This window comes from Pandoraea capi (assembly GCF_902459735.1).
Classification (GTDB): domain Bacteria; phylum Pseudomonadota; class Gammaproteobacteria; order Burkholderiales; family Burkholderiaceae; genus Pandoraea; species Pandoraea capi.
In genome coordinates this window covers 1-57,671 of sequence record NZ_CABPRV010000010.1, presented here as the reverse complement: position 1 = coordinate 57,671, position 57,671 = coordinate 1, and the positions used below count along the sequence as shown (strand labels likewise).

50 protein-coding genes (1 of these 50 running past the window's edge) are annotated in these 57,671 nt (G+C 63.3%); 31 read left to right on the top strand and 19 right to left on the bottom strand.

The features are described 5' to 3' along the window. From PCA20602_RS19115 to lptF, 8 genes are all read right to left on the bottom strand, one after another. Positions 1–1,661, bottom strand: the beginning of a protein-coding gene (locus tag PCA20602_RS19115; RefSeq protein WP_150722557.1) for a dermonecrotic toxin domain-containing protein. It extends 2,752 nt beyond the left edge of the window; 1,661 of the gene's 4,413 nt are visible here — the first part of the coding sequence; it begins with the start codon at positions 1,659–1,661; its stop codon lies off the left edge, out of view. A 259-nt stretch (positions 1,662–1,920) separates the two neighbouring features. Next, a complete protein-coding gene (locus PCA20602_RS19110; RefSeq protein ID WP_150722556.1) occupies positions 1,921–6,327 on the bottom strand; it encodes a dermonecrotic toxin domain-containing protein in 4,407 nt (1,468 codons plus the stop codon). A 174-nt stretch (positions 6,328–6,501) separates the two neighbouring features. Continuing rightward, on the bottom strand, positions 6,502–6,648 hold the full coding sequence (locus PCA20602_RS25710) for a hypothetical protein (RefSeq protein WP_174981322.1): 147 nt from the start codon (positions 6,646–6,648) through the stop codon (positions 6,502–6,504). After that, positions 6,638–6,922, bottom strand: coding sequence for a hypothetical protein (locus PCA20602_RS19105; protein ID WP_150722555.1), 285 nt, complete (start codon positions 6,920–6,922; stop codon positions 6,638–6,640). The genes PCA20602_RS25710 and PCA20602_RS19105 overlap by 11 nt, the downstream gene beginning before the upstream one ends. 53 nt (positions 6,923–6,975) lie before the next feature. Beyond that, entirely contained in the window at positions 6,976–7,338 is a 363-nt protein-coding gene (locus PCA20602_RS19100) for a hypothetical protein (protein ID WP_150722554.1), read from the bottom strand. Between the two features lie 325 nt (positions 7,339–7,663). Beyond that, on the bottom strand, positions 7,664–8,044 hold the full coding sequence (locus PCA20602_RS19095) for a sirohydrochlorin chelatase (protein WP_150722553.1): 381 nt from the start codon (positions 8,042–8,044) through the stop codon (positions 7,664–7,666). Positions 8,045–8,054: 10 nt separating this feature from the next. Beyond that, positions 8,055–9,194, bottom strand: coding sequence for an LPS export ABC transporter permease LptG (lptG, locus tag PCA20602_RS19090; RefSeq protein ID WP_150722693.1), 1,140 nt, complete (start codon positions 9,192–9,194; stop codon positions 8,055–8,057). Beyond that, a complete protein-coding gene (gene lptF / locus PCA20602_RS19085; RefSeq protein WP_150722552.1) occupies positions 9,194–10,321 on the bottom strand; it encodes an LPS export ABC transporter permease LptF in 1,128 nt (375 codons plus the stop codon). Before lptF ends, lptG begins: the two co-directional genes overlap by 1 nt. A 91-nt stretch (positions 10,322–10,412) precedes the next feature. Here lptF and PCA20602_RS19080 point away from each other — a divergent pair, with 91 nt between their 5' ends. Genes PCA20602_RS19080 through PCA20602_RS19070 form a run of 3 tightly spaced genes read left to right on the top strand, consistent with a single transcriptional unit; the run spans position 10,413 to position 12,714 of the window. Continuing rightward, complete coding sequence (locus PCA20602_RS19080; protein WP_150722551.1) at positions 10,413–11,924, top strand: leucyl aminopeptidase; 1,512 nt, start codon at positions 10,413–10,415, stop codon at positions 11,922–11,924. Further along, positions 11,921–12,337, top strand: a complete 417-nt coding sequence (locus PCA20602_RS19075; RefSeq protein WP_150722550.1) for a DNA polymerase III subunit chi — start codon at positions 11,921–11,923, stop codon at positions 12,335–12,337. The genes PCA20602_RS19080 and PCA20602_RS19075 overlap by 4 nt, the downstream gene beginning before the upstream one ends. Before the next feature lie 2 nt (positions 12,338–12,339). After that, complete coding sequence (locus PCA20602_RS19070; RefSeq protein WP_174981319.1) at positions 12,340–12,714, top strand: DUF2486 family protein; 375 nt, start codon at positions 12,340–12,342, stop codon at positions 12,712–12,714. Between the two features lie 90 nt (positions 12,715–12,804). Here the strand turns inward: PCA20602_RS19070 and PCA20602_RS19065 are convergent, their stop codons facing one another. The 3 genes from PCA20602_RS19065 to ilvD (PCA20602_RS19055) form a co-directional block, all read right to left on the bottom strand. Next, complete coding sequence (locus PCA20602_RS19065) at positions 12,805–13,194, bottom strand: c-type cytochrome (protein WP_246182239.1); 390 nt, start codon at positions 13,192–13,194, stop codon at positions 12,805–12,807. A 290-nt stretch (positions 13,195–13,484) separates the two neighbouring features. Then, entirely contained in the window at positions 13,485–15,158 is a 1,674-nt protein-coding gene (gene ilvD / locus PCA20602_RS19060; protein WP_150722548.1) for a dihydroxy-acid dehydratase, read from the bottom strand. A 206-nt stretch (positions 15,159–15,364) separates the two neighbouring features. Beyond that, positions 15,365–17,233 carry a dihydroxy-acid dehydratase gene (gene ilvD / locus PCA20602_RS19055; RefSeq protein ID WP_150722547.1) on the bottom strand — a complete coding sequence of 623 codons (1,869 nt, stop codon included), beginning with the start codon at positions 17,231–17,233 and terminating at the stop codon, positions 15,365–15,367. 200 nt (positions 17,234–17,433) lie between these two features. Here ilvD (PCA20602_RS19055) and PCA20602_RS19050 point away from each other — a divergent pair, with 200 nt between their 5' ends. From PCA20602_RS19050 to PCA20602_RS19040, 3 genes are all read left to right on the top strand, one after another. After that, positions 17,434–18,387 carry a LysR family transcriptional regulator gene (locus tag PCA20602_RS19050; RefSeq protein ID WP_150722546.1) on the top strand — a complete coding sequence of 318 codons (954 nt, stop codon included), beginning with the start codon at positions 17,434–17,436 and terminating at the stop codon, positions 18,385–18,387. Positions 18,388–18,630: 243 nt separating this feature from the next. Beyond that, positions 18,631–19,521, top strand: a complete 891-nt coding sequence (gene lgt, locus PCA20602_RS19045) for a prolipoprotein diacylglyceryl transferase (protein ID WP_069340706.1) — start codon at positions 18,631–18,633, stop codon at positions 19,519–19,521. A gap of 249 nt (positions 19,522–19,770) precedes the next feature. Continuing rightward, positions 19,771–20,043 (top strand): hypothetical protein, encoded by a 273-nt coding sequence (locus PCA20602_RS19040; RefSeq protein WP_150722545.1) that lies wholly within the window; start codon positions 19,771–19,773, stop codon positions 20,041–20,043. Positions 20,044–20,738: 695 nt separating this feature from the next. Here PCA20602_RS19040 and PCA20602_RS19035 read toward each other — a convergent pair. Then, the gene (locus tag PCA20602_RS19035; protein WP_150722544.1) at positions 20,739–21,410 is read right to left on the bottom strand and encodes a GntR family transcriptional regulator; all 672 of its coding nucleotides are present in this window, start codon (positions 21,408–21,410) and stop codon (positions 20,739–20,741) included. Positions 21,411–21,761: 351 nt separating this feature from the next. Between PCA20602_RS19035 and dctP the strand changes: the two genes are divergently transcribed. The 6 genes from dctP to PCA20602_RS19005 all read left to right on the top strand — a co-directional run bounded on the left by dctP (position 21,762) and on the right by PCA20602_RS19005 (position 28,823). Continuing rightward, positions 21,762–22,808 (top strand): TRAP transporter substrate-binding protein DctP, encoded by a 1,047-nt coding sequence (gene dctP / locus PCA20602_RS19030; protein ID WP_150722543.1) that lies wholly within the window; start codon positions 21,762–21,764, stop codon positions 22,806–22,808. Beyond that, entirely contained in the window at positions 22,805–23,416 is a 612-nt protein-coding gene (locus PCA20602_RS19025; RefSeq protein WP_246182238.1) for a TRAP transporter small permease, read from the top strand. Before dctP ends, PCA20602_RS19025 begins: the two co-directional genes overlap by 4 nt. Beyond that, the gene (locus tag PCA20602_RS19020; RefSeq protein WP_150722542.1) at positions 23,413–24,756 is read left to right on the top strand and encodes a TRAP transporter large permease; all 1,344 of its coding nucleotides are present in this window, start codon (positions 23,413–23,415) and stop codon (positions 24,754–24,756) included. Before PCA20602_RS19025 ends, PCA20602_RS19020 begins: the two co-directional genes overlap by 4 nt. A gap of 175 nt (positions 24,757–24,931) precedes the next feature. Further along, the gene (locus PCA20602_RS19015; protein ID WP_246182237.1) at positions 24,932–26,371 is read left to right on the top strand and encodes a malonyl-CoA decarboxylase domain-containing protein; all 1,440 of its coding nucleotides are present in this window, start codon (positions 24,932–24,934) and stop codon (positions 26,369–26,371) included. A gap of 42 nt (positions 26,372–26,413) precedes the next feature. Continuing rightward, positions 26,414–27,214, top strand: coding sequence for an enoyl-CoA hydratase/isomerase family protein (locus tag PCA20602_RS19010; protein ID WP_150722690.1), 801 nt, complete (start codon positions 26,414–26,416; stop codon positions 27,212–27,214). Between the two features lie 76 nt (positions 27,215–27,290). Further along, positions 27,291–28,823 (top strand): malonate--CoA ligase, encoded by a 1,533-nt coding sequence (locus tag PCA20602_RS19005; RefSeq protein WP_150722541.1) that lies wholly within the window; start codon positions 27,291–27,293, stop codon positions 28,821–28,823. Between the two features lie 88 nt (positions 28,824–28,911). Here PCA20602_RS19005 and PCA20602_RS19000 read toward each other — a convergent pair whose 3' ends face one another. After that, a complete protein-coding gene (locus PCA20602_RS19000) occupies positions 28,912–29,619 on the bottom strand; it encodes an SIMPL domain-containing protein (protein WP_150722540.1) in 708 nt (235 codons plus the stop codon). 162 nt (positions 29,620–29,781) lie between these two features. Then, complete coding sequence (locus PCA20602_RS18995) at positions 29,782–30,252, bottom strand: EVE domain-containing protein (protein WP_069340714.1); 471 nt, start codon at positions 30,250–30,252, stop codon at positions 29,782–29,784. Between the two features lie 229 nt (positions 30,253–30,481). On the opposite strand from PCA20602_RS18995, the gene PCA20602_RS18990 reads away from it, so the two are divergent. Beyond that, positions 30,482–31,270 (top strand): hypothetical protein, encoded by a 789-nt coding sequence (locus PCA20602_RS18990; RefSeq protein WP_150722539.1) that lies wholly within the window; start codon positions 30,482–30,484, stop codon positions 31,268–31,270. A gap of 105 nt (positions 31,271–31,375) precedes the next feature. Here PCA20602_RS18990 and ompA read toward each other — a convergent pair whose 3' ends face one another. Further along, a complete protein-coding gene (gene ompA, locus PCA20602_RS18985; RefSeq protein WP_150722538.1) occupies positions 31,376–32,044 on the bottom strand; it encodes an outer membrane protein OmpA in 669 nt (222 codons plus the stop codon). 411 nt (positions 32,045–32,455) lie between these two features. Here ompA and gyrA point away from each other — a divergent pair, with 411 nt between their 5' ends. From gyrA to aroA, 6 genes are all read left to right on the top strand, one after another. After that, positions 32,456–35,077, top strand: a complete 2,622-nt coding sequence (gene gyrA / locus PCA20602_RS18980; RefSeq protein ID WP_150722537.1) for a DNA gyrase subunit A — start codon at positions 32,456–32,458, stop codon at positions 35,075–35,077. Positions 35,078–35,218: 141 nt separating this feature from the next. Continuing rightward, entirely contained in the window at positions 35,219–35,806 is a 588-nt protein-coding gene (locus PCA20602_RS18975; protein ID WP_150722536.1) for a DUF2059 domain-containing protein, read from the top strand. A gap of 309 nt (positions 35,807–36,115) precedes the next feature. Then, positions 36,116–37,228 carry a 3-phosphoserine/phosphohydroxythreonine transaminase gene (serC, locus tag PCA20602_RS18970; protein ID WP_150722535.1) on the top strand — a complete coding sequence of 371 codons (1,113 nt, stop codon included), beginning with the start codon at positions 36,116–36,118 and terminating at the stop codon, positions 37,226–37,228. Between the two features lie 87 nt (positions 37,229–37,315). After that, entirely contained in the window at positions 37,316–38,398 is a 1,083-nt protein-coding gene (gene pheA, locus PCA20602_RS18965; RefSeq protein WP_069340720.1) for a prephenate dehydratase, read from the top strand. 17 nt (positions 38,399–38,415) lie between these two features. Further along, entirely contained in the window at positions 38,416–39,288 is an 873-nt protein-coding gene (locus tag PCA20602_RS18960; RefSeq protein WP_150722534.1) for a prephenate dehydrogenase, read from the top strand. Next, positions 39,288–40,610 carry a 3-phosphoshikimate 1-carboxyvinyltransferase gene (gene aroA / locus PCA20602_RS18955; protein ID WP_150722533.1) on the top strand — a complete coding sequence of 441 codons (1,323 nt, stop codon included), beginning with the start codon at positions 39,288–39,290 and terminating at the stop codon, positions 40,608–40,610. Before PCA20602_RS18960 ends, aroA begins: the two co-directional genes overlap by 1 nt. Positions 40,611–40,893: 283 nt before the next feature. On the opposite strand, the gene PCA20602_RS18950 is transcribed toward aroA, so the two are convergent. Beyond that, positions 40,894–42,219 (bottom strand): Nramp family divalent metal transporter, encoded by a 1,326-nt coding sequence (locus PCA20602_RS18950; protein ID WP_150722532.1) that lies wholly within the window; start codon positions 42,217–42,219, stop codon positions 40,894–40,896. 111 nt (positions 42,220–42,330) lie between these two features. Between PCA20602_RS18950 and cmk the strand changes: the two genes are divergently transcribed. From cmk to cysM, 9 genes are all read left to right on the top strand, one after another. Further along, entirely contained in the window at positions 42,331–43,026 is a 696-nt protein-coding gene (cmk, locus tag PCA20602_RS18945) for a (d)CMP kinase (RefSeq protein ID WP_217424881.1), read from the top strand. 113 nt (positions 43,027–43,139) lie between these two features. Further along, positions 43,140–44,843 carry a 30S ribosomal protein S1 gene (rpsA, locus tag PCA20602_RS18940; RefSeq protein ID WP_039400075.1) on the top strand — a complete coding sequence of 568 codons (1,704 nt, stop codon included), beginning with the start codon at positions 43,140–43,142 and terminating at the stop codon, positions 44,841–44,843. A gap of 12 nt (positions 44,844–44,855) precedes the next feature. Then, on the top strand, positions 44,856–45,149 hold the full coding sequence (locus PCA20602_RS18935; protein WP_017232087.1) for an integration host factor subunit beta: 294 nt from the start codon (positions 44,856–44,858) through the stop codon (positions 45,147–45,149). A 247-nt stretch (positions 45,150–45,396) separates the two neighbouring features. Next, positions 45,397–45,690, top strand: coding sequence for a LapA family protein (locus tag PCA20602_RS18930; RefSeq protein ID WP_150722531.1), 294 nt, complete (start codon positions 45,397–45,399; stop codon positions 45,688–45,690). A 60-nt stretch (positions 45,691–45,750) separates the two neighbouring features. Further along, entirely contained in the window at positions 45,751–46,926 is a 1,176-nt protein-coding gene (lapB, locus tag PCA20602_RS18925; protein WP_150722530.1) for a lipopolysaccharide assembly protein LapB, read from the top strand. 21 nt (positions 46,927–46,947) lie between these two features. Beyond that, a complete protein-coding gene (locus PCA20602_RS18920; RefSeq protein WP_150722529.1) occupies positions 46,948–48,321 on the top strand; it encodes a UDP-glucose dehydrogenase family protein in 1,374 nt (457 codons plus the stop codon). Positions 48,322–48,338: 17 nt separating this feature from the next. Next, on the top strand, positions 48,339–49,328 hold the full coding sequence (gene rfaE1, locus PCA20602_RS18915; protein WP_069340726.1) for a D-glycero-beta-D-manno-heptose-7-phosphate kinase: 990 nt from the start codon (positions 48,339–48,341) through the stop codon (positions 49,326–49,328). Beyond that, a complete protein-coding gene (gene rfaD / locus PCA20602_RS18910; RefSeq protein WP_150722528.1) occupies positions 49,325–50,329 on the top strand; it encodes an ADP-glyceromanno-heptose 6-epimerase in 1,005 nt (334 codons plus the stop codon). Before rfaE1 ends, rfaD begins: the two co-directional genes overlap by 4 nt. 210 nt (positions 50,330–50,539) lie before the next feature. Then, entirely contained in the window at positions 50,540–51,442 is a 903-nt protein-coding gene (cysM, locus tag PCA20602_RS18905) for a cysteine synthase CysM (protein WP_150722527.1), read from the top strand. Between the two features lie 109 nt (positions 51,443–51,551). Here the strand turns inward: cysM and mltB are convergent, their stop codons facing one another. After that, positions 51,552–52,673 (bottom strand): lytic murein transglycosylase B, encoded by a 1,122-nt coding sequence (mltB, locus tag PCA20602_RS18900; RefSeq protein WP_246182236.1) that lies wholly within the window; start codon positions 52,671–52,673, stop codon positions 51,552–51,554. A 506-nt stretch (positions 52,674–53,179) separates the two neighbouring features. On the opposite strand from mltB, the gene PCA20602_RS18895 reads away from it, so the two are divergent. Together PCA20602_RS18895 and PCA20602_RS18890 are read left to right on the top strand one after the other, a co-directional pair. Then, a complete protein-coding gene (locus PCA20602_RS18895) occupies positions 53,180–54,103 on the top strand; it encodes a histone deacetylase family protein (RefSeq protein ID WP_069340731.1) in 924 nt (307 codons plus the stop codon). Positions 54,104–54,205: 102 nt separating this feature from the next. Then, positions 54,206–55,027 (top strand): enoyl-CoA hydratase, encoded by an 822-nt coding sequence (locus tag PCA20602_RS18890; RefSeq protein WP_150722526.1) that lies wholly within the window; start codon positions 54,206–54,208, stop codon positions 55,025–55,027. Positions 55,028–55,112: 85 nt separating this feature from the next. Here the strand turns inward: PCA20602_RS18890 and PCA20602_RS18885 are convergent, their stop codons facing one another. Both PCA20602_RS18885 and PCA20602_RS18880 read right to left on the bottom strand, forming a co-directional pair. Then, entirely contained in the window at positions 55,113–55,886 is a 774-nt protein-coding gene (locus PCA20602_RS18885; protein ID WP_150722525.1) for a ferredoxin--NADP reductase, read from the bottom strand. 128 nt (positions 55,887–56,014) lie between these two features. Beyond that, positions 56,015–56,998 (bottom strand): alpha/beta hydrolase, encoded by a 984-nt coding sequence (locus PCA20602_RS18880; protein ID WP_150722524.1) that lies wholly within the window; start codon positions 56,996–56,998, stop codon positions 56,015–56,017. Positions 56,999–57,402: 404 nt separating this feature from the next. On the opposite strand from PCA20602_RS18880, the gene PCA20602_RS18875 reads away from it, so the two are divergent. Further along, on the top strand, positions 57,403–57,671 hold a 269-nt coding region (locus PCA20602_RS18875), incomplete at its 3' end, for an electron transfer flavoprotein subunit beta/FixA family protein (RefSeq protein WP_425495687.1).

Below are 57,671 nucleotides of genomic sequence, written 5' to 3'. Positions count from 1 at the left end.
GTCGTGCCATTGCCCGCCGGCTCTGTCACGACACAGCTCCCGGCGGGGGCGACGACGTGGTCTTTCTCCTCCTGACGGATCGTAAATTCGAGGCGATGGGTGGCAAACAAGATGCCTGACGCATCGTTTGACAGCGACAGATTGGTCAGTGCGCTCTGTCCCAGATAGAACGGCCGATTGCCGATCAGCGCATGCGTGTAACCGAGCGACAGTTCGTCGAGCGCGAACGCGGTGCCGATGGCCTGCGTGAGGCTTGAATTTGCCTTCGTCGCCAGTTCGGGCGGCGACTCCCACGTTTTCGCGGATCTGTCGTCGCACGCCGTGCGCCATCGCCTGACGATGTCGTCGAATCGCGTCGAGGTCATGACGGTGGGCGCTTCATATACGGCACCGGCGAGCGTCATGCGACTGACATCGAAGCTCACGCCGTCATCCGGGGCGGTGATGTTCAACTGGCCCGAGCGAATGAGTTCGGCCGCGTCGTGCAGCGGCCAGTAGGTGACGCGCTGCAGACGTCCTCCATTTTTGGCCGGTGCGTGGCGCCTTAGTCTCAGCTCGGTCCGGTCGATCCCGGAAAATTCTGTCGCGTTGGCGAGCAGCCCGTCGAGCAGCGTGCGTTCCGACGGTGGCGCCGTGAACGTCAACAACGGCGAAAACGACTTATGAAGCTCCGTGTGCGCGGCGCCACGGTGTCGCCACAGGTGCGCAATGTCGAAAAGACTTTGCAGCGCAGGCGAGGCGCGCATCTCGGTCGTCGCGGGCGATGCGTCGATGGCCGTGCGTTTGATGATCAAGGGAGACGCCGTGGTCGCGCCATCGACTCCCGGCAACGCGAGCGGTGTGAACGATGAGATGGCTGCCAATGCGGCGTCCACCTGTGCGGACACCGGGGCCGCAGCATCGGCCACATAGCGGGAGGCATCGGCAAACGTCTGCGCGAGCCGGTCGAGAAGGGCTGTCTCGGAGGTGGCTGGCGAGATGCTCTGCGATGGCAGGTCGGGTATGCCATCGAAGGCAGAGGGCGGCGCGTAATACGGCGTCTGCCCGCTATCGGGCCGGTACTGCGCCAGCGATGTGGCGTAGAGCAGCCCGAGCGCACAGCCGGTTTTCCCTGAACGCTTGAGGCGCGGCAGGAGAGCAACCTGCGTTGGTTCGACTTCATGTGGGAGCGCGAGCGTGAATCGGGGATCGTGCACAGGCGTCTTGCTCCCGAGCAGCAGGAAGTCTTGCCATGCCCCCGTGATCCATTCGCGCCACTCGCAAAAGTAGCGATGCCAGGCGCTGCCGTAACGGGCGGACTCTGCGCTCGGCACGTGCTCGCGAGTCAGTGAGCGCGCCAGATCGCGCAGTGAACGTCGGCTGAGGAGGCGACGACAGACGTCTTCGACCGTTTCCCGCTGTGTCCGTCGAGCGAGCGCTTCGGGCAGCATGTTCACGAGGTGGATGGCGAGTTGCGGCGCCTCGTCGAACACGTCGGCAAACTCGCCGATGAGCGTATCGTTCAATGCCGCCAGATCGTGCTGCGGCACGTTGACTTCCGCGAGGCGGAGCATCAGGCCGAGGGCGGGTTGGGCTTCCGGGGGCCCGTCGACGATGGCATTCGCCCCCGAGGCCAGCCGGTCGAAGCGGGTGATCCCGGCGAGTGGGCTGGTGTGCACCATGCGTTCGGAGTCGACTGGCCGGGGGGCCAAGGCGCCTGCCGCAGGAGACACACGGGTTGCGTTTGGAAACATGCCTGAGCTCCCATCGGAGAGGAACTGCCGTGCAATGACATGGGGCCGACGTGTGTGACGTGAAGCATGGCGCGCCGGTCGTTCGACACCAGTCTGTCGGCGCACCCATGCAGCAGCTTGCAGATAGTGTTCAAATCGTCGGGATCGTCGGGATCGTCGGGATATGGGCCGTCAGGTGAGATCGACGTCAAATGTGCAGGGCAACGCGCGCCAGCACCGGCTCCGTATAGTCGCGGTACAGCATCACGTTGGCGAGCCTGGACAAGTCGATTTCTTTCGTCTCGATGGCGAGCACCGAGCCCCGTCTGATCAGGTCGTATACGCTCGCCATGGCATTGAGGTGAGCGCGCATCATGCTCAGTAGCTTCGCGTAATCCGGATGCACGATGATCGCTACAGCCGGGTCCATGAAGTAATACTCCGTAGCCCCGGTGTCACGCATACGCCGACCTAGCAACAGCGTGCGCGTGCCTGCTGTCACTTCATACGCCCGGGCGCCTTGTCGTGCGCCATCGAACAGTGTGTCCAGACTGGGGAATCCGAGCGATATCGGTGGCGACTCGATGTAGCTGAGCGTGGCCTGACCGAACTCGTTGAGATCGTTGACATAGTCGCTGGTGACCGAGGGCGGCCATCGGCCGATGCGATTGAACATCTCTACCATCGATTCGATTCGCAGTGACGGCGACACCAGGGCACACGCGCGCATCAGTCCTGCATGCACGTGGCTGATGTAGACGCGCGGGCGCTGGATCACTTCCCGATATACCGCGCCCAGACGCTGCGCATCGCTGGACAGCGGACTGATGACGAAGGGTTCGGCGGCATCCACCACGTTTTGCAGAAAGTCGATGCGCCCGGCCAGCGTGCCGAGTCTTTCCAGGTCTTGCTCCGACAGATCGAGAAATTCGAGCTTGCGCAACCGCAATTGCCAGCGAAGCTGCGTGTGCGTGCCGGAGGTGCCCGAACTCGTGACCGCGCGACGGGCGCGTTCGAAGGCGGCATGACGTGCATCACGCAACTGATCGTGGCGAGCCCGGAAGCCCTGATCGATACGCCACGCCGTTTGCGGCTCATCCAGCGCCGGCACCTGAAACTCGGATTGCACCGGGACGTGCCAGTGACCGCTGGGCGAGCGCGTCAGGAGTGGTGCGCTGTCGCTGACCGATGCGCCCGGATCGGCGTCGATCATGCGGAAAAATCCGGTCATCTCATCGAATGACAAATAGGCGCGCGTGTCCGAGTCGATGGCCGCATAGAACCTGCCGGCAACGCGGTGCAAGCCCTCGATCAGGGCCTCCTCTTCGCGCGGGGCGTCGGCGACGAAGTACCTGTAGCGCAGGTCGCCCTTCAGTATCATGAGCGCCCGAAAGTGCGCCGCTCTCATGCCTTGCGCACCGATGGCGGATAGCACGGAGTGCCACCCCTGCCTGGACAAATCCGAATCGTCGGTCATGAGGCCGCCGACCATGCTGATTACGCCGACCCCCATGTCGACCGCAGAGTAAGCGATGCTGATCGGACGGGCTGCCGGCAGCAGCCAGGTGCCCACGCCCAGCGCCAGATCGAATTTCGCCATCAGATCCATGATCGTCAGCACGGGACGCGTGCCGGATTCCGTGCCCGCGTCATGTTGCCAATGCGTTTGCTGACGCATCTCATACGCCGATGCTACCGCTGTGAAAGTATCGCGCGCGAGTGTCTCTCGCGCTCCCTTGTCGTCGAGACTGGCCTTCGCAAGCCACGCGGCGTCGGGCAAGGTGAATTCGGAGAGTGTCGATGCGATGCGCGCCCGCGTCGTATCGTTGCGCATTTGCTGATCGAACCACGTCGTCAATTGCGAGCGATCGTCGAAACCATACACGCGCAGGCCTTCGGAGTAGGGGGCGATCAACAGGCATGGCGTCTGCCCGGCGATCGATGCGAGCATCAGCGTGGTAGCGCGCCCGGCAATGCGCAACCACTCCCGCTCCACCCCCGGTGTTTCGATGACCTGTGCGAGGTATTCACCGTTTAGCCGACGCAGTTCGATGGGGCCGGCGATGTGCGACGCGATGGTGACCAGACTGTCCGACATCTGTCCATGCGTGCGGTGTAACCAGACTTGCGCGATGAATTCGGATTTGATGACGTTGCGGACGTGATCGCGCGACGTGTCCCAGAACGTCTGGCTGGCGCTGTCGAGTTTCGTCCGTAGGGTTTCGGCAGACGCGCTGTCGAAGACATCTTTGAAGACAGGCGCGCGGCCCGAACCAGCCATGTTTTGCAGGCCGTGAGCACCCTGCACGAGCAGCGGCAGGTCGGCGAACTTGTCCGTGTCGAGCGACGCACTGAGGACAACGTCGGTGAGCGATCTTGCTTCCAGCCAACCGACTTTGACATAAACGGTGTCGGGGTCGATGCGATGCGCCCCGCACCGCTTCAACTGCGCTCTGAGATGGTGCTGTGTCATGAGGCGCACGCGCGGGATCGATGACGATACCCGGTGTCGCAGATCCGCGAGGTGACCGATTGCCGAGACGTCACGCAGCGACACTTCGGGCAACTTGCCGACGGCGCGAGGGTTGTCGGAACGCATCTGCGCCCGGCGCTGTTGCAGACTGAGCGCCACAGCGGGCGAGTTCGCGCCGGAAAGCCACGCGAGATATTGCGCGAGGCGAGGGCGTGTGTGCGTGCCGACGAGCGGTAGCGGGCCGTCCGCCGCGATCGTGGCGAGCGTGGCCTGCGTTGCGAGTTCCAGTGGCTGTTTGACCTGTTGATGCCGCAGCGTGATCGTGGGCACCTGCGTTTGGGCGCACCGGCGCAGCGATAGCGGCAGACGGTCGCACAGCAGGTTGAGCAGCGCCGCTTCGTTGTTGCCGATGTCGTCGAGCAATGCCTGTTTGGACGCATAAGCTCGCCACGATTGCGTGTCGCCTTGAACGTAGAGCAGCGTGGTGTCGTTTGCGGACGGCGCACTGACCACGCACGTGCCCGCAGGCGTGGCCGTCTGCCACGTGCCATTGCCGATGCGTACGGAGAACTCCAGCCGATGGGAGGTGAAGACGTGGTTCGACGGATCGTCCGAGAGCGAAATGTTGGCCAGTGCGGCTTGTCCCAGATGCAGGGCCCGATTGGGGAGAACCCCGTTGTTCCGGGCCAGCGACAGATCGCCTGCCGCCAGAGCGGTGCTCACCGCAGTGGTCAGGCTGGCGTTCGCCCGCTGCGTCAGATCGCCGGACGGGTTCCACATCCTGGCGGCTCGCTCCCGGCACGCCACGATCCATCGCGAGACGATCTCACCCAATCGCGTCGCCGACAGGAGCGAGGGCGTTTCGTAGACGGCGCCTTCCGGCGTCTCGACGCAAACATCGAAGTCGACGTCCGCGTCCGCTTCGGTCAGGTTGAGTTTGCCGGCACGGATGTGGTTGGCCGCGTCCGGCAGCGACCAGTACGTCACCCGCTTGGTCCGGCCGCCGTTTTCAGACGGCATGTGGCGCCTGAGCCTGAGTTGGGTCACATTGGACGAGCGGAGTTCGTCGGCGTCACCGAGCAGGCCGTAAAGCAGCGTTTCCTCAGTCGGCAAGGGCGTGAACGTGAGCATCGGGCTGAACCGCGCATGCAGCGCCTGGTGGGCCGCGACACGGTGTCGCCACAACTGGGCGACATTCATCAGATGCTGCATTTCCGGCGAGGCGGACATGCCGGGGAAGGGCGACGCGTTTGCCTTGCCGTTCGTGACGAGGAGGGCCGGTCTGGAAGGCAGGTAGGCGTTCACGGCAGGTAAGCCGCATGACGGGAGAGACCGGAGCCGTTCAAGTGTCGCGTGCAGCGCGCCGGCGGCAGGCATGGAGAGTGCCGTCGCGAGGCGAGTCGAGTCCGCGATTATCCGGCTGATACGGTCGAGCATCGTCTGGTCCGCTTCGGGCATCGCGGTGATGTCCTCGGGGACATCGAAGACGGCGTCGCCGGCGATCGGCTCGCTCGATGCGGGGAATGCACCCGGCAGTCGGTCCGGCTGCCCCGGGCGCTGTTGATGACATCCCGACGACAGGAACAGCAATCCCAGCAAGTACCCTGTCTTTCCGCTGCGGGTGAAATCCAATGCGGGCACGTCGTGCGAACCGCGCGACGGACTCGTCGACGTGTTCGTCAGCGTGATGCCGCGATCGTCGGCACACGCCCCGCTACCCAGCAGTAGAAACGTTTGCCACGCCTTGACGATCGACGTTCGCCAGTCGCGAAAGTAGCGCCACCATGCACTGCCGAAGCCGGGCGTTGGTGGGGGAGACGTTGTCTCGCATGCTTCGAACGATTTGGGATCGGGCTGGACGATCTCGTCGAGTAGTGCTTCACAGACTTCCGCTACGGGCGTCTCTGGCCTTCGTCCGGCAAGTTCGCCGGGGAGCCTGTCGAGAAGGTAGGTCGCCCGCGACGGATCGTCGCCGAACGTGTCGGCAATCCGTTCGATGAGGTTGTCATTCAGCGCGGCGAGGTCTTCGACCGGGACGTTGTGTGCAGCCAGCCGTAACAGGAGACCCAACGCCGTGCTGGCTTCCGGTGACTCGCCGAGCATCGTGCAAGCCGACGTGGACAGCGCCTGGAAACCTGTCACGTCTGCCACCGTGCGATGGGCAGGCGTTTCGACGGATGTCTCGTCAAACCCGGCACGTGGCGTCGCTGCCGTCCGCGTTCCTGCTGCGTTTACCTGCATATCGAAACCTCCGTCGGCTCAGGACTCAGGTGATGGGGGTAACCGGGGGCTGACCCTCGGCGCAAACACGCATGGTCAAACAAAACGCATCGCTACCCGAATCAGCACGGGCTCGGTGTACTCGCGCACCAGATACACCTCGTCAAGCCAGACCAGATCGAGCTCTCTGGCGTCGACAGTGTAGGCGCCGTCTTCACTGACCACGCCGTAGTCACTCGCCATTGCGGAGATATGCGCGCGCGAGTCCGAGCAGCGTCGGATAGTCGTTGTGCATGACCATGGCCGCCGCAGGGTCCACGAAGTAGTATTGTGTTTCGCCTTCCGCTTGAAGACGGCGTCCGAGCATCAGGGTGCGGGTACCTGCCGTCACTTCGAACGCGCGTGCTCCGGTGCTCGGGCCATCGAATAGCGTGCTTAGCGTCTGGATGCCGACGTTCAGTGACGGTGTGTCCAGGTACCGGGCTGTCATGCTGCCGATTTCCTGAAGATCGGACATGAGCCAGAACGACTCCTGAGGCAGCAATCGTGCTTGATGGTTGAACAAGCCGATCATGTTTTCCAGCGAGTAGTGCGATGGGACCAGCGCGCACGCGCGCAGGAGTCCCGTGCGGACATGACCGAGGTACACGCGAGGTCGCTGCGTGATGACCCGGCAAACGGCGCCCACACTCCATCGTTGGACAGGTCCTCGACGGGGATACCCTGCTCGGTCAGTCGAAGCATCAGCCCCAGCGCGGGCTGCGCTTCGGGCGGCTCGTCGAGCATTGCGCAGGCTCGTGTGGAGAGAGAATTGAATCGGGCAATGTCGTAACGCGTGTCGTGGCTCGTCGCGTTAGCGAGGCCGTCCAGGCTATCGAGACGATTCGGCGCGAAGGTGTGTGTCGTCAGTGCGTTGGGTAGGGTGGCGGGCATATCGGAACTTTCGTCGACGAAAAAAGGCCCGCGGTACAGCGCATGTGACCGGACTGCGCCAGTGGGCGTGTGCACGGGGCGTACGGCGAAAGTCTGCCGGGGGAGCCCCCCCGCAACTTGCAAATTGTGGTCAACGCCGTGCAACGCGAACGATTGGGAGGCGGCCCGGTACGTGCATGTGAGTACGCGGTGCGACGACACAAGGCACTGGCATACCGAATGTCAGAACGACGACGCAAGGGAGGGGGAGCGGAAGGGGAAGGAGGAGCGGAGGTGGAGCTGAGGTGGAGTTGTGGCGGGAAACGCCGGGCGAATCCGTCTGTGGTCAGCGGCGATCCAGTTCGCCTGCGCAGTACGTCGCGAGCGCCTGAATCACGGCGGCGTCCTCGCCGATGGCAGCGCTCACGCGCAGGGTGACGCCGGGGTGTGCGGCGCGGCAGGCGTCGACGAGCACCGGCAGATCGCGCCGGACGTGGCCGCCCTGACCGAGAAAGACGGGCACGACGGTAATGTCGGCGCTGCCTTGTGCGACGAGTGCGTCGACGGCATCGGCCAGACTGGGCGTCATCAGTTCGAGAAACGCCAGGCTGACGTTGGCGTCGGGGCGCTGCGCGACCAACTGGTCGCGCAGGCGCTCGAACGGCTCGGCCCACCGCGGATCGCGCGAACCGTGGGCGAAGAGAACGACACCGGATTTGCCGCGCATCGTCGTCACCTCAATGCTTGTCGACCCAGCGCAACGCCCCGATGGCGAGCACCAGATAGAGCAGCGATGGCAAGGCCGCCGTGAACCACGCCGGCCAGGTGTTGAGCAGCCCCAGATGAGAGAACAGGTTGTTGAGCAACTGGAAGCTCATGCCGAGCATGATGCCGCCGAACACCTTCAGGCCGATGGCCCCGGCGCGCGCATGGAGATAGGCGAACGGCAGCGCCAGCGCCATCATCACGAAGACGGCGAACGGGTACAGCAGCTTCTGCCACAGCGCGAGGTTGTAGCGGTCGGTGTTCTGCTGGTTTTCCTTCAGGTGGCCGATGTAGCGGTACAGACTGCCGATCGCCATGTTGTCGGGCGAGACCATCAGCACCGACAGGATCTGCGGCGTGAGTTCCGAGCGCATCTGCACCGTGTCGATGTGCACCTGCTTGCTCTGCACGAGGGCGCGTAGCGGGTCGGTGCTGGTCGTGGCGTCGGTCGTCGCGGCGAAGACCGTCTCGGATACGTCCGTCAGTTTCCAGTAATTCGGGGCATCGAACTGGCCGAGCTTGGCCAGTCGCACGCTGTCGAGCCGCAACTTGTCGTCGAACTCGTAAATGCGCACGTTGGCGATGGTGTTATCCGGATTGAGCGTGCCGACGTTGATGAAGCGGGTCACGCGCTGACCGTCCTGATCGATGGTGTCTTTCACCCAGACACCTGAACGGAAGCCCGCCGAGACCGAACTCCCCAGGGCTTCGAGGCGAATCTTCTGTGCCAGTTGCTCGGCGCTCGGCGCGATGTACTCGCCGATGACGAAGGTCATGAGCACCACCGGGAACCCGATCTTGAGCAGCGAGCGCAGCGCCTGCCCCGTCGACAGTCCCGAAACGCGGAAGATGGTGAATTCCGAATTGCCGGCCAGCTGCGCGCAGACATAGATGGCGGCGATCAGCGAGGCGACCGGAATGATTTCGTACATGCGCTGCGGCGCGAACAGCAGCACGTAAGCCAGCGCATGCTGGAAGCGGTAGCCGCCTCGCCCGACATCACCGAGTTCGCTGACCAGATCGAAGAAGACGAACAGGCCGACGAACGCCAGCAGCACGAACAGGAACGCCAGATAGATCTGACGGGCAAAGTACTTCTCGTAGACGCGCATCATCGGGCACCTCCCGAGGCACGCGCCCCGCCGGCGCCGTGATTGCGGCGACGGCCGAACAGGCCACGGAAGCGCACGCGGCGCAGGTAAAGCAGCACGATGATGGCCAGTGCCAGCGCGTGCAGCAGCCACACGCCGACGGCCAGCGGCAGACGCTCCTGCGCCACCCATGCCTGCGACAGGCTCAGCAGGTTGGTGTACGCCAGATAAATCAGCACGGCCATGACCAGGTTGACGGTTCGACCGTGACGCGGGTTCTGGTAGGCGAGCGGTACCGCCAGCAGGACCAGCGAGAGTGCCAGCAACGGCAGGCCGATGCGCCAGACGATTTCGCCACGGAAGATAGGGTTCTGGATTTCACGGAACAGGCGGGCCGTCGGCACGCCCTTGGTCGGCGTATTGTCCGGATCGGCCGCCGTCGGATTGTCGATCTTCACGCCGTAGCGCTCGAACTCCATCACGCGGTAGTCGGGCTGTCCGGGCACGCCGTCGTAGCGGCGGCCTTTTTCCAGCACGATGTAGCGGTTGCCGTCCTTGGCCGTCTCGATATGACCGTCTTTCGAGACGACGACGTTGACCTTGCCGTTTTCCGTGCCGGAGACGAAGACGTTGTGGACCTTCGTGGCATCGGCGGAGACCGTCTCGACGAAGAACACGCGATGGCTCGCGGCGCTTTCGCGGAACTGGCCCGGGGAGATCATCGAAACGTCGTCCCGCTGGGCGAAACGCGCTTCGAGCAGCGAGATCTGCTGGTTCGCCCACGGCCACGCCACCAGTGCGCAGAACGTCACGACAGCCAGATAGGGCGCGGCAAAGCGCAGTACCGGTTTGATGAAGTCGGTGATCGACAGGCCCGAGGCGAACCACACGACCATTTCCGAGTCGCGGTACCAACGGGTGAGGACGAACAGGATCGAGACGAACAACGTCACGATCAGAATGACGGCGAGGTAGCCGATCACGGCCAGGCCGATGAGCACGAGCACATCGCGCGGATCGGCTTTCCCCGACGCGGCGAAGCCCAGGATGCGGATCATCATGGTGGTGAGCATGACGGTGATCAGCACCATGAAGACGGCCCCGGCGGTGTAGTTCAGCTCGCGCTGCAGGGAACGCTGAAAAATCATGTGATGACGGTTGGGGTGCTCTCGCGGTTGGGCGAGCGCGGAAAAAAGCGGATAATTGCGGCTCGTACGAATTTTACCCGAGGAAAGCGCGATGGACTTTAGCACAAAAGCCTTCGATTCGACCAAGGCGGGCCAAGCCGGTCTCGCCAACGCAAAGACCGAATGTCTGGTGGTTGGCGTGTTCGAGCAGCAGCCGCTCGCAGGACTCGCCAAGGCGCTCGACGCCGCGAGCAAGGGCCTGCTCGCCCGCATGGTCAAGCGTGGCGAACTCGACGGCAAGCTCGGCAGCACCCTGATGCTGCACGAAGTCGCCGGCTGGAGCCCGGCACGTGTGCTGTTCGTCGGTCTGGGCCGTGAAGACCAGCTCTCGCAGAAGCACTTCAACGAAGCCACCCGCGCCGCCGTTCGCGCCGTGCTCGCCTCGCGCGCTACGGACGCACTCTGGACCCTGCCGCAGACCAAGGTGCTCACGCAGGACACCGCCTGGGCCGTGCGCGCCTCGGTGATCGCGTTGCGCGACGCCACCTACCGCTTCACCCAGATGAAGAGCAAGGCGGAGCCCGCCAACACCGCGCTGCGCAAGGTCGTCTTCTCGGTCGCCCCGGACGATCTGAAGGCCGCCAAGCTGGCCGCCAGGCATGGCGAAGCGATTGCCAACGGCATGACGCTCACCAAGGATCTCGGCAACCTGCCGGGCAACGTGTGCACGCCGACGTATCTGGCCGACACCGCCCGTAAGCTCGGCCGCGAATTCAAGCTCAAGTCGGAAATCCTCGGCCCGAAGCAGATCGAGGCGCTCAAGATGGGGTCGTTCCTGTCGGTCGCCCGTGGCTCGGTCGAGCCGCCGCAGTTCATCGTCCTCAAGTATGAAGGGGGCAGCGCCAAGCAGGCCCCGATCGTGCTCGTGGGCAAGGGCGTGACGTTCGATACGGGCGGCATCTCGCTCAAGCCGGGCGAGGGCATGGACGAGATGAAGTACGACATGTGCGGCGCCGGTTCGGTGCTCGGCACGATTCGTGCGGTCGCCGAGATGGGCCTCAAGCTCAACGTCGTCGCCATCGTGCCGGCCACGGAGAACATGCCGAGCGGTCAGGCGACCAAGCCGGGCGATGTCGTGACCAGCATGTCCGGTCAGACCATCGAGGTGCTCAATACCGACGCCGAAGGCCGTCTGATCCTGTGCGATGCCCTGACGTACGCCGAGCGCTTCAAGCCGGCAGCGGTGATCGACGTCGCCACGCTTACTGGCGCGTGCATCATCGCATTGGGCCACGTGAATTCGGGGCTGTTCTCCAAGAGCGACGCCCTCGCCGACGAACTGCTGGCAGCCGGCCGCACGACGGGCGACACCGCCTGGCGTCTGCCGGTCGAAGACGAGTATCAGGAGCAGCTCAAGTCGAATTTCGCCGACGTGGCGAACATCGGCGGGCGTCCGGCCGGTAGCGTGACGGCGGCTTGCTTCCTGGCGCGCTTCACCGAGAAGTACGAGTGGGCGCACCTGGATATCGCCGGTACCGCATGGAAGAATGGCGCGGCCAAGGGCGCGACGGGCCGTCCGGTGCCGTTGCTCACGCAGTTCCTGATCGATCGCGAGGCCCGGTGACCCGCGTCGACTTTCACACGCATGTGGCGAACCGGCTCGAATACGCGTGCCGGTTCGCGCGCAAGGTCTACGGGGCCGGGCAGACGCTCGTGGTCGTTGGCGAACCCGACGTGCTGCGCGCGTTCGATCAGGCCCTGTGGACGTTTTCGCCGCTGGAGTTCGTGCCGCACTGCTTCACCCGAGATCCGCTCGCCGCAAAGACGCCGGTCGTGCTGGCTGCACCCGACGAGCAGGCTCAGCACCATCAGGTGCTGTTGAATCTGGCGGGCAGCGTGCCCACGCACTTCGCCCGGTTCGAGCGCGTTGTGGAGATCATCGGCGACACCCCGGAAGACTTGTCCGGCGCTCGCGAGCGTTATCGTTTCTACCGTGACCGGGGCTACACCCTGAACAACTACGACCAACGAGGTTGACCGTGACGAACGAGCCCGAGCGCAACGATCCCGGCATTCCCACGCTGACCGAAGTGCTCGCGCCGGGCGAAGGGACGCCGCAGCCGGACACGGCCGATGCCTCTGCCGACGAGGCGGTACAAGCGACGGAAAAAGGCGTGCCGGCCGATGTGGCGGTCTTTGCCGAGCGCGTTAGCGCCCGGCTCACGCTGCAACTGGCCGACGAGATCACGACGATGGTGGAGCGTCGCTGCCACGACGCGTTGATCGATCAGACGTCGTGGCTCGTGCAACTGATCGGCAAGCAGGTCGCCGACGCCTTGCAGGCGCAACTGCCGGATCGCATCCGTCAGGCGGTGATCGAAGAGGTCGCGAAGCAGGTGCGCTCGCAAGGGTGATGTGCAGTTGCGCAGGCGGGGACTCGCTTCGCCCTGGCGCATGAGGCCAACGTCTGGCGCTGTCGCCCGTTGGGGTTCCTGCCGCCCGGTCTAGGAGCGTGACGGGCGCGCCATCCCGAGAATCCACTGCGCGAGCCGGTTGGCCTCACCCGGGGCGAGTTGCAGGCTCGCCGGCATCGGAATCTTTCCCCACTTCCCCTGACTACCGTCGGAAATCGAGCGTGCGAGCGCATCGGCTGCGCCCGGCTGTCCGGCGTAGCGTTTCGCGATGTCGCGGTATGACGGTGCGAGCAGCGTTCTGTCGGCCGCGTGGCACGTCATGCAGTTGCGGGCGCGGGCAAGCGTTTCCATCGCACGTGCATCGGGCACGTCGGACGCGGGGGCTGATGTCGTGTCGCCTTGCGCGAAGGCCGCGCCAGTGGCGAGCGTCAGCCAGACACTCAACATCGCGCCGGCACAAACGCCGGTCAATCCCTTCATTTGGTACTCCCCGACCGATGACCTTTGATGGATTCGCGATGCGAGGCTGCCGGAGGGGGACGTCCGCAGTCGTCCACGAAGGATGGGGCGACAGGGTAACGGCCTAAGGGTTTGGGGCAGGCGCATCGACGCGCCATTATACGGCGGCGAACCCGCGCTTCGGCGTGTCATGAAGACGCATGGCGGCGCATGAAAAACGGCGCGTTCGCCGGGTGAGCGAAGCGCGCCGTAGTCCGCAGGCGGGGGGCCGGGGAGGTCACGTGACGGGGACCCGTCACGTGGGCCTGTCGTCAGCCCGTCGCACCGCCCTTGTTGGCCGGTTGTGCGAGTGCGGCGTACTTGGCCAGAACACCACGCGTGTATCGCGGTGCAGGTGCCTTCCACGCGGCACGACGGCGGGCGAGTTCATCGTCGGCCACATTCAGTTGCAACAGCAGCTTGTGGGCATCGATGGTAATCGAGTCGCCTTCCTTCACCAGCGCGATGGTGCCACCCACGAACGCCTCCGGCGCCACGTGCCCGACGACCATGCCCCAGGTGCCGCCCGAGAAGCGGCCGTCCGTGATGAAGCCGACCGACTCGCCGAGCCCCTTGCCGATGATCGCGGACGTCGGTGCGAGCATCTCCGGCATGCCCGGGCCGCCCTTCGGTCCGAGGTAGCGCAGCACCAGAATGTCGCCCGCCTGAATCTTGTCGCTGAGAATCGCTTCCATCGCGCTCTGCTCGTCGTCGAACACGCGCGCCGGGCCGGTGATCACAGGATTCTTGAGCCCGGTGATCTTGGCGACGGCGCCGTCCTCCGCCAGATTGCCCTTGAGAATGGCCAGGTGGCCTTCCTTGTAGAGCGCACGATCGATGGGGAAGATCACGTGCTGATCGGCGCGCGGCACCGACGGCACCTCCTTCAGCTCTTCGGCGATGGTGCGCCCGGTGATGGTCATGCAGTCGCCATGCAGCAGACCCGCGTCGAGCAGAATCTTGAGCACTTGCGGAATGCCACCGGCCTTGTGCAGGTCGGTCGCGACGTACTTGCCCGACGGCTTCAGGTCGCAGATGACCGGAACGCGCGCACGAATGCGCTCGAAGTCTTCGATGCTCCACTCGACGTCGGCCGCATGCGCGATGGCGAGATAGTGCAGCACGGCGTTGGTCGAGCCGCCCGTGGCCATGATCAGGGCTACCGCATTCTCGATGGACTTGCGCGTGATGATGTCGCGCGGCTTGAGGTCCTGCTTGACGGCTTCGATCAGCACGCGGGCCGATTCGGCGGCCGAGTCGACTTTCTCCTGATCGGGGTTGGCCATCGTCGACGAGTAGAGCAGGGACATGCCCAGCGCCTCGAACGACGAACTCATCGTGTTGGCCGTGTACATCCCGCCGCAGGAGCCGGTCGATGGACAGGCGTTCTTCTCGATGCCCTTGAAGTCGGCTTCGGTCATGCGCCCGGCGGTGAATTCGCCCACGGCCTCGAACGAGGAGACGATGGTGAGGTCCTTGCCCTTCCAGTTGCCCGGCTTGATCGTCCCGCCGTAGACGTAGATGCCCGGCACGTTGATGCGAGCCAGCGCAATCATGCCGCCCGGCATGTTCTTGTCGCAGCCGCCGATGACGACCACGCCGTCCATCCATTGGCCCTGCACGGCCGTCTCGATACAGTCGGCGATGACTTCACGCGAGACGAGCGAGTACTTCATGCCTTCCGTGCCCATCGACATGCCGTCGGAGATGGTCGGGGTGCCGAAGGTCTGCGGGTTGGCCTGGTGGGTCTTGATGGCGTCCACTGCGGCGTCGGTCAGACGCTGCAACCCCGCGTTGCACGGGGTGATCGTCGAATGGCCGTTGGCCACGCCGATCATCGGATTGTCGAAGTCTTCTTCCTTGTAGCCCAGCGCGTAGTACATCGAGCGGTTGGGCGAGCGAGCCACGCCTTGCGTGACGTTGCGCGAACGACGGTTGAATGCCATGACGTCTCTCTCCTGTGGGGATGCGCCACGCCACGGGCTGTCGCAGCGTCGCACATAGGCGTTGTTGTATCACGCTGTCCTGCCGACGGTACGGCCGATTTTCCGGCGTACCGCTTCATGCCATTGCTGTCTTGTTGCACGGGAGGAGCACGGGTGCGTGCCCCTCCCGATCCGACCGATGACCGTACTTGACGGTACCGGTGGAATTATCCTCGCTTGCCCAGCTTCAGTTGCGACAGATCGCGCACGGCGCCACGGTCGGCCGAGGTGGCCAGCGCGGCGTAGGCTTGCAGGGCCTGCGAGACCACGCGTTCGCGGCCGATCGGCTGCCATGCGTCGTCACCACGGGCTTGCATGGCGGCGCGGCGGCGGGCGAGTTCCTCGTCCGGGACGGCCAGATGCATCTTGCGCTGCGTGATGTCGATCTCGATCACGTCGCCGTCTTCCACCAGACCGATGGTGCCGCCTTCGGCCGCTTCCGGCGAGGCGTGACCGATCACGAGGCCCGACGAACCGCCCGAGAAGCGGCCGTCCGTGAACAGGGCGCAGGTCTTGCCCAGGCCCTTCGACTTCAGGTACGACGTCGGGTACAGCATTTCCTGCATGCCCGGACCGCCCTTCGGCCCTTCGTAGCGGATCACGACCACGTCGCCCGGCTGGACCTTGTCGCCCAGAATGCCTTCGACGGCGTCGTCCTGGCTCTCGAACACGCGCGCACGGCCGGTGAAGACCCATTGCGCTTCGTCCACGCCGGCCGTCTTCACGATGCAACCCTTCTCGGCGAGGTTGCCGTACAGCACGGCCAGACCGCCGTCCTTCGTGTACGCGTGTTCCTTGTCGCGGATGCAGCCGGTTTCGCGATTCAGGTCGAGCGACGGATACGTCGACGACTGGCTGAAGGCGATGGTCGTGGGCACACCGCCGGGGGCGGCGCTGTAGAACGTTTGCGCCTTGTCATTGGCGGCGTTCGTGACGTCCCACTGGGCGATGGCGTTGCCGAGGGTGCCGCTGTGGACGTTGCCGCACGACGTGTCGAGCAGGCCGCCGCGAGCGAGTTCGCCCAGAATGCCGATGATGCCGCCGGCGCGGTGCACGTCTTCGATGTGGTACTTGTCGGTCGCCGGTGCGGCCTTGCACAGGCACGGCACGTTGCGCGAGATGCGGTCGATGTCGGCCATCTTGAAGTCGACGCCGGCTTCCTGCGCGGCGGCGAGCAAGTGCAGCACGGTGTTGGTCGAGCCGCCCATGGCGACGTCGAGCGCCATGGCGTTTTCGAAGGCAGCCTTGGTGGCGATGTTGCGCGGCAGGACCGAAGCGTCGTCTTCCTGATAGTAGCGACGGCACAGGTCGACCACGAGACGGCCAGCCTGCTCGAACAGGCCGCGACGCCAGCCGTGCGTGGCGACGATCGTGCCGTTGCCCGGCAGCGCGAGGCCGATGGCTTCGGTCAGGCAGTTCATCGAGTTGGCGGTGAACATGCCCGAGCACGAACCGCACGTCGGGCAGGCGCTGCGCTCGACTTCGGCCACTTCGGCGTCGCTGATCTTCGGATCGGCGGCCTTGATCATGGCGTCGATCAGGTCGATCTTGGCGATGACCTGTCCGTCGCCGTTCTTGACCTTGCCGGCTTCCATCGGGCCGCCCGAGACGAACACGACCGGAATGTTCAGGCGCATGGCGGCCATGAGCATGCCCGGGGTGATCTTGTCGCAGTTGGAGATGCAGACCATGGCGTCGGCGCAGTGCGCGTTGACCATGTATTCGACGGAGTCAGCGATCAGTTCGCGCGACGGCAGCGAGTACAGCATGCCGCCGTGACCCATGGCGATGCCGTCGTCCACGGCGATGGTGTTGAATTCCTTGGCTACGCCGCCCGCCGCTTCGATCTCCTTGGCCACGATGGCGCCCAGATCGCGCAGGTGCACGTGACCCGGAACGAACTGCGTGAACGAGTTCACCACGGCGATGATCGGCTTGCCGAAGTCGTCGTCGGTCATGCCGGTGGCACGCCACAGGGCGCGGGCGCCGGCCATGTTGCGGCCGTGGGTGGAGGTGCGGGAACGGTATTGAGGCATGGTCGTCTCTGAAACGCTTTGTGCTTGTGGGGTCAACGGAAAACCTGGGGCCGTGCGGCGCTTTACAGCGCGATTCGTCGAACCGTCGCCCTTTCAGGACGGCGGGACGGCGGGTCGATCCGGCCGGACGTCAAGATTCGTCTTTCCTTGGATGCTTGTCAAATATATTATTTGACTCGGATTGAGTCGAAAAACATATCATGGACCTGCGTCAGTTTCGATACTTCGTCGCCGTGGCCGAAGAACGCCATTTCGGGCGTGCCGCGCAACGCCTCTCGATGACCCAGCCGCCGCTCTCGCAGCAGATTCGGGCGCTGGAGGCCTCGCTCGGCGCGCCATTGTTCGTGCGGACTAACCGTTCGGTTGAGCTGACCGCCGTGGGGCGGCAACTGCTGCCCGAAGTCCGGCGGATTCTGGCCGACGCCGATGCGCTGCCCGCGCTTGCGCAAGGGCTGGCGCACGGCGAGGTCGGGACACTGTCGCTGGGGTTCGTCTCGACGGCGGACTACGGCATTCTGCCGCCGCTGTTGCGGGAGTTCGGCGAGCGGTATCCGCGCGTGCGCCTGCAACTTCTCGAAGCGACGAGCGACGTGCAGGTCGAGGCGCTCATGGACGGACGCATCGACGCGGGCCTTTTCATCCCGCCGGTGCCCGCACGCTACGCCAATGAGCTGTCGTACCTGCCGATCATTCGCGAACCGTTGATGCTGGCACTGCCCGCCGGGCGCGGCAGCACGCAAGACGGTGCCGATACCGACACCTCGCACGGCGGCCCCGGGGCGCCGGTGAGTCTGGCCGATTTCGCCGACGAACCGCTCGTTATCTTCCCGCGCCGCGTGGCGCCCGCGTTCTACGACATCATCATGGGGTGCTATGCGGCGCTCGGCCTCACGCCACGCGTGGGGCAGGAGGCGATTCAAATGCAGACCATCGTGAGTCTCGTGTCGGCGGGCATGGGGGTGGCGCTGGTGCCGCAGTCGCTGTGTCATCTGCGACGCACCGGTGTGACCTACCGCGCGCTGCGCGAGACGAGCGCGCTCATCGAAACCGGTCTGCTGTGGCGCACCGCCGAAGTGACGCCGGTGCTCGAAGGCTTTCTGGAGACCGCGCGCGGGGTCGCACACACGCCCCCGGGCGCGACGCTCGAGACCTGAGCCGTCGACGATCCATGATCCACCTTGCAATCGTGGAGACGGTCGGCAGGCATGTCGCGACGTCGTGCGCTCGTGGTATTGTGCTGCCCATCCCGTTGCCTGCGCCGTCGCCTGCGGCAGTCCTGCGGGCGCGTGCCGGATCGCCGAGGCCTGCGGCCACGACCGACGGCGGCGACGGCTTGAAGAAGGGCATTCCCTTCCTCCCTGGCGGAACTTTTGTTCACGAATCGATTCTTCTGATCCATGCTGATTCATCCTCAATTCGACCCGGTCGCGATTCATCTCGGCCCGCTCGCTATCCGCTGGTACGGCCTGATGTATCTGGTCGGCTTCATTCTTTTCCTGCTGGTGGGGCGCCTGCGCGTGCGCCAGCCGTCCATTGCGGCGCAGGGCTGGAAGGCCCAGGACCTCGACGACATGCTGTTCTACGGCGTGCTCGGTGTGATTCTCGGCGGACGCCTGGGCTATGTGATCTTCTACAAGCTGTCGTTCTATCTGGCGAATCCGCTGGACATCTTCAAGGTGTGGGAAGGCGGCATGTCGTTCCACGGCGGCTTCCTCGGTGTGCTCGTCGCGATGTGGCTGTTCACGCGCCGTCGCGGGCATTCGCTGCTCGAAGGCACTGACCTGATTGCGCCGATGATCCCGCTGGGGCTGGCGGCAGGGCGTCTTGGCAACTTCATCAACGGCGAGTTGTGGGGACGGGTGACGTCGCCCGATTCGCGTTTCGCGATGCTGTTCCCGCAGGCGGCAGGTGAAGACGCCCAGTGGGCGCTGGCGCATCCGCAGGCGATGGCCGACAACGCGATGGCGATGGTGTTCGCCCAGTTCCATGGCTTGCCGCGCTACCCGTCGCAGTTGTTCGAATTTGCGCTCGAAGGCGTGGCCCTGTTCGTGTTGCTGTGGTGCTTTGCGCGTCGTGCGCGTCCGGTCGGCGCGGTCTCGGGCATGTTCCTCGTGGGGTACGGCCTGTTCCGCTTCCTCGCCGAATTCACGCGCGAACCGGATGCCTTCCTCGGCCTGCTGTCGTTCGGTCTGTCGATGGGCCAGTGGCTTTCGCTGCCGATGATCATCGCGGGCGTGATCATGCTGGTGTGGTCGTATCGTCGCCAGCAGGCAGCGTCGGCGGCATAGCCACGGTTCACACAAATCAGCGGTCCTGCAATGCATCACGGGCCGCCGGAGATCACTCCGGCGGCCCGTTGTCTTTTCTGCGCAGGGTCCGCGCATTCACGAAGCCATCGCCTCGCGTCGTTGATCGATTTCTACATGTGGTTCCGTTTGTCTGCGGGTAAGCTTTTCGTGTCGACGTGACCGATGGGTGCCAAGGCATCGGCCTGTCAGGACGTCGTGCGTTTCAGACAGACAAAGGGACGGGGCGGAATGCAGTGGCTGGGGGCACAGCAAGGGTTCGGGTCGATCACGGACCTGTGCGAACGCGTAGCGATTTGCCGGGGTGTCGCCAACGAAGGTGACGAGGCTGCGAAAGCGCTACATGTCGCGCAGCGGATGCCCGATTTTCAGGGGGCGTCGCAACGCTCGACGACCCGCGACAATTCTTTCGCCACGCTTGCCGCGTTCGGCGCGGACTTTCTCGACTTTCTCGACGAACTCGCCCAGCGGGGGCGTAACCTCTCCAGGCAGGAGCATTCGTGAGGGCCGGTGAGCTGCCTGCGTCCGCCATGGTGTGCGGTGCGAGCCGCACCCCTCCCAGCGACGCGGTGAGCGCGCCCGCCCTCGTGCTCGACGTGCTGCTCAGGCATGGTGCCGATCCGAACGAGCCGCTGTCATGCGAGCACGTGAGTGGACCGGCGTGCGGTCTGGACCACGTGGCGGGTGGTACGGCGATGCACCACGCGGCGCTCGCCGGGCGGGGCGACGCAATGAAGGTGTTTTTCATCGCGCACGGTGGTCGGCTCGATGCGATTACGCGTGACGGATACGATCCGATCGCGCTGGCCGGAGCCTCAACGCATCGGACCTTCGCGCCGCGCTACGGGCTGATCGAAAATACGCTGTCTGCCCTGTATGCATGGATTGCGACGGACGGAGACAACACGAGTCGTCGGGCGGCGAGCACTTGTGCGAAGTGCTGGCCACACGCCTGCTCGAAGCGGGGTGGTCGGTCAATGCGGCTGCGCTGCATTACTGGCAGGGGGCCATGATTCGCAGCCTTGCATCGCCGGCAAGCATGCCGTGCGATGACATTGTCGCAAACCGCTGCGTCATGCGCGCCACGCAAGGGCCGTTGTTCGGCGACACCGTTGAGCACACTGGCGGGGGGGAAGGCGTAAGGCGTGTCAAGGATGTGAAGGATGGAATGGGTGCAAGGGTGAGGCGGCTCGATCTGCTCAAGCCGTCTTGCGCGCCAGCGCGTGCAACGACGCCATGAGGTCCGCGAACCGCTCGCCCTGCACGGTCACGTGAGCACGCAAATGTTCGGCGGCCGCGTCTGCATTGCCGGCTTCAATGGCGTGAAACACGGCGTCGTGTTCCGAAAACGACTGATGCGGCCGGTCGCGCACGCGCAATTGCAGCCGCCGATACACGCGCAACCGACGATGCAGTTGCAACGCCGTCTCCTGAAGATACGCGTTGTGGCTCGCCTGATAGATCAGCGCGTGGAAATGCGCATTCACCTCGTAATACGTGTCGATGTCACGCGCCTCGGCCGCCGCGCGGCTGGCTTCGTGCGTGCGCCGTAACTCGTCCAGTTCTTCTTCCGTGATGCGGCGCGCCGCCAGACGTCCGCACATCGATTCGAGTTCGGCCATGACCTCGAACATTTCGCATAGCCGCTGCGGGTCGATCTGCGAGACGACGGCGCCGCGACGCGGCCGTATCTCGATGACCCCCGACGACGCCAACTGGATCAGTGCCTCGCGCAAAGGCGTGCGCGACACGCCGAACGCGGTCGCCAGTTCGACCTCGTCGAGCCGCATGCCGGGCGGGTACTCGCCCACAGCGATTTTCTCTTCGATGGCCTGTCGCAGCGCTTCCGATCGTTTGGGTTTTACGGGCATGACGATCTCGCTCGGTCGGGTTTCGATCCCGTCAGACGGGGCCGTTTGGGGGGGACATGGTTGTCAAAGTAGCGCGTGATGTCCCCGCTGAAGATCGGGGTAAACGCCATAAGTGTATTTTTTAATGGGTCATTTTGTATACACCGTGACAGATTGACTATAGGATTTGAACCCGAGAGCGGCAACTCGCGCACTCGTCATATCAAAACAAAGCAGTCATCCGTACATGCAGTGCCGGCGAGCCGGTGGTGCACTTGCCGCGGGGGGTCGCCGTTAGGGACGCCCTGTTGCGAGCGATGTCAGGCACCGGGTTTCGCGGGTCTATCGCTGACAAAAGTGACAGGAGACGCCATGGAGACAACCCCTTCCCCGCTGCGGCGGCAACTCATGCTCGGCGCCGCATCGGCGCTGGTGACCGGTGGACTCGCCAGCCCCTGGGGCGGCGCATTCGCGCAGACCGGCCCGCTCAAGATTTCCCATCAGTTCCCCGGCGGCACGCTGACCGAAGGCGACTTCCGCGACCGGTTGTGTCGCAAGTTCGCGCAAGAGGTCGAGAAGCGCACCAACGGCGCGCTGAAGTTTCAGGTCTATCCGGGCAGTTCGCTCATGAAGACCAACGCGCAGTTCTCCGCGTTGCGACGCGGCGCGCTCGACCTCTCCCTCTATCCACTGCCCTACGCGGGCGGTGAAGTCCGCGAGCTCAACATCGGTTTGATGCCGGGGCTGGTGACGTCCTACGCGCAAGGAAACGCCTGGCGTAACGGCGAAATCGGCAAGGTGCTCACCGACGTGCTCGCCGAAAAGAACATCGTGATCGTCAGTTGGGTCTGGCAGGCGGGCGGGGTCGCAAGCCGTGCCAAGCCGCTGGTCGCACCGGAAGACGCCAAGGGGCTCAAGGTGCGGGGCGGTAGCCGCGAGATGGACATGATGCTCAAGGAAGCCGGTGCGGCCGTGATTTCGCTGCCGTCCAACGAACTGTACGCGGCAATGCAGACCGGGGCGATGGATGCGGCGATGACATCCTCCACGAGCCTCATGTCCTTCCGTCTCGAAGAGGTCTCCAAGCATCTGACCACGGGACGCAACAAGTCCTACTGGTTCATGCTGGAGCCGCTGCTCATGTCGAAGCAGATTTTCGACAAGCTGCCGAAGGACCAGCAGCAGGTCATTCTGCAAGTCGGCGCAGAGCTGGAGTCGTTCGGCACGGAAGCCGCCAAGGCGGACGATGCGCAGATCGCCAGCGTCTATACCAAGGCGGGCGCGAAGGTCTACGACCTCGACGAAGCGACGGTGATGAAGTGGCGCGACATTGCCCGGCGTACCGCGTGGAAGGACTACGCGAGCAAGTCGGACACCTGCGCGAAGCTGCTCGCGCTGGCCGAGAAGGTGCCTGCATGAGCGGGGCCGTCGCGAGCGCGGAGCCGGCGGTGGCACGCTCGCGCCTGCTGCGGCGGCTCGACGCCCTGTTGCAGGGCGTGAGCCGTCTGCTCATGGTCGTGTGCATGCTGGCGCTCGTGGGCGCGGCGCTGGTGCTCAGCTACAGCGTTTTCGCGCGGCATGTGCTCAAGCTCGCGACCGACTGGCAGGACGAAGCGGCAGTGTTCCTGCTGGTCGGTGCGACCTTCGTGTCAGCGGCGCACGTGCAGCACTTGCGCGGGCACATCGGCATCGAGGCGATTACCACGTTGCTTTCGCCGCGCGTGAATCGGGTGCGGCGCTGGATCGTCGACATACTGACGCTGGCGTTCTGCGGCTTCTTCGCGTGGAAGTCGTGGACGCTCTTCTGGGAAGCTTATGTCGACGGCCAGACGAGCAGCTCCACGTGGGGGCCGCCGCTATCGATTCCGTACGGTCTGATGGCGTTCGGCATGACGCTGCTTACTGTGCAGTTGCTGCTGCAAGTGGCGATTGGCGCCTGCGAGATGACGGCGGGCACGAGGGGCATGAGGGGAACGGGGGACGACGCGGCGCATCGCGGCCCGGATCGCACGGGAGGGCACGCATGAGCGAGCTCACGATCGGATTGTTGTATGGCGGCGCAACGCTCGTCGCCATGTTCTCCGGCATGCCCATCGCCTTCGCCCTGGGGGCGGTGGCGGTGGCGTTCATGTTCGGTTTCATGCCGGCGTCGTCGCTTGATACGGTGACGCAGAACGTCTACGAGGAGATGGCCAGCATCACGTTGCTGTCGATTCCGCTGTTCATCCTGAAGGGCGCGGCCATCGGAAAATCGCGCGCGGGGCAGGATCTGTACCTTGCGCTGCACGCCTGGATGCGACGGATTCCTGGCGGGCTCGGCATTGCCAACGTCTTCGCCTGCGGGCTGTTCGCGGCCATGGCCGGGTCGAGTCCGGCGACGTGCTCGGCCATCGGCAGCGCCGGGATTCCCGAGATGCGTCAGCGCGGCTATTCGCCGGGCTTTGCCGCAGGCATCATCGCCGCGGGCGGCACGCTGGGCATTCTGCTGCCGCCGTCCATCACGATGATCCTGTACGCGGTGGCCGCCGAGCAATCGCTGGGGCGTCTGTTCCTTGCAGGGATCGTGCCCGCACTGCTGCTCGTGGCGCTGTTCTCGTGCTACGCGGCGTGGCGCTACCGCAAGGAGTACGCCAACGCGCAGGTGGCGCTTGCGCGCGACGGCACGCCGTCGCCGTTCCCGACCGAGCCACCGGCCACCATGCGCGAGAAGCTGGCGCTGCTGCCGCGCGTGCTGCCGTTCGTCACGCTGCTCATCGGTGTGATGGCGGCGCTCTACGGCGGCTATGCCACGCCGTCGGAGACGGCCGGACTAGGCGGCCTGCTGGCGCTCGCGCTCATCGCCGTGATCTACCGGATGTGGAAGCCGCGCCAGCTGGCCCCGATTCTGACGGGGACGTTGCGCGAGTCGACGATGCTCATGTTCATCATCGGCATGTCGCTGCTCTATTCGTATGTGATGAGCTATCTGCACATCAGTCAGTCGGCCGCACAGTGGATCGTGGGGCTGCAACTGTCGCGCTGGGTGCTGCTCGCGGCCATTCTGCTGATGGTGGTCGTGCTGGGCTTCTTCCTGCCGCCGGTGAGCATCATTCTGATGACCGCGCCGATCATTCTGCCGCCGCTGCGCGCAGCCGGGTTCGATCTGGTGTGGTTCGGGGTCATCATGACGATTGTCATGGAACTGGGGTTGATTCACCCGCCCGTCGGTCTCAACATATTCGTCATCAAGAACACCGCGCCCGATATCGCCTTGCGCGACATCGTCTGGGGCGTGATGCCGTTTGTCGTGTTGATGGTCGTCGCCGTCGTGCTCATCTGTCTGATGCCCGGGTTGTCGCTGTGGCTCCCGGATCAGTTGATGGGGTGAGGGCGGGGCCGGAATCTCTTGTGAGGAAGCCATGAAGGATGAGCCGATCATGTCCGCAATGTCTGTGCCGGTATCGCTGAGTTTGTCGTCGGGGACTTCATCGTCCGCTTCGGCGTCATCGTCGCCCTCGTCATCCTCTGCGTCCTCTTTGCCCGGAAGGAGTGCGCCGGAGAGCGTGGCGGACGTGAGCGCGCCGGTGCCCTCAGCGAAGCCGTCGCTCGGCGAGCGCCTCGGACAGTGGTTCGGACGCGGCGGAAAATCCGGCGGCGGCTCACCGAAAGACGGCAAGGATGGCAAAGACGGCAAAGCGGACGGCAAGGTCGTCGCCGCGACACTGTCGGCCCGCGCGGAGAACGCGTTGCGCCGTCAGTTGACACAGTGTCTGTCGGCGCGGCTGACGGACTCGTCGGCCAACGAGGCGGCACGCGACTTCATGACGCGCTACAGCGCGGCGTCCGCCGCAGAGCAACTCGCGTTGCTCACGGTCGTCGCGGATATCTGTGCGAGCGACGCAGCGTCTGCTACGGACAGCAAGGACAGCAAGGACGCAAAGGAAGCGAAACGTGCCGCCACCGGACTGGCGGGAGCGCTCGGCAGCGAACGGGTCCGGTTCCTCAAGCGCTTCAATGCGTTGCCCGACGGGTTGCCGTTCCTCGTGCGCTGGCGCGCGGACATGCTGACTCACCGGGCGGCACTGCCGGGGCTCGCGGCGCTGGAGGAGGATCTTGGCAGCCTCTTCTCGACGTGGTTCGACGTCGGCCTGCTGGAGTTGCATCCGATCACGTGGGATTCGCCGGCGTCGCTGCTCGAAAAGCTCATGCGCTATGAAGCGGTGCACGAAATTTCGTCGTGGGCCGATTTACGCAACCGGCTCGATTCCGACCGTCGCTGCTACGCATTCTTCCATCCACGTATGCCGCGCGAGCCGCTGATTTTCGTCGAAGTGGCGTTCGTGCCGGACATGGCGGCAGACGTGCATTCGCTGCTCGACGAGCAGGCGCCGCTCGAAGACTTGCGCCGCGTGCGCTGGGCCATCTTCTATTCGATCTCGAACACGCAGCCGGGGCTGCGTGGGGTGAGCTTCGGCAACTTCCTGCTCAAGCGCGTGATCGACGAGTTGCATGTCGACTTCCCGAAGTTGCGCAACTTCGCGACGCTTTCCCCGATCCCCGGCTTCAACGACTGGCTGCGGCAACTGAGCGCCGCTGCGCTCGCGGAAGTACTCGGGCCGAAGCGTCTGAAGCTGCTGGCACAGGAGCCGTCGCTGGCGGGGGAGCCGTCGGGCGCGCAGGTGATGGCGTGGTTGCAGACATCGCCCGAGCGCAAGGGCGTGCAGGCGCTGCAACGCACGCTGGGCGAATCGCTGGCGGCGCACTATCTGGCTCGCGAGACCGTGCGGGGTCAGCCCCGCGATCCGGTCGCGCGCTTTCACCTCGGTAATGGCGCGCGCGTCGAACGGATCAACTGGCACGCCGACCTTTCGAAGAAGGGCGCGAAACAATCGTGCAGCATGATGGTGAACTATCTCTACGAGCCGGACGAGCTCGACGCGAATCTGCAACGGCTGATCGATGGCAAACCCGCCGTCGGACGCGCGGTGACGCGTTTGCTGTGAACGTACTGAGTGAGTGTACTGAATGAGCGCATGAAAACCATCATGGAGGCGCGAGTGAGCGAAGTTCTGCGCGACGACAGTTTGCTTGACGAGGGACTGGTAACGCTGACGCTCTCCAATCCCGGCAAACTTAACGCCATCTCGGTGGCGATGTGGTACGCGCTGCGAACGCATTTGCAGACGCTCGACGACGACCCCCGCGTGCGTGCGATCGTCATCCGGGGTGCGCAGGGTCACTTCGCTGCGGGCGCCGACATCGAGGAGTTCCCGGTGGAGCGCGGCAGCTACGATACGCTGCGTCGCTATCACGGCGAGGTCATCGGCCCGGCGCTCGACGCCCTGGCGCGCTGTCGGCATCCGAGCGTGGCGTTGATCGAAGGCGTTTGCGTGGGCGGCGGGCTGGAGATTGCGGCCCATTGCGACTTGCGTATCGCTGCGCAGGGAGCGCGCTTCGGCGTGCCCATCAACAAGCTTGGCTTTCCCATGGCACCCGGTGAGTTGCGCGGGGTGCTCGCGCTCGCGGGACGCGCCACGACGCTCGAAATTCTGCTGGAAGGTCGTGTGTTCGGTGCGGCGGAGGCGAAGGAGAAGGGACTGCTCACGCGCGTCGTCGAAGACGAAGCGGTGGAAGAAGCAGGCTACACTTGCGCCCGACGCGTTGCCGCCGGAGCGCCGCTCGCCGCGCAATTGAACAAGTGGCTGATCGCCCGGCTCGCGCCAAGCGCGCCGCCGTTATCGGAGGCCGAGTGGCAGATGGCCTTCTCGTACTGGGACTCGCACGATCACCGTGAAGGTGTGGCCGCGTTTCTGGAAAAGCGTGTGCCCGATTTCCGGGGACGCTGAGGCGCTCCGGTCTGTATTCGCGGTCTGTATTCGATTTCACCCTGAAGCATCCATTGTTCTGAATCCGGTTCTGTTTATGACGCAAGACGCCAACCTCTACCGACTCTTTGCCGAACGTTTTCCCACTGACAAAACGGCGTGCGCCATCGAGACGCCCGAAGGACTTTATTACAGTTGGGACGACCTCGAACGGGCCAGTGCCCGCATCGCCAACCTGCTCGCGAGCCTGGACCTGAGCCCGGGCACCCGCGTGGCGGTGCAGGTCGAGAAGTCGCCGGAGGCGCTGCTGCTGTATCTCGCCACGCTGCGCGCGGGGCTGGTCTATCTGCCGCTCAACACGGCCTACCGCGAAGGCGAAATCGCTTACTTCGTCGAAAATGCAGCGCCGGACGTCGTGGTGTGCAGCCCGTCGAACTTCGGCTGGGTATCGAAGATCGCCTTCACGAATGGCGCGAAGCACGTCTTTACGCTGGGCGATGACCGCACCGGTTCGCTGCTGGAGCGTGCCGCGTGGTTCGGCGACACGTTCGAGACGGTGCCACGCTCGCCCGACGACCTCGCGGCCATTCTTTACACCTCGGGTACCACCGGCCGGAGCAAGGGCGCGATGCTCTCGCACGGCAACCTGGCGAGCAATACGCGGGTGTTGCATGCCTTCTGGGGATGGGGAGAGCGTGAAGGCGGCGATGTGCTGCTGCACGCGCTGCCGATCTTCCACGTGCATGGGTTGTTCGTCGCAAGCCACGCCGCGCTGTATTCGGGCAGCAAGATGATCTGGCTGTCGAAGTTCGATGCGAGGGAAGTTCTGCATCAGTTGCCGCGCGCCACGGTCTTCATGGGGGTGCCCACGTATTACGTCCGCCTGCTCGCGGAGGCTGGACTCAATCGCGACGTGTGTCGCAACGTGCGACTGTTCATCTCCGGCTCGGCACCGCTGTTGCGCGAGACGTTCGATGCGTTCCGCGAGCGCACGGGGCATACGATTCTGGAGCGCTACGGCATGTCGGAGACGGTGATGCTCGTCTCCAATCCGTATCACGGCGAGGCGGAAAAGGTACGTCGTGCCGGCACGGTCGGTGTGCCGCTGCCGGAGGTCACGGTGCGTGTGGTCGGCGACGACGGGCAACCGAGCGCGCAGGGCGACATCGGCCACATTCAGGTCAAGGGGCCGAACGTGTTCGCGGGATACTGGCGTATGCCGGAGAAGACCGCCGAGGAATTTACCGGCGACGGGTTCTTCAAGACGGGCGACGTGGGCAAGTTCGATGAGGACGGCTACGTGCATATCGTCGGACGCTCGAAGGACCTCATCATCTCCGGCGGCTACAACGTCTACCCGAAGGAGATCGAGGGCTTCATCGACGAGATGGAAGGCGTGGCCGAGTCTGCCGTGATCGGCGTGCCGCATCCGGATTTCGGCGAAGCCGTCGTCGCTGTCATCGTGCCGCGAGCGGGTGTGCGAGCACCGGACGAGCGCGCCGTCATCGATGCACTCAAGCAGCGTATCGCCAACTTCAAGGTGCCCAAGCGCGTGCACGTCGTGAGCGAGTTGCCGCGCAATACGATGGGCAAGGTGCAGAAAAACGTGTTGCGCGATCGATTCAAATGAAAAAAATGCCGCCTCGATGAGGCGGCATTTTCATTGCTGCGATCGGCGCTGCATTCGCGCCGTCGGCAGGTCTTACCTTATTACTTCATTACTTCATTTGCACGGTGCCCGAGACCGTCACGGTCACTTGCGTCTTGCCGCCTTCGAGTTGCATCGGCGGCGCGGCGTCGGCGCTCGCGCTCATGGCCATCACCTTCATCGCATAGGGGCGCGGCATCATCGGCGCGTTCGCGCCCACCTGCACCTGACGAATCGTGTAGCCGCTATAGCCGAACGCCTTCGCGTTGTTCTGCGCCTGATTACGGAACGCCTGGATGGCCTGGTTGGTGAGCTCGGCCTGCGTCTTCTCCTGCGCTTCGCGCGAGAGCGAGAACGACACGCCGTCCATCTGCATCTGATCCGAGATCTGGCTGGCCAGACGCGACGCAGCGCCGAAGTCCTTCGACGTCATCTGCAGTTCGGTGCGGCCGCGCCATGCCGTGATCTTGCCGTCGCGGTTGGTCGACGGGTAGAGCGACACGTTGCCGGTCTGCACTTCGACGACACTCTGGCTCTTGGCGACGGACATCGCCTTGTTGGCCTTTTGCGTGAGGTTGCGCGACACGGTGGCGGCATCGGGGCCTTGCTCCTGTGCCGACATGGTGATGTGCACGGTGTCCTGCTCGACTTCCTTCGTGGCACTCGCTTCGAGACCCAGCACGCCGGAGACCTGACGTGCCGACTCGTCACCCGATTGGGCATATGCCGCATTCGCGGCTGTGGCAATGAGAAGAGCAGCGGCGAGAGATTTGCGCATAGTGATGTCCTTTTTCGAATGTGAGTTCGCATCTTGATGGCGAACGTTTGACCGGTTGCCGACCGATAGCCTGCAAGTAAGTACGTGCTATGCGTTGGGCGGCAACGTTATACAGACGCTATCGCAACAATTTTGGTTCCCTTTCGGGATCCTTCCTGCAATTCACGCTCTAAGTAAGTGCTTGCTGATGAACTTCCAGTGTTCCGGCGCGACCGGTGTAATCGAAAGCCGGTTGCCACGCGCCAGCACGAGCATGCCGTCGAGCTCCGGTGTCTGACGCATTTCGGTCAGGGGCACGAGTCGGGTCTTGCGATCGAGCTTGACGTCTACGAGTAACCAGCGCGGCGACTCGGGCTTGGATTTGGGATCGAAGTACGGGCTCTTTGGGTCGAACTGCGTTGGATCCGGATACGCGGTGGAGGCGACGGTGGCCAGACCGGCGATACCCGGCACGGCGCAGCTCGAATGGTAGAAGAGCACCCCGTCGCCCACGCGCATGTCGTCACGCATGAAGTTGCGCGCCTGGTAGTTGCGCACGCCGGTCCACGCAAGGGTCTGCTGTTTGGCGTTGGCGAGGTCGTCGATGCTTGCCTCTTCGGGTTCGGACTTCATCAGCCAGTATCGTTGCGTCATGTCGTTTCAGTGTTCGGGATGGCTTGCGGTTGGCGTCGGACGGAATGCGGGTCGATAGCAGCGAGGTAAGCGCAGCCTGAACGACCCGAGAGGATCCCGGGGCGGGGCATGGGCTATGGATGGGTTGCCGCACTGCGATATTGGGCCAATTCCTATACTATGCCTTTGTGACCTTTGCGTGACGTTCCATGGACATGTTCAACCGCCTATGCCGATAGGAGAGTGAGTCATGGCAGCAGAGCCGTCTGTTCGTAGCAACGCGTTCATCTTCTATTCCCTCGCCACGGTGTCGTTTATCGAAACCAGTGTCCCCGAGTTCGTCTCCACGCTCAACCAGATGTATGGCGACGACGACGAGATGCGCACCTGGCTTCAGGACACCTGGCTGCCTGAAGAAGTCGAGCATGGGCGGCTTGCCAAAGACTATATCGCACGCGTCTGGCCAGAGTTCGACTGGGCCCCGGCTTACGACGCGTTTCTCGCGCGCTACAAACCCCGATGCGATGTGCAGTACATGCGGCCGTCGCTGGCGCTGGAGGCCTTGTCGCGCTGCGTCACCGAGACGCAGACAGCCATGATCTACCGCTGCCTCGAATCGTATATGCCGGTCGAGGAGCTCAAGCAGATGATGCACAAGCTGAGCAGCGAGGAGGTCGGTCACTACCGGTACTTCCGCAAGACCTTCGACCGGTATAACGCCATCGAGCAGCACGGCGTGATCAGCCGGCTGCGCACGATGGTGGCGCGAAGTGAACTGGTGCGTGACGAGGACATCGCGTTCGCCTTCGAACCGTTGAACCACTTCTGGCGATCGTCCCCGCCGTTCGAGACGATGACCTGGGATGCCTTCCTGTCGATGTCGGGCGATGTCATGAAGCAGTACATGCCAGTGGAGGCGGCAACGCGCATGATGTTTAAGCCGCTGGAGACGGGCTCGTGGTGGCGTGACCGTCCGGTGAAGGCGTTGATGTCCTTCATGGTGAGGCGGCAGTACCCCCAGTTGGGAAGCGAAGCCTGACGTCACCGGAGACCGCATTCGTCCGTCACGTCCGGAGGCCGGCGAAGGAAGACGGACGAAAAAAAACCCCGCCGAGGCGGGGTTTTTCGTTGTCGGTGAACCGTATTACTTGTTCGTGCCGACGACTTCAACTTCCACGCGACGATCCGGAGCCAGGCAGCTGATCAGTTGCGTGCGGTTCTTCTGGTTGCAACCAGTCGTAACCGGGTTACGCTTGCCCTTGCCTTCCGTGTACACGCGGTTGGCTTCGACGCCCTTGCTGACCAGGTATGCCTTCACAGCTTGTGCGCGGCGCAGCGACAGACGGTCGTTGTACTTGTCCGAACCGATGCGGTCGGTGTAGCCCGTAGCGACGATGACTTCGAGGTTCAGCGCCTGAACCTTGCCAGCCAGGTCGTCCAGCTTCTGCTTGCCAGCCGGCTTCAGGATAGCCTTGTCGAAGTCGAACAGTGCGTCAGCCTGATACGTGACCTTTTGCGAGACCGGAGCGACCGGAGCGACCGGAGCCGGTGCCGGGGCTGCGACTTGTGCAATGATCGAGCCATCGCACTTGGCATTGGCCGTGGCCGGGGTCCAGAAGGCATCGCGCCAGCACAGTTCGTCCGAGCCGTTCTTCCAAACCCACTCGCCGCTGCCGTTCACCCAGTTGTCGTTGACGGCTTGCTTCGAGGCCGCGATCGGGCCCGGAGCGGTCTGGACGTAGTTTTGGGCCATAGCCGAAGCAGCCATCACTGCGGTAGCTGCAACGATCGCGAGCTTAGCGAATTTATTCATATTTCTCCTCTCGAAATGAGATTACCGCAGGTTTACTGCGAGCCTAGACGACAGAACCAAAGTCTTACATCGCTCGAAGTATAACATTGGCAAGTGCGCGAAAGCATGGCCCATGCACTTCGAATAATGTCTAACTTATGCCACGGCATTTTGCCATAGCGATTCAGACGGTCGCGAGAAAAACCCCTGCTTTGCCGCCGGTCGTGGCGCAGTTGTGGTTTGAGCGCAACACCTTTTGAGGCCCCTCGCCAACCGTTTCATTTCTTTCCCTTGTTTGGCGTTTTGGCGTGTCAGACATCTCTTGTGCATCGCATCACGCTCGTTTCGGATGCCTATGACGGGCATGTTAGAATCGCACGATCATATCGCCGGCAGCCGCCTATCGCGATTAGGGCTTGATAGACACGGATAATGGATCAGTTCGCCAAAGAAACTCTCCCGATTTCGCTCGAAGAAGAAATGCGGCGGTCGTACCTCGATTACGCCATGAGCGTGATCGTCGGCCGCGCCTTGCCGGATGTGCGTGACGGCCTGAAGCCGGTTCACCGCCGTGCACTCTTCGCCATGCACGAGCTGAACAACGACTGGAACCGTGCTTATAAGAAGTCTGCACGTATCGTCGGTGACGTCATCGGTAAGTACCACCCGCACGGCGACGCTTCTGTATACGACACCATCGTTCGCATGGCGCAGCCGTTCTCGCTGCGCTATATGCTCGTCGACGGTCAGGGCAACTTCGGCTCGGTCGACGGCGACAATGCCGCCGCCATGCGATACACCGAAGTTCGTATGGCCAAGATCGGTCACGAACTGCTCGCCGACATCGACAAGGAAACCGTCGACTTCGGACCCAACTACGACGGCAGCGAAAAAGAGCCGCTCATTCTGCCTGCGCGTATCCCGAACCTGCTGCTCAACGGTTCGTCGGGGATCGCCGTCGGTATGGCGACCAACATTCCGCCGCACAACCTCAACGAAGTCGTCGAGGGCTGTCTGTACGTCCTGAAGAATCCGGAAGCGACCGTCGATGAGCTGATCGAGATCATTCCGGCGCCGGACTTCCCGACGGCCGGCATCATCTACGGCATTTCGGGCGTGCGCGAAGGCTATCGCACCGGCCGCGGCCGCGTGGTGATGCGTGCCAAGACGCACTTCGAGGACATCGATCGCGGCCAGCGCGTGGCGATCATCGTCGACGAACTCCCGTACCAGGTTAACAAGCGCTCACTGCTCGAACGGATCGCGGAACTCGTCAACGAGAAGCGTCTGGAAGGTATTTCGGACATCCGCGACGAATCCGACAAGAGCGGTATGCGTGTCGTGATCGAACTCAAGCGCGGCGAAGTGCCCGAGGTTGTGCTCAACAATCTCTATAAGCACACGCAGTTGCAAGATACGTTCGGCATGAACATGGTGGCGTTGGTCGACGGCCAACCCAAGCTGCTGAACCTGCGTGAAATGCTGGTCCACTTCCTGGCGCATCGCCGCGAAGTGATTACTCGCCGCACGGTCTATGAACTGCGCCGCGCCCGTGAGCGCGGCCACGTGCTCGAAGGTCTGGCGGTAGCGCTCGCTAACATCGACGACTTCATCGCGATCATCAAGGCCGCCCCGACGCCGCCGATCGCGAAGGCGGCGTTGATGGAGAAGTCGTGGGATTCGTCCGTCGTGCGCGAGATGCTCGCGCGTGCCGACAGCGAGACGCAGGGCGGTCTGGCCGCCTATCGTCCGGAAGGGCTCGATGCGGCGGTCGGCGTTCAGCCCGACGGCCTGTATCGCCTGTCGGAAACGCAGGCGCAGGAAATTCTGCAGATGCGTCTGCAACGCCTGACGGGTCTCGAGCAGGACAAGATCGTCTCCGAGTACAAGGAAGTGATGGCGCAGATCGCCGACCTGCTCGACATTCTGGCCAGCCCGCCGCGCGTGACGGCGATCATCAGCGAAGAATTGACCGCCGTGCGTGCCGAGTTCGGCGATGCCCGCCGCTCGACCATCGAACACAACGCGACCGAACTCGATACCGAAGACCTCATCACACCGCAGGACATGGTGGTGACGCTGTCGCATTCGGGTTACATCAAGTCGATGCCGCTGTCCGAGTATCGTGCGCAAAAGCGCGGCGGTCGCGGCAAGCAGGCGGCGGCGACGAAGGACGACGACTGGATCGATACGCTGTTCATCGCGAACACGCACGACACGATCCTGTGCTTCTCGAACCGTGGCCGTGTCTATTGGATCAAGGTGTACGAAGTGCCGCAAGGTTCGCGGAACTCGCGCGGCCGTCCGATCGTCAATATGTTCCCGTTGCAGGAAGGCGAGAAGATCAACGTGGTGCTGCCGGTCAAGGAGTACACGGAAGATCGCTTCGTGTTCATGGCAACGAGCTTGGGCACGGTCAAGAAGACGCCGCTCGCGGCCTTCAGCCGTCCGCTCAAGAAGGGCATCATCGCCGTGAATCTCGATGACGGCGACGTGCTGATCGGCGCGGCCATCACCGACGGGGCGCATGACGTCATGCTGTTCTCCGACGCTGGCAAGGCCGTGCGCTTCGACGAGAACGACGTGCGTCCGATGGGCCGCGAAGCGCGTGGTGTTCGCGGCATGCAGCTCGAAGACGGTCAGACGGTCATCGCGCTGCTGGTCGCCGAAAACGAGCAGCAGTCGGTGCTGACGGCAACCGAGAACGGCTACGGCAAACGCACGTCGATCACGGAATATACCCGCCACGGCCGTGGCACTAAGGGTATGATTGCGATCCAGACGAGCGAGCGCAACGGCCGTGTGGTTGCCGCAACGCTGGTCGAGCCGGATGACGAGATCATGCTGATCACGACCGGCGGGGTGCTGATTCGTACGCGTGTCTCCGAGATTCGTGAAATGGGTCGTGCCACGCAGGGCGTGACGCTGATCAGCCTGGACGAAGGTACGACACTCTCGGGTCTGCAACGTATCGTTGAGTCCGATGCCGAAGTTGCCGAGAACGGCGACGCGCAGGGCGACGACGAGACACCGGACACGGATGTCACGGAGTGATACCGGCGTAACTCGATGTAATCTAGGGGTGCATTGCCCCGAAAAGTCAGTAGAATCTGGCCCGATGCAGTGAAGTGCCCAGGCGAGGATGCATCTATTTATCGTCGGTGGAAACTGACGAATTTTGGAGTGACTATTACTATGCAACGCAACGTCAAGAAGTGGATGTGGCTGCTGCTCGCAGCACCGGCAATGGCAATGGCTCAGCAGAGCGCTCCGCTTGACGCGGACAAGAAGGCAGCCATCAAGGATCTGCTGGAAGCCATCGACGCAAACAAGCTCGTCACCGCCATTGGTGAAGGTGCTCAGGGGCAAGCCAAGCAACTGGCGCCGCAAGTGCTCGAGCGTCAACTGGTCGAAAACAAGACGTTGACCGATGCTCAGAAGCAGGCGATCGTCCCGACGCTGCAACAGAACTCGGTGCAGAAGCTGGTTGACGGCGCAGGGAAGGTGTTCACGACCGACGCCTTCAAGAACGACGCTGTGCAGGCTCAGTACAACGCCTACGGCAAGTTCTACACGACCGACGAAATCAAGGGTCTGACGGCGTTCTACAAGAGCCCGGTGGGCCAGAAGTACATCAAGGTCCAGGATCAGGTCGGCCAGGAAGTGGTTGGCGGTCTGATGCAGAAGTACATGCCGCAATCGATCGAAGCGACCAGCAAGCAAGCTGACGCCGAAATCGCCGCGGCTGCCAAGTCGGCACCGAAGGCGCCGGCCAAGAAGTAAATTTCGGCCGATCCCTCGGGGATTGACCGATAATGGCCGTTTGCGAGAGATCGCAAACGGCCATTTTGCATTGATGGGGTTTGCCGGCAGGTTCTGCTCGGAATATTCCGGGAAACGACCATCCTGCGCCGGAATTACGGCCCGCCTCCGCACGTAAGGGCCAACTGGCGGTATAGTGGGTCTTTGCCGCCGCCGCCGCTCGGACGGGATATCCCGGCCACATCGCGAGTCCTCGCAAGACGTGAAACGCAAGCCGCACGGGTCAATGTCCGTCGGCTTGCGTTTCACTTTTACTGCTGCAAAACCAATATGACGCGCGCTTTCAATTTTTCCGCCGGTCCGGCGGCGCTGCCTGAAGAGGTTCTTCGTCAGGCAGCCGAGGAAATGCTCGACTGGCAGGGTGCCGGCATGGGCGTGATGGAGATGAGCCATCGCGGCCGGGAGTTCATGAGCATTCTGGCGCAGGCGCAGGCCGATCTGCGCGAGCTGCTCGCGGTACCGGACAACTACCGGATCCTCTTCATGCAGGGTGGGGCGCTCGCCGAGAACGCGATCATCCCGATGAACCTGCTGGGCGGTGCCCGTGCGAACGAACGTCGCACGGCGGACTACGTCGTGACCGGCTCGTGGTCGGTCAAGTCGCAGAAGGAAGCGCGCAAGTATTGCGACGTCAACGTCGCGGTCAGCACCGAAGCGGAAAATTTTACGCGTCTGCCGCAGGTCGATGAATGGAAGCTGTCCAAGGACCCGGCTTACGTCCATATCTGTACGAATGAAACGATCCATGGCGTCGAGTATTTCTGGACGCCGGACCTGGCGGCCGTCGGTCTGCCGGACGTGCCGCTGGTCGCCGACGTTTCGTCGCACATTCTTTCGCGTCCGATGGACGTGTCGAAGTTCGGTGTGATGTATGGTGGCGCGCAGAAGAACATCGGACCGTCGGGACTGACCATGGTGATCGTGCGCGACGACCTGCTCGGCCGTTCGTTGCCGTTCACGCCGAGCGCGTTCGACTGGAAGACGGTCGCCGAGAACGATTCGATGTACAACACGCCGCCGACCTACGCGATCTACATTGCGGGGCTGGTGTTCCAGTGGCTCAAGCGCCAGGGCGGCCTCGCGGCGATGGAGTCGGTGAACAAGGCGAAGGCGGAGCTGTTGTACGGTTTCCTCGACGACAGCGATTTCTATCGTACGTCGGTCGCTCCGGACTGCCGTTCGCGGATGAACGTGCCGTTCTTCCTGCACGACGACGCACTGAACGAAACATTCCTGGCCGGCGCTCGCGAGCGCGGCCTGCTGCAACTCAAGGGCCACAAGTCCGTGGGAGGCATGCGCGCCTCGATCTACAACGCAATGCCGCTTGCCGGCGTCGAGGCACTGGTCGACTATCTGCGTGAATTCGAGCGCAGCCACGGCTGACGAGGGCGGGCGGCCGGCGCAACGGTTGAAAGACTGTGCGCCGCGAGCCGCCTGATCATGTCACTTAGCAAGAAGACAATACGCTCCATGGAAGACGATCTGAACGCATCGCTGCGCCCTTTGCGCGAGAAAATCGATGCTATCGATGCGCAACTACTCAAGTTGCTCAATCAACGCGCGGCTGTCGCCCTCGAAGTGGGTGAGGTCAAGAAGCGCTTTGGTGCGCCGGTATTCCGGCCCGAGCGGGAATTGCAGGTGATTTCCCGCTTGCAGCAAGCCAACGACGGTCCGTTGTATGGCGACAATCTGGCGTCCATCTGGCGCGAGATCATGTCGGCCAGCCGCGCGCTGGAAAAGGTGATGACCGTCGCCTATCTCGGCCCCGCCGGAACTTATAGCGAGCAAGCTGCCCTGACCTATTTCGGTCAGAGCGTGAAGGGGCTGCCGTGCCCATCGCTGGACGAAGTGTTTCGTGCCGTCGAAGCTGGCAGTGCCGACTTCGGCGTCGTGCCGGTCGAAAACTCGACCGAAGGTGTCGTCTCGCGCACGCTGGATCTGTTGCTGCAAAGCCCCCTGACCATTGGCGGCGAAGTGGCGTTGCCGATTCACCATAACCTGATGTCGCTGTCGGGCACGCTCGACGGTGTGACGCGCATCTGCTCGCACGCACAGTCGCTGGCCCAATGCCAGCATTGGCTGACGGCGCATTTCCCGCAGCTTGAGCGTCAGGCGGTGTCGAGCAACGCCGAGGCCGCGCGTATGGCAGCGGCCGATCCGGCCATTGCCGCCATCGCCGGTGAATCGGCGGCGACGCAGTATGGCTTGCAGATCGCGTTCTCGCACGTGCAGGACGATCCGCACAATCGCACGCGCTTCGTCGTGATCGGCACGCAGGACGCGGCGCCGAGCGGCCGTGATCAGACGTCGCTGATTCTCTCGGTGCCGAATCGCGCGGGTGCTGTCGTCGCGCTCCTCGAACCGCTGGCCAACAATGGTGTGTCGATGACTCGCTTCGAGTCGCGTCCGGCCAAGAGCGGTGCCTGGGAGTATTACTTCTACGTCGACTTCGAAGGGCATCGCGACGATGAGAACGTCGCCAAGGCACTCGACGCGCTGCGTCAGAACGCGGCCTATTGCAAGGTGCTCGGCTCGTACCCGCGTTCCGCGTGACGCCGGGGAAAGACACCATGAGTCTGAATAAGCTCGTTATCTGCGGCGTTGGTCTGATCGGCGGTTCGCTCGCGCGCGCGCTGAAAGCGGCTGGCGTCGTGAAGGAAGTCGTGGGAGTAGGACGCACCGAGGCGTCGCTCGCTCGCGCATGTGAACTTGGCGTGATCGACCGGGCTGCATCGTCGATGGCGGATGCCGTCGCAGGCGCCGACATCGTGTTGCTGGCTGCGCCAGTGGCACAAACTCCCGCGCTGCTCGCCGCGATTCGTCCGTATCTGGCCGGTCATACGATCGTGACCGACGCGGGTAGCACTAAGACAGACGCTGTGGCCGCAGCACACTCTGCGCTTGGCGACGACGCGTGGCGCTTCGTGCCAGGGCACCCGATTGCCGGTGCGGAACTGTCGGGCGTCGATGCGGCGAAGGCGGACCTGTATCGTGATCGCCGCGTCGTGCTGTGCCCTCAGTCGGGCAACCGCAGCGACGACGTCGCGCGGGTGCGTGCGATGTGGGAGGCGACGGGCGCGCGCGTCTCCGAGATGACCGAAACACAGCATGACCGCGTGTTTGCCTCGGTAAGTCACTTGCCTCACGTGTTGTCGTATGCGCTGATTGCGCAAATTCTCGACGCGCCGGACGCCGCACTGAAGTTCGGGTTCGCTGGCGGCGGTTTTCGCGATTTCACGCGCATTGCGGCGTCGAATCCCGAAATGTGGCGCGACATCTGCGTGGCGAATCGCGACGCCTTGCTTGCCGAACTCGATGGTTATCTCGCGACCCTCGGCGCGCTACGTCAATTGATCGATGCCGGTGATGGCGCCGGTCTCGAGGCCGTGTTCGCCCGCACCAGCCAGGCGCGAACGGACTGGGCCAAGCAACAGGAAAAGTAATGGAAACGCTCGATCTTGGCCCGTACGGCCACGCCGAAGGCACGCTTCGACTGCCCGGCTCGAAAAGTATCTCGAACCGTGTGCTGCTGCTCGCCGCGCTCTCGCGCGGCACGACGCGTGTGCGTGAACTGCTTGCGTCGGACGACACGCAGGTCATGCTCGACGCCCTCGCTGCGCTGGGCGTCAAATGCACTCAGGTCGGCGATTCGCGTGACTTCATCGTGGAGGGATGCGGCGGTGTATTTCCGGTGAAGCTGGCCAAGCTGTTCATGGGGAATGCGGGAACCGCCATTCGTCCGCTGACGGCGGCGTTGTCGCTGAGTCATGGCGACTATGAGGTGTCTGGCGTGGCGCGTATGCACGAGCGTCCGATCGGGGATCTCGTCGACGGACTGCGGCAGCTTGGCGCCCAGATCGACTATCTCGGCAATGCCGGCTATCCGCCGTTGCACATCAAACCGGCCGATGTGAAGGCGCCCGTGACGCCGATTCGCGTGCGCGGCGATGTGTCGAGCCAATTCCTGACGGCGTTGTTGCTGACGCTGCCGCTGCTGCCGTCGGAGACGGGCGAGATCGTCGTCGAAGTCGAAGGCGAACTGATTTCCAAGCCGTACATCGACATCACGCTGCGACTGCTGCGCCGGTTCGGTATCGACGTGCGTCAGGACGGCTGGTCGCGCTTCACCCTGCCGGCGGCGGGTGCGGATGGCGCGAAGTACCGGAGCCCGGGTGAGATTCGCGTGGAAGGCGATGCCTCGTCGGCGTCGTACTTTCTGGCGGCCGGCGCGATCGGTGGTGGCCCGCTGCGTGTAGAGGGTGTGGGCCGTGACAGTATTCAGGGCGACGTGCGCTTCGTCGACGCGCTGGCAGCGATGGGCGCGCGCGTGACGCTGCATGACGATGCTATCGAAGTGCATGGCATCGATACCCCTTCGGGCAAGCTGCGTGCGCTGGATATGGATTTCAATCACATCCCCGATGCCGCGATGACGATTGCCGTGGCTGCGCTCTTTGCTGACGGCACGACTACGCTGCGCAATATCGCCAGCTGGCGCGTGAAGGAAACGGATCGGCTGGCTGCAATGGCCATCGAACTTCGCAAGGTCGGCGCGACAGTGGAAGAGGGCGCGGATTATCTGCGCGTGACGCCGCCCGCCACGCTGACGCCGAATGCGGCGATCGACACCTACGACGATCACCGCATGGCCATGTGCTTCTCGCTCGTGAGCCTGGGTGGGGTGCCTGTGACGATCAACGATCCGAAGTGCGTCGCCAAGACGTTCCCGACGTACTTCGCCGAGTTTTCGCGCGTCGCTTCGTAATTTGCTTGGTGCCGGCAGGCCCGATTCGGTACCGTTGCGATCTCGCGCGGAGCTGAATCGGGCTTTGCGCATTCCTAGTGCCCTGTCGTTCGCGCTGGAGCCTCTTTTCTGCGGATGCTCAGCCGTGTTCCGTTAGGGCGAGCGTATGACCTTCTGGCGTCTCGCAACGCTGCGTTAGCCGACTTCCGAGGCGGGGCGGCGCACCTAATCGATGAAACGCCGGGCCTTTGTCATGGCGGGGGAGGCCCAACGAACAAGTCCGGACGTTGCGCGCCGATGGCCGTCACGCCTGTCCCGTCATCGTTTGCCAGAGCAGAACGCCATTAAGCAGGACGATGGCGGCGGCGATCAGCCATGCGCTGGCAAGCAGCGCGCCGCGAACACGCCACTGCCCCATCAACTTGGCATCACCGGCAAACCGGACGAGCGGAATCACGGCAAACGGCAACTGAAGGCTGAGTACCACCTGACTGAAAATCAGCAGGTTCGTAGTCTGGGCCTCGCCGCCATGACCAACGATCAACAGCGCCGGAATCAGTGCCAATCCCCGCGTGATGAGCGCGCGCTGCCATGGCTTCATGCGCAGATTCAGAAAACCTTCCATCGTGACCTGACCGGCGAGTGTGGCTGTCACGGTGGAGTTCAGGCCGCAGGCGAGCAGGGCGACCGCGAACATGACACCCGCCCATTGACTGCCGAGCAACGGCGCGAGCAACTTGTGCGCGTCGCCAAGCGATTCCACGGCGGTGTTGCCACTGGCGTGGAACACGGCAGCGGCAAGTATCAGCAGTGCGGCGTTGATGAGAAAGGCGAAGCCCAGCGAGAGCGTGGTGTCCCACTGGGTTGTCTTCAGCGCCCGGTTCATCGTGGCGGGCGTGCGTACGGGCATCGCTTCGCCACGCATGCGAAGCAGCGCCGAGTGGAGGTACAGGTTGTGCGGCATGACGGTGGCCCCGAGAATCCCCACCGCCAGCCAGAGCATGCCGGCCTGAGCGACGATCTCGCTACGCGGGCGCAGGCCGGAGACCGCGGCACCCCAATCGGGATTGGCCAGTGCGAGCTGCGCGGCGAAGCAGCCGGCAGTGAGCAGAATCAAGGCAGCGACCGCGCCTTCGAGGCGACGCTGTCCGAACCCCTGCAAACCCAGCATGGCAAAGGCGAGGAAGCCGGCGAGCACGACGCCGACCGGTAACGACAGACCGAACAGGAGTTGCAGCGCGACTGCACTACCGATGATCTCAGCCAGATCGCAGGCGATGATGGCAATCTCGCAAAGTCCCCATAACGCCAATGAGGTGCGACGGCTATACTGGTCACGTGAGAGTTGCGCGAGATCGCGTCCGGTCACCAGACCGACGCGCGCGGCCAACCATTGCAACAACAACGCCATGACGCTCGAGAGCAGCACTACGCTCAGCAGCGTGTAGCCATAGCGGGCACCGCCCGCGATCGCCGTGGCCCAGTTGCCCGGATCCATATAGCCTACGGCGATGAGCGTGCCCGCCCCGGCAAACCCCATCCAGCGCTGCGCTCGGCGCGGTGTCGGGTTTTGCGGATCGGGCGGCGGCACCCATTCGGGGCCGGCTAAGGGATAATCGCGGCTTTGCATGGCAGTCACATCTTCCGGCGGCGCAAATAGCGTCCATATCTAAATGATAATCATTATTATTTGGATGGGAAGTTTTATTTTTTAATGTGTTGGATAGACAGAGATGAAGGAATGCCTGATTTGACGGTGGTGGACGACTCGATTCCGGTCATTACGGTAGATGGCCCGACGGCATCCGGTAAAGGGACGGTGGCGCACCGGGTGGCCGACGAACTGGGGTTTCATTACCTCGACAGTGGGGCACTTTACCGGCTGACCGCGCTGGCGAGCGCTCGCCACGGCATCGACCCCGACGACGTGAGCGCCCTCGCCGTCCTCGCGGAGACGCTCGACGTGCGTTTCCGCGATCAGCGTATCTGGTTGGCAGGTGAGGATGTGACCGACGCCATTCGTGCCGAAGCGATCGGCAATCGGGCATCCAGTATTGCGGTGCACAAGGCTGTCCGGCAGGCGCTGACGGCGCTCCAGCGAGGCTTCAAGACCGCGCCCGGGCTGGTGGCGGACGGTCGTGACATGGGAACGGTGATCTTCCCGGAAGCCGATTTGAAGGTGTTTTTGACCGCCACGCCACAGGCGCGTGCCGAGAGGCGGTATAAGCAATTGATAGAAAAAGGATTTTCTGCTAACATAGACAGTCTCATGCTGGATCTTGAGGCGCGCGATGCGCGGGATCGTACCCGTGCCGAGGCGCCACTGAGGCCGGCAGAGGGTGCGCGGGTACTCGACACGTCGGGGCTTAACGTCGATCAGGCGGTGGCTCAGGTGCTCGAATGGTTCGCGCAAGTGCAGTACCCGCAAGGCGCCTGACCGGGTGTTTCATGCAGTCACCTGGCTTGGCTTTGTCTAACCTTTAACCCAACCGTTGCACGTTCTCGTCAGCCCCCTTCGGGAGATGGACGTCAGCGGCGTAATCCACTTTTATGTCCGACCTGCAAACCTCGACCAACGAATCTTTCGCGGCGCTTTTCGAAGAGTCGCTCTCCCGTCAAGACATGCGTGCTGGTGAAGTCATCAGCGCTGAAGTCGTTCGGGTTGACCACAACTTCGTGGTCGTCAACGCCGGCCTCAAGTCCGAAGCGTACATCCCCATCGAAGAATTCCTGAATGATCAGGGCGAGGTCGAAGTTCAGGCCGGCGATTTCGTTTCCGTGGCGATCGACGCCCTGGAAAACGGCTACGGCGACACCGTGCTGTCGCGCGACAAGGCCAAGCGTCTGGCCTCGTGGCTGCAACTGGAAAAGGCCCTCGAATCGGGCGACCTCGTGACCGGTACGATCACCGGCAAGGTCAAGGGCGGTCTGACCGTGATGGTCAACGGCATCCGTGCATTCCTGCCGGGTTCGCTGGTTGACACGCGTCCGGTCAAGGACACGACCCCGTACGAAGGCAAGACCCTCGAATTCAAGGTTATCAAGCTCGACCGCAAGCGCAACAACGTTGTGCTGTCGCGCCGTGCCGTGATCGAAGCCACCCAGGGTGAAGAGCGCGCCAAGCTGCTCGAAACGCTCAAGGAAGGCGCGATCGTCAAGGGCGTGGTCAAGAACATCACCGATTACGGCGCGTTCGTCGACCTCGGCGGCATCGATGGCCTGCTGCACATCACCGACATCGCATGGCGTCGTGTGCGTCACCCGAGCGAAGTTCTGTCGGTTGGCCAGGAAGTCACCGCCAAGATCCTCAAGTTCGATCAAGAGAAGGGCCGCGTCTCGCTGGGCGTCAAGCAACTCGGCGAAGATCCGTGGGAAGGCATTGCTCGCCGTTACCCGCAAGGCACCCGCCTGTTCGGCAAGGTCACCAACATCACCGATTACGGCGCATTCGTCGAAGTGGAATCGGGCATCGAAGGCCTGGTTCACGTGTCGGAAATGGACTGGACCAACAAGAACGTTGCGCCGACCAAGGTTGTCCAGCTGGGCGACGAAGTCGAAGTCATGGTGCTCGAGATCGACGAAGACCGTCGTCGTATCAGCCTCGGCATGAAGCAGTGCAAGCCGAATCCGTGGGATGACTTCTCGCGCAACTTCAAGAAGGGCGACAAGATCAAGGGCGCAATCAAGTCGATCACCGACTTCGGCGTGTTCATTGGTCTGCCGGGCGGCATCGACGGCCTGGTCCACCTGTCGGACCTGTCGTGGAGCGAAGCTGGCGAAGAAGCGGTTCGCAAGTACAAGAAGGGCGACGAAGTCGAAGCCGTGGTTCTGGGCATCGACGTCGAGAAGGAACGCATTTCGCTGGGTATCAAGCAGCTCGAAGGCGATCCGTTCAACACCTTCGTGGCGATCCACGACAAGGGCTCGATCGTTGACGGCACCATCAAGGCCGTTGACCCGAAGGGTGCTGTCGTGTCGCTGGGCGATGACGTGGAAGGCTACCTGCGCGCTTCGGAAATCTCGCACGACCGTGTGGAAGATGCCCGTAACGTGCTGAAGGAAGGCGAAGCCGTCAACGCAATGATCGTCAACATCGATCGCAAGTCGCGCAACATCAACCTGTCGATCAAGGCCAAGGATTCGGCCGAGCAACAGGAAGCGATTAGCAAGATGTCGTCGGATAGCTCGGCAGCGAGCGGCACCACGAACCTCGGTGCCCTGCTCAAGGCCAAGCTGGACAGCCAGAATCAGTAAGGTCCAAGGCCTATGACCAAGTCTGAATTGGTCAACCAGTTGGCGGCGCGGTTTCCCCAGTTGGTGCTCAAGGATGCCGATTTCGCGGTGAAGACGATTCTCGACGCGATGGCCGATGCGCTTGCGCGCGGTCATCGAATCGAAATCCGCGGTTTCGGCAGCTTTGGGCTCAACCGTCGGCCACCGCGCGTCGGCCGCAACCCGAAGTCGGGCGAGAAAGTGATGGTGCCGGAGAAATTCGTGCCGCATTTCAAGCCCGGCAAGGAGTTGCGAGAGCGGGTTGATCACAAGGCGTCGGACCAATAAGGCCCTTTGGGATCTACTACGCAAGAAAAGCGCCTTCGGGCGCTTTTTTTGTATCTGACGATCGACAAGGGGGGGCGGTGCGGACAATCGCCGGAAATGTGAAGCACTTTGCAGGAACGACGCCTCGCAGAGCACATCCGGTACAATACGCCCACGTGCTGGCCTGCTGCGTTCAGGGCTTCGACGCCTCGTGCTGCCGGCTCAAGTTGCAAAACATACGGCAATCCTGCCGCAGGAGCCTTTCGGCATGAAGCTGATTGTTTGGATCGTTCGTCTGATCGTATTCGTGGTGTTGCTGTCTCTCGCGCTGGCCAACACCGGCGAGGTCACGTTGAACCTGTTCCTGGGGCATACGTGGACAGCACCGCTCATCATGATCGGACTGGCATTTTTTGTGGTCGGTGGTGTCATCGGCGTGCTCGCGACGTTGCCGAGCCTGATGCGCCAACGCCTTGAACTGCGTCGCACGCGACGCGACCTGGCCCGTGCCCAGCGTGATCCCGAGGCGAGCGATCAGCCGCCGATGCTGCCGCCGGTATAACGCGGCGCGGCGCACGACGCTCGTCATCCTCATCGACTGTTTCAACGACAACACGCATTCATGGAATTCGAGGTCTGGTGGCTACTTGCCATCCCCGTGATCTTCGGCTGCGGCTGGGTGGCTGCGCGACTCGATTTGCGCAGTCTGCTCTCGGAAAGCCGCAATCTGCCGGCATCCTATTTCCGCGGTCTGAATTTCCTGCTGAACGAACAGCCGGACAAGGCCATCGACGCCTTCATCGAAGTCGCCAAGCTCGATCCCGAAACGACCGAACTGCACTTCGCACTCGGCAGTCTGTTCCGCCGTCGCGGCGAGACGGAACGCGCCATTCGAGTCCATCAGAACCTGCTCTCGCGCGATGATCTGCCGCAAGCCGATCACGAGCATGCGCTGTACGAACTCGGCCACGATTTCCTGAAGGCGGGGCTGCTCGATCGTGCCGAAGACGCTTTCAGCCGGTTGCAGACCGGCGCGTACGCGAAGGCAGCGCAACATGCCAAGCTCACGATCTATCAGATCGAGAAAGAGTGGCGTAAAGCGCTGGCGGAAGCCGAAACGTTGACGGATCTCGATCCGGCCGTGTCCTACCGCAAGGAGATCGCCCAGTTCCATTGCGAGCTGGCGCAGGAAGCGCTGCAACGCAAAGATACCGAGGCGGTCGGGCGTGAACTGGACGCCGCGCTCGCCGTGAATCCGGCCAACGTGCGTGCGCCGCTGCTGCGCGGCGACATGCTGCTCGCCGCCGGAGATGCCGAGGGCGCGCTGCGGGTGCTGCGCACGATCGAGGAACAGAATCCGATGTACCTCGGGCTCGCTGCGAAGCGGGTCATGAAGGCCTTCGAGGCCCTGGGCCGGGCGCCGGAAGGGCTGGCCATGTTGCGTGACGCCTTGCGCAAGAACCCGTCGGACGATCTGCTCGAAATCGTCTATGAGAAGACGTTGTCGCTCGACGGCCCGGACGCCGCGCTCAAGCTGATGCGCGAGCAGATGCACCGTGCGCCGAGCGCCCCCGGTATGGCGCGTTTGCTCGAAGCGCATGCAGCGACCGCGCATGGCGACACGCAGTCGGACCTGCAACTCATGGGCAAGCTGATTACGCAGCGCACCAAGTCGTTGCCGCGCTATGTCTGTGACCAGTGCGGATTCCGCGCCCGACTTTTCTATTGGCAGTGCCCCGGCTGTAACGGCTGGGAGACGTACACGCCGCGCCGTGCCGACGTGCCGGCAGCAACATAAGTTTCATAACATCGCAAAATCATGAAGATCACCATCATCGGTTCCGGCTACGTCGGCCTTGTCACGGGTGCCTGTCTCGCAGACGTCGGTAATGACGTGTTCTGTCTCGACGTCGACCCGCGCAAGATCGAGATCCTGAACAACGGCGGCGTGCCGATTCACGAGCCGGGCCTCCAGGAAGTCATCGCACGCAACCGCGAAGCGGGCCGTCTGCAATTCTCGACCGATGTCGAGGCTTCCGTGGCGCACGGCGACGTGCAGTTCATCGCGGTCGGCACGCCGCCCGATGAAGACGGCTCGGCCGACCTGCAATACGTCGTCGCAGCAGCACGCAACATCGGCCGTTACGCCAAGAGCTTCAAGGTGATCGTGGACAAGTCGACGGTGCCGGTGGGCACGGCAGACAAGGTGCGTGCCGCGGTCGCAGAAGAGCTTGCCAAGCGTAGCGAAGACGTGAAGTTCTCGGTCGTCTCGAACCCCGAATTCCTGAAGGAAGGTGCGGCGGTAGACGACTTCATGCGTCCGGATCGCATCGTGATCGGCGTGGATGACGACGCCGACGGTCAGCAGGCGCGAGCGATGATGAAGCGCCTGTACTCGCCGTTCAACCGCAATCACGAGCGCACGCTGTACATGGACGTTCGCTCGGCGGAATTCACGAAGTACGCCGCCAACGCCATGCTGGCAACGCGTATTTCGTTCATGAACGAATTGGCCAATCTGGCCGATCGCGTGGGCGTGGATATCGAAGACGTGCGTCAGGGCATCGGCTCGGACCCGCGCATCGGGTATCACTTCCTTTACGCCGGTTGCGGCTACGGGGGCTCGTGCTTCCCGAAGGACGTGCAGGCACTTGTGCGTACCGCCGAAGACTACGGTCTGCCGCTACGGATTCTGAACGCGGTGGAAGCCGTCAATGAAACGCAGAAGACGGTGCTGATCGACAAGATCGTGGCGCGTCTGGGCGAGGAATTGAAGGGCAAGACGTTCGCGCTGTGGGGGCTGGCGTTCAAGCCGAACACCGACGACATGCGCGAAGCGCCCAGCCGTCGTGTGATCGCGGAGCTGGTGCGTCGTGGCGCGAGCGTGCGTGCGTACGACCCGGTGGCGCTGGAAGAAGCCCGCCGAGTCGTTGCGCTGGACTTTGCCGACGACGCTAAGGCCCACAGTCGCATCGAGTTCTGCGCCACGCAGAACGACACGCTGACGGGCGCTGACGCGCTGGTCATCGTCACGGAATGGAAGGCCTTCCGCAGCCCGGACTTCACCAAGGTGAAGCAGGCGTTGTCGCTGCCGCTGATCTTCGACGGCCGTAACCTGTACGACCCGGAAGCCATGCAGGAACTGGGTATCGAATACCACGGCATCGGTCGCGGTCTGGGCGAATCCGCCTGATTTTCGAGGAACGACGGATGAATTCGACGGCAACTTCGCTTACCCGTACGGTTCAGGCGCCGGGCGTGCCCAGCGTACCCCGCGAGGCGTTCAGCCGTGCCCGGGTGCTGATCGTCGGTGACGTGATGCTCGACCGCTATTGGTTCGGCGACGTCAATCGCATTTCGCCGGAAGCGCCGGTGCCGGTGGTGCACGTCAAGCGCAACGAAGAGCGTCTGGGCGGGGCCGCGAACGTGGCGCTCAACGCGACGTCGCTGGGGGCACAGGCCGGCCTGCTCTGCGTGCTGGGCGAGGACGAGCCCGCCGAGCGCGTGGTCGACATGCTCGACGCCAGTGGCGTGATGGCTTTCGTGACGCGCGACGCCGATCTCGCGACCACCATCAAGCTGCGCATCGTGTCGCGTCAGCAGCAACTGCTGCGTATCGACTTCGAGAATCAGCCGGCGCGTGAGGTATTGCTGGCGGTGCTCGATCAGTATCGTCAGTTGCTCACGAGCTATGACGTCGTGCTGCTCTCGGATTATGCCAAGGGTGGTTTGACGCATGTCCAGCCGATGATCGAAGCCGCGCGCGCCGCAGGCAAGGCGGTGCTCGTCGACCCGAAGGGCAGCGATTACGAGCGCTATCGCGGCGCCACGATCCTCACGCCGAATCGCTCCGAATTGCAGCAGGTCGTGGGCGTGTGGCGTTCGGAGGACGATCTGACGTCGCGGGCACAGAATCTGCGCGAATCGCTGGGGCTGGAAGCGCTGCTGCTCACGCGCTCGGAGGAGGGCATGACGCTCTTTACCGAAAGCGGTGCGCTGCACGTGCCGGCGCAGGCGCGCGAAGTGTATGACGTCTCCGGCGCGGGCGACACGGTGATCGCCACGCTGGCGGCGTCGCTTTCCGCCGGTCTGCCTCTGCCGCAGGCCGTCGTGCTCGCCAATCGTGCGGGCAGCATCGTCGTGGGCAAGCTGGGCACCGCGACCGTCGACTACACCGAACTCTTTTCCGAGCTGACATGACCATCATCGTGACGGGCGCCGCGGGCTTCATCGGCGCCAACCTCGTCAAAGCCCTCAACGAGCGCGGAGAGACCGACATCGTGGCGGTCGACAACCTCACGCGTGCGGACAAATTCCGCAATCTGGTCGACTGCGAGATCAGCGACTACCTCGACAAGACCGACTTTGTCGCGCGCTTCCAGCGCCGGGAATTCGGTCGCGTGCGCGCCATTTTCCATGAAGGCGCCTGCTCCGACACCATGGAGACGGACGGCCGCTACATGATGGAGAACAACTTCCGTTACACGCGGGCGTTGTTCGAGGCCTGTCAGACGCAGACAGTGCCTTTCCTGTATGCCTCGTCGGCAGCGACTTATGGCGCGTCGGAAACGTTCGTGGAGACGCGCGAGTACGAAAAACCGCTGAACGTCTACGGCTACTCGAAGTTTCTGTTCGACCAGATCGTGCGCCGCGCCATGCGCGAGGCGGGCGGCAAGCTGCCGAGTCAGGTGGCCGGCTTCCGTTACTTCAACGTCTACGGCCCGCGCGAGGCGCACAAGGGCCGCATGGCGTCGGTGGCGTTCCACAACTTCAACGAATTCCGTGCCAATGGCCGTGTGAAGCTCTTCGGCGAGTACAACGGCTACGCTGCGGGTACGCAAAGCCGTGACTTCGTGTCGGTCGAAGACGTGGTGAAGGTCAACCTGCACTTTTTCGATCATCCGGAGCGCAGCGGCATCTTCAATCTCGGTACCGGGCGCGCACAGCCGTTCAACGACATCGCGATTGCCGTGATCAACACGTTGCGCGAGGAGGCCGGTGAAGCGCCGCTGTCGCTCGACGAGATGGTCAAACAGGGGATCGTGGAATACATCCCGTTCCCGGACGCGCTGCGCGGCAAGTATCAGTGCTTCACGCAGGCGAGCGTAGAACATCTGCGTCAGGCCGGCGGCTATCAGCAGCCGTTCTATACGGTCGGCGAAGGCGTTTCGCGTTACGTGCGCTGGTTGCTGGCGCAGTGAGCACGCGCCAGGCACGCCATGCCTGTCACCGGGTCGGCCCGGTACACGGGGAGCCAGACGGCTCCCCGTTGTGTTTGGCGCGCCGTCTCGGACATCGGATCTCGCCGGGTGCTCACGATAGCGATCGCTGGCCGCGAGACCTTACCCTGAGCGAGGTCATGGCCGGTGGATTAGAATGTTTCGATTCCCGACCGAAAAAAGCTTAGTGCAATGGCCTATAAGACTATCGAAGACACCATCGGCAACACGCCGCTGGTGCAACTGGTGCGTTTGCCCGACGACGAAATCCGCCGCCGCAACAACGTGATTCTCGGCAAGCTCGAGGGCAACAACCCGGCGGGATCGGTGAAGGATCGTCCCGCGTTGTCGATGATCAAGCGCGCCGAGCAGCGCGGGCGCATCAAACCGGGCGACACGCTGATCGAAGCGACCTCGGGCAATACGGGCATTGCGCTGGCGATGGCCGCGGCCGTGCGTGGCTACAAGATGGTCCTCATCATGCCGGAAGACCTCTCCGTCGAGCGTCGCCAGAGCATGGGCGCCTACGGTGCCGAGATCATCCTCACGCCGGTCAAGGGCGGCATGGAGTACGCACGTGACCTCGCCCAGCAGATGGAGCGCGACGGGCGCGGCATCATCCTCGATCAGTTCGCCAATCCCGACAACCCGCTCGCGCACTACGAGACGACCGGCCCGGAAATCTGGCGCGATACCGAAGGCCGCGTGACGCACTTCGTCTCCGCAATGGGCACGACCGGCACGATCATGGGGGTCTCGCAGTACCTGAAGGAGCAGAGCGAGTCGGTGCAGATCATCGGCGCTGAGCCGGCCGAAGGCTCGCGTATTCCGGGGATTCGCAAGTGGCCGGAAGCCTATCTGCCGAAGATTTTCGACCGCGCCCGCGTGGACCGTACGGTCTCGGTGACGCAGGCCGAAGCCGAAATCATGGCGCGTCGCCTCGCGGCAGAAGAGGGCATTTTCTGCGGCATCTCGGCTGCCGGTGCCTGCCAGATCGCGCTGAATCTCGCGCATGAGGTCGAGAACGCGACCATCGTGTTCGTCGTTTGCGATCGTGGTGACCGTTACCTGTCGACGGGCGTGTTCCCGGCGTAAGTCGAGTCGCAAGGCATCAAACGGCAACGGGACCCGAGGGTCCCGTTTTTCATGCCCGACGACCGAGGTTGGTCGGTGACGGCTGTTGTGGGGGCCAGTCTCCCGACGATCAGGGCGCGCGTGCGGCCTTGATGGCGTCTGCCAGGTCGTACACGGACATCGCGTAGAAGAAGCTGCGGTTGTAACGTGTGAGCACGTAGAAGTTCGTGAGGCCCATGCGGTACTGCGTGGCCTGTCCGGGTGTCGGCAGATCGACGATCAGCACCGGCGTGTCGAGCGCCGAGCCCACATCGAGGCGCGGTTCGTTCATCAGCATGCCGGCCTTGATGAAGTCGCCGAGCTTCCAATGCGGTTCGGGTTGTCCATCGGCGCCCGCCTCGGCCAGCCCCTGACTGCCGCGATCGGCGGCGATGTTCCACACGACCGGTTGTCCCGGCTGCCATCCGTGCTGTTTGAGGAAGTTGGCGACGCTGCCGATGGCGTCGGCGACATCCGTCGTCAGATTGATCTTGCCGTCGCCGCTGTAATCGACCGCGAAGTTTCGGATCGACGACGGCATGAACTGGGGAATGCCGATCGCGCCGGCATACGAGCCATAGATGCTGAACGGATCGACGCCGCGCTCACGTGCGTAGAGCAGCAGGTTTTCGAGTTCCTTGCGGAACAACGCCATTCGCTCCGAACGATTGCGCGCGGGCGGATAGTCGAACGCGAGCGTAGTGAGCGCATCGATGGTGCGGAAGTTGCCCATGTTGCGCCCGTAGATCGTCTCGACACCGATGATGGCGACGATGATCTCTTCGGGCACACCGTATTCTTTAGCGGCGCGCGAGAGTGCTGCCGCATTCTGATTCCAGAAGCGCACGCCGCCGTTGATGCGCGTGTTGTCGAGGAAACGCTTCTCGTAATTCGTCCAGTTTTTCTGGCCGGGCGTGGCGGGCGGCGCAGCAAGACGTGCGGCCGTCTGTGAGAAAACCACGCGCGAGAAGACCTTCTGCAACTCGGTACGATCGAAGCCGTCGCGTGCCACGATGTCGTTGATGAATGCGTCGACCTCGGGATTGGCCGCATAGCGTTGCGGCACCACTTCTTCCTCGAACTCGGTCTGCGCCGCTTGCTTGCCACGGGCTTGCGCGTGCGCGCTTACGCTTGTCAGTGCAAACGCGCCGATGCACAGCGCAATACTGAACGCGCTGATCGCGCGCATCGAACGTGGGAGTGAATCGTACATCCGTACCGGTGATGTCATGCTGTCTGTCAGGCCTGTATGAAGTCCGAATGCGACGCGGCCCTTGCGGCCATCGTCACGTTAGTCGCGTTGATGCTCTCGTCGCGGCCTGTCGATGTCGAATCGCATTGCGTTGATTCGGTCCTCATCGAAAGGTAACTCGACGTGCGTAATTACCTAGAGCGCCAACCATTCATGCCAGTTCCTGCCGTCCCGAATTTCGGGAGAACGGCCCTAACCGGCTGTCACGGGTCTGCTGGGAGACTGCTTGGCAGTATAACCGAGTGCACCTGTGATACCTTAAGGCCTGTGCACTGTCCGTGACAGTGTTCATGGGGGATGCCGGCCATCGGCACGCGTTTGCGAGTGTTGTTGACGACTGTCAGTCACGTCGTCGCGGCGCGAGTCAGGCTCCGCATCCGGCCGCTACCGGACGTGGAGACCACGGCGCGGCGGGCATCCCCCGCCCGTCCCAATAAAACGATTCGAAGCGATAGGCGACACAACGAATGGCTACCGGGTTCTATACACATCCCGATTGCGTCCGTCACGAGATGGGCGAGTGGCATCCGGAATGCCCCGAGCGGCTGCGCGCCATCGAGGACCAACTGATTGCCGGTCGCATCGACGGTCTGCTCGAACGCCGTGAAGCGCCGGCGGCCGACGAGGCCAGCCTGCGGCTCGTGCATACGCAGGATCACATCGATTTTATCCGCGACAACATTCCCGAATCCGGGTACTTCCCGATCGATCCCGATACGCTGCTCAATCCGTATTCGTGGCGTGCGGCAACGCGCGCAGCGGGGGCAGCGGTCGCGGCGACGGATGCGGTGATTCGCGGCGAACTCGACAACGCATTTTGCAGTGTGCGTCCGCCGGGTCACCACGCCACGCCCACGCGTGCGATGGGCTTTTGCCTGTTCAACAGCGTGGCGATTGCGGCGGCCCACGCGCTGGAAGTCCACGGGTTGTCGCGCGTGGCGATCGTCGACTTCGACGTGCACCACGGTAACGGGACCGAGGCCGCGTTCGGCAACGACGAGCGTGTGCTGATGTGCGGCATCTTCCAGCACCCGTTCTATCCGTTCTCCGGCGCCAACGATCCGGCGCCGAACATGCTCAACATTCCGCTTGAAGCACGCACGTCCGGCATGGCGGCGCGCGAGGCCATCGAGTACGGCTGGCTGGGACGCCTCAACGCATTCCGTCCCGAGATGATCTTCTTCTCGGCCGGCTTCGATGCACACCGTGAAGACGATCTCGGCGGCCTCGGCCTGACCGAAGCGGACTTCGCGTGGATCACGAAGGAAGTGAAGGCCATCGCGGATCGCCACGCGAAGGGGCGTATCGTGAGCTGCCTCGAAGGCGGCTACAACCTCTCCGCGCTCGGTCGCAGTGTCGTGGCGCATCTGAAGGTGCTCGCCGACGTCTGACGTCCGGACGCCGGCCCTCGGTAGATTCGATTGATCCGATAGATCGATAGCGGCCGGCGCGCAGCGTTCATCGCGGCGCGAACGTGCGGCGCAGGAGACGACATGACGTCATCGCAAGCGACGGCGGCGCCCGAGCCGCTGGTTCTCGTCACTCACGGCGAAGGTGAGCTGGCCGGTGTGGTAACGCTCACGCTCAATCGTCCGCGTCAATTCAATGCGTTATCCGAAGCGATGCTCGACGCGCTGCAAGGCGCGCTCGACGACATCGCTCGTGACGACGGCGCCCGTGTGGTGGTGCTGGCCGCGTCCGGTCCGGCCTTTTGCGCGGGACACGATCTCAAGGAGATGCGTGCGGAGCCGTCGCTCGATTACTACCGGACGTTGTTCAATCAGTGCACGCGCGTGATGCTGACGATGCAGCGCATGCCGCAGCCGGTCATCGCACGGGTGCACGGTATCGCGACGGCGGCAGGGTGTCAGTTGGTCGCGATGTGCGATCTTGCGGTCGCGACGTCGGTGGCGCGCTTTGCCGTCTCCGGCATCAATGTCGGCCTGTTCTGTGCGACGCCCGGCGTTGCGCTCTCACGCAATCTCACCCGCAAGCAGGCGATGGAGATGCTGCTGACCGGCGACTTCATCGACGCACAGACGGCCCGCGAGCGCGGACTGGTCAATCGGGTGGTGCCGATGGAGCGGCTCGACGCCGAGGTGGCGGCGCTATGCCGCTCGATTCTTGCCAAGCCCGCTGCGGCGGTGGCGGCGGGCAAGGGGCTGTTCTACCGGCAAGCCGAGACCGGCATCGAGGCTGCGTATCAGATGGCCGGGCAGACGATGGCTTGCAACATGATGGACGCGTGTGCGCTCGAAGGCGTGCGGGCATTCATCGAGAAGCGGGCGCCCGACTGGGCGAAGCCGACGGACTGAGCGCCGTCTCTCGCCGTCTCCCCGCCGTCTCCCGCCTTCTCCGGTTACCGCTGTGAATCACGCATCCACCGGATGCGCTCCACCATTACCACTGCTTTTCCAGCACCAACGGTCCCGGCGTCGCCGTACGGCTGACCGCGTATCCGTTGCCGGTAAACCAGGCACGCAATTCCTTGATCATGTCGGGATTGCCGCACACCATGATGCGCGACGTCGCGGGATCGAGCGTCGCGCCCATCGCCTTTTCCAGTTCGCCGGACGACAGTAGCGTCGTGACACGTCCATATAACGCGCCCGGCGTTTGCTCGCGCGTCACGCTAACCGCGAAGTGAAGCTTGTCGACCCATGACGGATCGACATCCGGATGCGAGAAATGTCTGAGTTCTTCGTAATAGGCGAGGTCGCGCTCCCATCGCACGCTGTGCACGACGAAGATGCGCTTGAAGCGTTGCCACACGTCGGGATCGCGCAGGATCGAAACGAAGGGCGCCAGTCCGGTGCCCGTGGCGAGTAGCCACAGGTCGCCGCCGCCGGTGAAGCGATCGAGGGTGAGAAAGCCGTAGGCGGTATGGTCGACGAGCACCTCGTCGCCGACCTTGAGTTGTGCCAGTCGTGGCGTGAGCTGGCCTTCGGGAATCGTAATTACGTAGAACTCCAACGTATCCTCGGCAGGCGAATTCACGAAAGAGTACGCCCGCCAGATCAGTTCTCCGTCGTCGCCCGGCAGGCCGAGCCGTACGAACTGGCCTGCTGTGAATTGCAGGCCGGGAGGGCGGGTCGTCTTGATGCTGAAGATCGTCGGCGTCCAGAAATGCATGCCGGTGACCGTTTGCGGCGAGTATTTCGTCTGCGCTTGCATGCCGGAGGCTCCTTGCGAATCCACACAGCTTCAGTGTAGCGCGCAGTGAGGGATCGGAATGCGAGACCCTGCTTGCAGGGCGGGTTCAGGCGCACCGAACCCGCCCATTCGGGCTGACTGTGACCCGATCAGATGCGGTGATGCGTACCGAACGGCGTTCGCGGCGTGTTGGCCGTGCGAGTCCCTTGCATGGCATCCATCTCCAGTGCCGATAGTCCGGAGGCGTCGCGTTGTGGTGCCTGCGTTTGCGGCAGATGCGCGACCAGCCAGGCGGTCAATTCCTCGATGACTTTTTCCCGGTCGAGATCGTTGAGCGTTTCGTGGAAGTGGCCCGGGTAGAGCCGCAGGGTCTTGTCCTGCGAGCCGGCGTTGCCGTGGAACTGTTCGCTCGCCCATGGGGCGGTTAGCCGGTCCGCCGTGCCGTGGAAGATGTAGAGCGGCAAGTGCAGGGCGTCTGCGTTGGCGTGAATGCGCGCCATGGCGTCGAGCAGCTCGGCTGCCGTGCGCGCCGGGGTACCTCGATACGCGTTGAGAGGGTCTTTTTTCGCCGCATCGACCACGGCGTTATCGCGAGCGATGGCCGTCGGATCGATCTTGAAGACGGGCACCTTCGGTAGCCAGCGCGACACCCAGCGTCCGGCCTTCACCATCCACGGCGAGACGGGCTCACCCGGCGCGAGCGCCGGACTGCTGAGCATCAGGCCGCTGACGTTGGCGGGAGCGCGCGTGATCGTATAGAGCGCGGCGATGGCACCCCCCATGCTGTGGCCGAGCAGGAACAGCGGCGTCGGCCCGAACGTCGTGCGGACGTGCGTGAGAAAGATTTCGGTGTCGTTGAGATAGTCGTCGAAACGATCGATGTAGACGCGCGCGCCGCCTGAGCGGCCGTGCCCGCGCAGATCGTAGGTCACGGTCGCGATGCCGAGCGACGCGAAGTGCTCAGCCAGACGCGCGTACCGTCCACCATGTTCGCCCATGCCGTGCACGATGGCGACGACTGCGCGTAGCGGCGCGCTATCGATGTCGCCCGCGCGGGCCTCCGGCTGCCACGTATGGACGTGGAGCGTCAGCCCATCGCTGGCTTGCAGACGCGATTCCGAATGCGTTGTCATGTCTCCTCCTGGCGGGATGGCCGGGTGGCCGTCGTGCGTGCGACGGCGGTGCGATTTATCGGTGGGGTCGTCGACAGTCGTGTCGAGGGTTTTACCGGTGCGCCATTCGATCATAGGCGTGCGCGCGCCGGTGTGTTTTCTCTAGAGGAAACGCACCACGAGGAAACTGGCTGCGCAAGAGGATTTGCATAAAAATAGCACGATCGTTCGGGGTGAGGGCGTGGCGCACAAGCGCTTCCTGTCAGGCACCGGCGCCGTTTTTCGCAGGATCGAGCATCCGTGGCAATGCCAGAGCATTTCATGAATGATTGCCACAAAATGCCTCAAATATGCAAATAATGCGTCATTCGCCGTGTGGTTATAATGGCAGCGGATTGACGTAAACGTAACTTTGGAGCGAGTTCATGAAGATCCTGGTACCGGTCAAACGGGTAGTGGATTACAACGTAAAGGTTCGGGTGAAGAGCGACGGCACGGGCGTCGACATTGCGAACGTGAAGATGTCGATGAATCCGTTCGACGAAATCGCGGTGGAAGAAGCGGTGCGCCTGAAAGAGGCGGGTGTGGCGACGGAAGTGATCGCGGTGTCGGCGGGTGTGGCCCAGTCGCAGGAGACGCTGCGCACGGCGCTGGCGATCGGCGCGGATCGCGCGATCCTGATCGAGTCGGACGA

Excerpts from the sequence above, each read along its gene's own strand:
- PCA20602_RS18990 (WP_150722539.1), top strand. The coding sequence starts at position 30,482 with ATGGCAGCAGAGCCGTCTGTTCGTAGCAACGCGTTCATCTTCTATTCC.
- PCA20602_RS19025 (WP_246182238.1), top strand. The coding sequence starts at position 22,805 with ATGAGCGGGGCCGTCGCGAGCGCGGAGCCGGCGGTGGCACGCTCGCGC.
- lgt (WP_069340706.1), top strand. The coding sequence starts at position 18,631 with ATGCTGATTCATCCTCAATTCGACCCGGTCGCGATTCATCTCGGCCCG.
- PCA20602_RS19040 (WP_150722545.1), top strand. The coding sequence starts at position 19,771 with ATGCAGTGGCTGGGGGCACAGCAAGGGTTCGGGTCGATCACGGACCTG.
- PCA20602_RS19095 (WP_150722553.1), bottom strand. The coding sequence starts at position 8,044 with ATGCGCGGCAAATCCGGTGTCGTTCTCTTCGCCCACGGTTCGCGCGAT.
- ilvD (WP_150722548.1), bottom strand. The coding sequence starts at position 15,158 with ATGGCATTCAACCGTCGTTCGCGCAACGTCACGCAAGGCGTGGCTCGC.
- PCA20602_RS19005 (WP_150722541.1), top strand. The coding sequence starts at position 27,291 with ATGACGCAAGACGCCAACCTCTACCGACTCTTTGCCGAACGTTTTCCC.
- rpsA (WP_039400075.1), top strand. The coding sequence starts at position 43,140 with ATGTCCGACCTGCAAACCTCGACCAACGAATCTTTCGCGGCGCTTTTC.
- PCA20602_RS19105 (WP_150722555.1), bottom strand. The coding sequence starts at position 6,922 with ATGTCCGATCTTCAGGAAATCGGCAGCATGACAGCCCGGTACCTGGAC.
- dctP (WP_150722543.1), top strand. The coding sequence starts at position 21,762 with ATGGAGACAACCCCTTCCCCGCTGCGGCGGCAACTCATGCTCGGCGCC.
- PCA20602_RS19020 (WP_150722542.1), top strand. The coding sequence starts at position 23,413 with ATGAGCGAGCTCACGATCGGATTGTTGTATGGCGGCGCAACGCTCGTC.
- PCA20602_RS19065 (WP_246182239.1), bottom strand. The coding sequence starts at position 13,194 with ATGAAGGGATTGACCGGCGTTTGTGCCGGCGCGATGTTGAGTGTCTGG.
- cysM (WP_150722527.1), top strand. The coding sequence starts at position 50,540 with ATGGCCTATAAGACTATCGAAGACACCATCGGCAACACGCCGCTGGTG.
- aroA (WP_150722533.1), top strand. The coding sequence starts at position 39,288 with ATGGAAACGCTCGATCTTGGCCCGTACGGCCACGCCGAAGGCACGCTT.
- gyrA (WP_150722537.1), top strand. The coding sequence starts at position 32,456 with ATGGATCAGTTCGCCAAAGAAACTCTCCCGATTTCGCTCGAAGAAGAA.
- PCA20602_RS18975 (WP_150722536.1), top strand. The coding sequence starts at position 35,219 with ATGCAACGCAACGTCAAGAAGTGGATGTGGCTGCTGCTCGCAGCACCG.
- ilvD (WP_150722547.1), bottom strand. The coding sequence starts at position 17,233 with ATGCCTCAATACCGTTCCCGCACCTCCACCCACGGCCGCAACATGGCC.
- serC (WP_150722535.1), top strand. The coding sequence starts at position 36,116 with ATGACGCGCGCTTTCAATTTTTCCGCCGGTCCGGCGGCGCTGCCTGAA.
- ompA (WP_150722538.1), bottom strand. The coding sequence starts at position 32,044 with ATGAATAAATTCGCTAAGCTCGCGATCGTTGCAGCTACCGCAGTGATG.
- PCA20602_RS18895 (WP_069340731.1), top strand. The coding sequence starts at position 53,180 with ATGGCTACCGGGTTCTATACACATCCCGATTGCGTCCGTCACGAGATG.
- PCA20602_RS19035 (WP_150722544.1), bottom strand. The coding sequence starts at position 21,410 with ATGCCCGTAAAACCCAAACGATCGGAAGCGCTGCGACAGGCCATCGAA.
- mltB (WP_246182236.1), bottom strand. The coding sequence starts at position 52,673 with ATGTACGATTCACTCCCACGTTCGATGCGCGCGATCAGCGCGTTCAGT.
- PCA20602_RS19000 (WP_150722540.1), bottom strand. The coding sequence starts at position 29,619 with ATGCGCAAATCTCTCGCCGCTGCTCTTCTCATTGCCACAGCCGCGAAT.
- PCA20602_RS18890 (WP_150722526.1), top strand. The coding sequence starts at position 54,206 with ATGACGTCATCGCAAGCGACGGCGGCGCCCGAGCCGCTGGTTCTCGTC.
- PCA20602_RS18960 (WP_150722534.1), top strand. The coding sequence starts at position 38,416 with ATGAGTCTGAATAAGCTCGTTATCTGCGGCGTTGGTCTGATCGGCGGT.
- PCA20602_RS19050 (WP_150722546.1), top strand. The coding sequence starts at position 17,434 with ATGGACCTGCGTCAGTTTCGATACTTCGTCGCCGTGGCCGAAGAACGC.
- PCA20602_RS18880 (WP_150722524.1), bottom strand. The coding sequence starts at position 56,998 with ATGACAACGCATTCGGAATCGCGTCTGCAAGCCAGCGATGGGCTGACG.
- PCA20602_RS19010 (WP_150722690.1), top strand. The coding sequence starts at position 26,414 with ATGGAGGCGCGAGTGAGCGAAGTTCTGCGCGACGACAGTTTGCTTGAC.
- PCA20602_RS19100 (WP_150722554.1), bottom strand. The coding sequence starts at position 7,338 with ATGCCCGCCACCCTACCCAACGCACTGACGACACACACCTTCGCGCCG.
- PCA20602_RS25710 (WP_174981322.1), bottom strand. The coding sequence starts at position 6,648 with ATGGCGAGTGACTACGGCGTGGTCAGTGAAGACGGCGCCTACACTGTC.
- lapB (WP_150722530.1), top strand. The coding sequence starts at position 45,751 with ATGGAATTCGAGGTCTGGTGGCTACTTGCCATCCCCGTGATCTTCGGC.
- PCA20602_RS18995 (WP_069340714.1), bottom strand. The coding sequence starts at position 30,252 with ATGACGCAACGATACTGGCTGATGAAGTCCGAACCCGAAGAGGCAAGC.
- PCA20602_RS19080 (WP_150722551.1), top strand. The coding sequence starts at position 10,413 with ATGGACTTTAGCACAAAAGCCTTCGATTCGACCAAGGCGGGCCAAGCC.
- pheA (WP_069340720.1), top strand. The coding sequence starts at position 37,316 with ATGGAAGACGATCTGAACGCATCGCTGCGCCCTTTGCGCGAGAAAATC.
- rfaD (WP_150722528.1), top strand. The coding sequence starts at position 49,325 with ATGACCATCATCGTGACGGGCGCCGCGGGCTTCATCGGCGCCAACCTC.
- PCA20602_RS18920 (WP_150722529.1), top strand. The coding sequence starts at position 46,948 with ATGAAGATCACCATCATCGGTTCCGGCTACGTCGGCCTTGTCACGGGT.
- cmk (WP_217424881.1), top strand. The coding sequence starts at position 42,331 with ATGCCTGATTTGACGGTGGTGGACGACTCGATTCCGGTCATTACGGTA.
- lptG (WP_150722693.1), bottom strand. The coding sequence starts at position 9,194 with ATGCGCGTCTACGAGAAGTACTTTGCCCGTCAGATCTATCTGGCGTTC.
- PCA20602_RS18930 (WP_150722531.1), top strand. The coding sequence starts at position 45,397 with ATGAAGCTGATTGTTTGGATCGTTCGTCTGATCGTATTCGTGGTGTTG.
- PCA20602_RS18950 (WP_150722532.1), bottom strand. The coding sequence starts at position 42,219 with ATGCAAAGCCGCGATTATCCCTTAGCCGGCCCCGAATGGGTGCCGCCG.
- PCA20602_RS18935 (WP_017232087.1), top strand. The coding sequence starts at position 44,856 with ATGACCAAGTCTGAATTGGTCAACCAGTTGGCGGCGCGGTTTCCCCAG.
- PCA20602_RS18885 (WP_150722525.1), bottom strand. The coding sequence starts at position 55,886 with ATGCAAGCGCAGACGAAATACTCGCCGCAAACGGTCACCGGCATGCAT.
- lptF (WP_150722552.1), bottom strand. The coding sequence starts at position 10,321 with ATGATTTTTCAGCGTTCCCTGCAGCGCGAGCTGAACTACACCGCCGGG.
- rfaE1 (WP_069340726.1), top strand. The coding sequence starts at position 48,339 with ATGAATTCGACGGCAACTTCGCTTACCCGTACGGTTCAGGCGCCGGGC.